Origin of the sequence: Sandarakinorhabdus sp. AAP62 (genome assembly GCF_000331225.1) — a bacterium.
GTDB lineage: Bacteria > Pseudomonadota > Alphaproteobacteria > Sphingomonadales > Sphingomonadaceae > Sandarakinorhabdus.
On record NZ_ANFY01000017.1, the window covers coordinates 1 to 56,548 of the forward strand.

Genomic DNA, 56,548 nt, shown 5'->3' on the forward strand with positions numbered 1-56,548 from the left:
GGGGGGGGGCCGGCGCTGCAGCCGAGAACACGATATCGGCCATGGTGAGCGACTTGCTGCCCTGAACCATCGCGACAAACTCGTCAGGGCTGTCAAACTTGCCATTGCCGTTGCTGTCGAAGAAGATCCGCATGCCCGTGAAGCCACCGGCGCTGCCAGCACTCAGGAAATAGGTGCCTGGCGCCAGCTGCACCCGATCACCTTCGGAAAAATCGGTAATGCGGGCGTAATCGCCATTACCCTGGTTGTTGCTGCGGCCATCGTCGTAGAACACGCCGCGTCCATCACCCAGGATGAAGAGATCATTGCCGGCACCGCCGGTCATCACGTCGACCGTGCGGCTGCCGATCTTCGTGCTGGAGAGCGCCACACCGGTGATGGTGTCGTTGCCGGCACCACCGGTCAGCGTATCCGAACCATCGGTGCCATAGATCACCTGGTCTGGAGACGGCGTCGGAGTGGGCGTCGGCGTCGGCGTCGGCGTGGGCGTCGGCGTGGGCGTGGGCGTCGGCGTGGGAGTCGGCGTCGGGCTCGGCGCTGGCGCGACATTGAGGCCGGCAGAGATCAGATCGTTGACGTCAAGCCGGCCATTGGTGACCGTGATGTTGGTCAGCGATGTCGTGGCTTCAGCGCTGTTCAGCAGCGCAGCGCGCAACTGGGCACCGGTCAAGCCTTCGGCATAGGCCGAGAGCAGGCCAAGCGCGCCGGCAACGTGCGGGGCCGCCATCGATGTGCCGGTGTAGGCGGCATAGTTGCCGCCGGGCGTGGTCGACACGATCGAGGTGCCCGGCGCGCCGAGGTCCACCGTGAGCTTGCCGAAGTTGGACGAGCCCGCGCGGCTGCCGGACGAGGTGATGTTGGCCACGGACACCACGGCATCCCATCCCACCGCTGCCAGCGTGGAATAGTTGGTGGGGAAATAGGCGGTCACATCATTGTTGTCGCCCACGCCATCGGTGCCGCCGTTGCCGGCCGCCGCCACGAACAGCAGATCCTGCTTCGCGGCGCGCACGATGGCATCAAGCATCGATTGGGATTGGCCGCCACCGCCCCAGCTGTTGTTGGTGCCGACATAATTGCCGGCGCCGGCGTCATGGGCCTTGGCGGCATTGGTGTAATAATCGATGGCGCTGATGGCCGCAGCGCTGGAACCGGAGCCGCTGTCGGGCAGGAACTTCAGGGCCACCATCTGCACGGCCCAATTCACCCCTGCCACGCCCAGCGCGTTGTTGCCGATGGCGCCGATGGTGCCGGCGACGTGCGTGCCGTGGCCATTGCCATCCATGGGATCATTGTCGTTGTTGACGAAATCCCAGCCGATCAGATCGTCGATGCGGCCGTTGCCATCATTGTCGACGCCGTTTTCCCAGCGCGTATCGTTCAGCAGATCACCGGCATCGATACGGCCGTTGCCGTTGACGTCGCTCACGGCGTGGGCGTTGGCGGCATTGTTGAGATCGCGGAAGGTGATCAGTGTGTCGCCATCGGTATCAACCAGGCCGAGATTGTTCGGGATTTCGCCGGGATTGAGCCAGATGTTGAGATACAGATCGGCGTGCGTGTAATCGATACCGGTATCGATCACGCCAATCACCGTCTTGGTGGAACCGGTGTAGCCACGGGCCCACGCTTCGCCGGCCTGGCTGCCGAACTGGTTGGCCGGGGTGGTGGTGTCACCATACATGCCCCACAGGCCGCCATTGGTGTAACGCGTGTCGTTGCTGCCCTGCACCGACAGGGTGGCGTTCACTTCAGCAAAGGCCACATTGGGGTTGCGCGCCAGGGCTTCCATCACGGCTTCGGCCGAACGGCCCGGCGCCACGCTGATGACCAGCAGATCGCCTTCCGCATCGCTGCGCACCACGCTGGCATTGCCCCCGCCGGCATTGCTCACGGCCAAGGCTTGATCTGCCGCGCTGGCGCCAGCGCGGAACTGGACCAGCAACTCGGTGACAGTGCGGGCGGAGTCTGCTGCGGGGGCAGCCACGGCCGGGATCCCATCCTGGCGGCCGAGGCTCCCAAACGCAAAACTGTCCGCCGCAGTGGCTTCGGGACGGGCGTATTCATCCCAATCTTCACGAGCCATCTGGAAGCGATACTCAGACATCGTGGTTGACCCTCTCAGACCACGTGCGCAACGCAAACTTTACAGCGGTTAACGCACACGACAAAATAGTGAACACGGGGTTACGCCAAGCAACTGGTAACGAAGCCTTTACCTCGAATAATATTCGAGAAGAAAAATTTTTCGTTAACCGACTGCATCGAAACGCTGATACATCCGGTTTCGACAGCTGCTTAGTCCGTATTGGTGTGGAAATTGTAAACGCCGAAAACATTTTGTCCTAAACCTCCGTGAACTGTAATTCTCATGATAATGAACGATAAAGTTGGATTAAAAATTCCCTTCGCCTTGGATTGAGCACGAAAAAAACGACCGCACCCGGCCAGCCATGATGGGCTGGCCGGGTGCGGCCGTTCGGGAGATTTCAGATCGCGATCAGGCGGCGGCGCTGTGCGCCAGGGCTTCGCGTTCGGCCTTCAGGGCTTCTGCGATAAGAAATGCCATTTCAAGGCTTTGGCTGGCATTCAGGCGCGGGTCGCACTGGGTCTGGTAACGGGTCGCAAGGCCTTCGTCGGAAATGGCGATGGCGCCGCCGGTACACTCGGTCACATCCTGTCCGGTCATCTCCAGGTGGATGCCGCCAGCATGGGTGCCTTCGGCCCTGTGCACGGCAAAAAACCCGGTCACTTCGGCCAGAATCCGGTCAAACGGGCGGGTTTTGAGGCCGCCAGCGGCCTTGATCGTGTTGCCGTGCATCGGGTCACAGCTCCACAAAACATGGCGACCTTCGCGCTTCACGGCGCGAATCAGGCGCGGCAGATGGGCCTCCACCTTGTCATGACCGAATCGGGTGATGAGGGTGATTCGGCCTGGCTGATTCGCCGGATTCAGCGTGTCGATCAGGCGAATCAGGTCATCGGGTTCCAGACTGGGGCCGCATTTAAGGCCGAGTGGGTTGCCGACACCGCGCAGGAACTCCACGTGGGCACTGCCCGCAAAGCGGGTGCGGTCGCCGATCCACAGCATATGCGCCGAGGTGTCGTACCAGTCGCCGGTCAGGCTGTCCTGCCGGGTCATCGCCTCTTCATAGCCCAGCAGCAGGGCCTCGTGGCTGGTGAAGAAGCTGGTGCCCTTCAACTGCGGCACCGTATCGGGCGAAAGGCCAATGGCCTCCATGAAATCCAGCGCTTCGCCGATCCGATCGGCCAGTTGCGCATATTGTTCGGCCCAGGGGCTGCGCGCGGCGAAATCCAGGTTCCATTTGTGCACCTGGTGCAGATTGGCATAGCCGCCACTGGCAAAGGCGCGCAGCAGGTTCAGCGTCGAGGCTGATTGCATATAGCCGCGGATCATGCGCTGCGGGTTGGGCGTACGCGCTTCTGCGGTGAACTCGATGTCGTTGACATTGTCACCACGATAGCTGGGCAGGGACACGCCATCGATTTCCTCGAAATCGCCCGAGCGCGGCTTGGCGAACTGGCCGGCCATGCGGCCCACCTTCACCACCGGCATCTTGCTTGCAAAGGTGAGAGTGACGGCCATCTGCAGCAGCACGCGGAACGTGTCGCGGATGGTGTTGGGGTGGAACTCGGCAAAACTCTCGGCGCAATCGCCGCCCTGCAGCAGGAAGCCATTTCCGGCAGCGACATCGGCCAGTCGCGTGGTGAGATCGCGCGCCTCACCGGCAAACACCAGCGGCGGATAGGACCGCAGCTCGGTCTCCACGGCGCGCAGCGCCGCTGCGTCGGGATAAGTGGGCAATTGCCGGGCTTCGTGTTGGCGCCAGCTGTCGGGGGTCCAGTTCTTCGTCATAGCGCAGGTGCTTTGCGGCAAATCATCAGGGTGAGCAAGTCACCGCATGAGGACGAGTTCCTCGCTCATCGTCGGGTGCAGCGCCATGGTGTCGTCAAACTGCGCCTTGGTCAGCCCGGCCTTCACCGCGATGGCGACGGCCTGCAGGATTTCCGGCGCATCCGGGCCGATCATGTGGGCACCCACCACGCGGTCGGTGGCGGCATCGACCACCAGCTTGTAGAGCGCGCGTTCGTTGCGGCCGGCCAGCACATTCTTCATCGGCCGGAAATCGGAGGTGAAGATCCTCACTTGTCCGAAGGCGTTGCGGGCCTGCGCTTCGGTCATGCCCACGCTGCCCAGTGGCGGGTTGGAGAAGACGGCAGAGGGGATGGCGCTGTAGTCCACGTGCCAGTTCTTCTCTCCGAACTGGCGATCGGCAAAGCTGTGGCCTTCGCGAATGGCCACCGGGGTCAGCTGCACCCGGTCAGTCACGTCGCCGACGGCGAAGATGTTGGCGACATTGGTGCGATTGTCGGCATCGACAGCGATGGCGCCCTTTTCGTTCAGGGCCACGCCGACATCATCAAGGCCAAGTCCTTCGATATTGGGCACCCGGCCCAGCGCCCACAGCACCACATCGGTTTCCATGGTCTTGCCGTCGGTGAAGTGCAGCACCAGGCCGGTTTCGGTCTTCTCCACCCGCTCCAGACGGCAGTTCAGCTTGAAGTTCAGGCCCTTGGCCAGGCTGATCTGCAGCAGGCGATCGGCCAGCGCTGGCTCCCAGCCGCGCAGGATGGTGTCGCTGCGGTTGATCAGCGTCACGTCCACGCCGAGTTCATGGAACACGCCGGCAAATTCGGTGGCGATATAGCCGGCGCCGGCGATAACCATGCGCCTTGGCAGTGTGGGCAGATGGAAAACCTCGTTCGAGGTGATCCCATGTTCCGCGCCCGGAATATCAGGCGTGAAGGGCCGGGCACCCGTGGCAATCAGGATGGTCTCGGCAGTGTGGCGCTTGCCGTCCACTTCCACCGTGTTGGCGTCGATCAGCCGGGCGTGGCCCGGCAGGGTAGTGACCTTGTTGTTGTCGAGCGTGTTCTGATACAGGCCGTTCAGACGGTCCACCTCGGCCGCCACATTGTCACGTAGGGTGGGCCAGTCAAAGCGCTTGGCCTCGATATGCCAGCCAAAGCGGCGGGCATCTTCCAGATCCTCGGCGAAATGGGAGCCATAGACCAGCAGCTTCTTGGGCACGCAGCCGCGGATCACGCAGGTGCCACCCACCCGATATTCTTCCGCCACCGCCACGCGTGCACCGTGGCTGGCCGCAATGCGACTGGCGCGCACCCCGCCGGAACCGGCACCAATCACCAAAAGGTCGAAATCATGGCTCATGTCTGTCTCCGTGGCGGCTGATAGGCCAGCGCTGCCAGCGGCGCCAATCAATTTCCCCGTTTACCGTGAACGATAGCGGCGATGACAAGCAGCCTCAGCCCATCAGCCACCAGTAGAGCCCGCCAAGCACAATACCGCCGTGGACGCCGGTGATCAGCACCAGTGACTGTTTGAAACTGTCTTTCGATGATTTGTGGCGCAGCCGGTGCATGGCATGCCAGGCCGCCGGGCTGCCGCCGACCGCCGCCCAGCCCAGCAAGCTGGCTTCGGATATGCGTTCGCGGGACCGGCCAGCCACAGCGCGCCGCTTGTCCATCGCAAACATCGCCCAGGTGACGGCATTGATCAACGCCAGGCAGAGCACCAGCAGCAGGGTCAGGCCGGGACCGTGGATCACCAGCAGCGCCGGCGCCGGCGTATCGGGCGGCACGATGACACGTTCAGGAAGCCGGGCGGGTACCCCGTCGGGTACCGCAGCGGTTTGCGGGGGGCGCCGCTGCACGGCCTGGGGCTCCAGCATCTGATCAGCACAATCCAGCGGGGCATAGCGCGGCACCGCGTGGCCGGAAGCGATCATCGCGCAACTGATGTTCACCTGACCGGCCGTGCAATTCACGATGGCGCGGCCATAATTGTCAGTATCTTCCTGCGTGCAGCGCAGAGTCTTGCCGCGTGTCAGGCGGCGCAGCTGGTCGCGCGCGGCAAAGGGATCGCCATCCACGCAGCGTCGCCCCGGCCGGCAGGCGCCCGGCATTTCGGGCGCATCGATGCCTTGCAGGCGCATTGCGCCGGGAACGTTGGCACAGCGCAGATTGTCGCCATCATGATGCGTGGGACCTTCGCAGGCAAAGCTGGCGGCAGCGGCGGCCAGGGCGATCATTGGCAGGGGCATGGCCCCTGTTTATCGACGGGTAGCGCAATCGCAAGCCGGTTCAGCCGGCAATCCACCACCAGAGTGCGCCAATGGCCAACCCGATCTGGATGCCGGTGATGTTGAGCAGGCGGGGCAGCAGCGCTTCACCCTGGCGGCCGGCGTGGCGGGTCCACAGGGCGGTCCATGCTGCAGGGGAGGCGCCGGCGGCGGCTAGGCCGAGGAACAGCCAGGGATCCAGCCGGTCCATCGGCGCGCCCCAGCGGTCGCGTGACGGCCAGCGTTCATGGGCCAGCTGCAACAGGGCCAGATTGGCCATCGCCATCCACAGGCCGATCATCACGATGGCGCCGGCAATCGGCAGCGACCACGGGGTTTCCTGCAGCGCCACGCCATCCATCACCACGGCCGGAGCAGCAGCTTGCGGACGCGATGGGCCGGATTCACCAAGATCGAGCGTGATCTGCCCTTCGGCCGGAAGCGCCTTTGGCAGGCCACCTGGCAGTGTGCCCGGCGCATAACTGGCGGATTGCAACAGCACCGCGCGACGGCGAACCGGCGTCGTACAATTGCAATCGCCGGCCGTCCGGCTCGGCACGGCATAGCTGGTGGCCAACATTGCACAGGAAAGATCGGTGGCTTCGACACGGCAACGCGCGAGAACGCGGCCCATATGGTCGGTTCCGGCGGCTTCGCATGCAAGTGGCCGGCCCATCGTCAGTCCGCGCAGCGCCTCGCGAGCAGCAAAGGGATCGCCGGATGGGCAGGCCTTGTTGGGTTGGCAGGTCGCCGGCATCTCCGGCGCATCATAGCCCATCAGCCGAATGATTTCGGGACGGTTGGCACAACGCACTGTGCTGGCGTTGTCGTGGACCGGCGCCAGACAGGTAAAACTGCCCAGCAACGCACCCGCAATGATTTCCCCCGCAAACATTCTTGAACGCCAACACCCCAAACAGTGCGTGAAACGGCGTGTGTGCATCGCACATGCTGCCGCCGCCCTTGGCCTTGCGACCATACTGCTTGCCGCCCAGCTTCACGCTGGCCCAGAGAATCACGACCATCTGCGCTGTGGCTCGGCTCCCTAGGCTGGGCCAAAGACACAGATGATCGTGACGGGCAGTAGATTTGCCGGTCACGCAGGCCCACCCGAGCCTGCCGTTGCCCGACAAATCGAAGGCATCGCTGCTGCACAACCGCCAGTGCCGTTCCGGACTGAATGGCAGCGCCCGCCGCGATCCAGGCCGGCGCCGGCACCCACTTTGCCGCCAGCGCCGCAAGCGGAGCAGGCAGCGCCATGAGCGGCGCACAACATACGACCATAGTGGAACATATTTACGGTTTGGCAAGCGTTTTGACAGCGACGCGTCGCAATGCCGAGCGATCACCAAGGAGGAAGCCGGTCGGAATATAAATTGCCGCAGACAAACAAGGGCCTGCCGGGCGCTTTTGACCCAAGAATGAGGGCGCTCGCGCGAAATTACGGGGCAAGGGAAAGCCCCGATTCGGTGGTCAACGGCGGCCGATCTCGGCCCGACCCTTGATCAATCCCGGAACGGATCCTTGACCAGGATCGTGTCTTCCCGTTCCGGCGAGGTGGAGACCAGGGCCACTGGGCACTCGGTCAATTCCTCGATGCGGCGGATATATTTGATGGCCTGGGCCGGCAGCTGGGCCCAGCTGCGCGCTCCGGCGGTCGATTCGCTCCAGCCTTCAAACAACTCGTAGATCGGTTCGACCCGCGCCTGTTCGGAAGGGTGGGCGGGCAGATGATCCAGCTCGCGGCCATCAAGGCGGTAACCGGTGCAGATCATCACCGTGTCGAACCCGTCGAGCACGTCCAGCTTGGTCAGCGCCATGCCGGTGATGCCGCCCACGGCGATGGCCTGGCGGACCAGCACGGCATCGAACCAGCCACAACGGCGCTTGCGGCCCGTGACAGTGCCGAACTCGTGCCCGCGTTCGCCCAGGCGCTGGCCAATGTCATTTTCCTGTTCGGTGGGGAAGGGGCCGGAACCGACGCGGGTGGTATAGGCCTTGGTGATGCCCAGCACATAGCCGGTGGCATCCGGGCCCATGCCCGAACCGGCCGCAGCCTGACCGGCGACCACGTTGGACGAGGTGACGAATGGCCAGGTGCCGTGATCGACATCAAGCAGCACGCCCTGCGCGCCTTCGAACAGGATGCGATCGCGCCGCCAGCGGGCATCGCGCAGGCGTTTCCACACGGGCTGGATATAGGGCAGCACGGCCGGCGCCACGTCGGCCAGTTGCGCCTGCAGTTCAGCGGCATCCACCGGTGCCACGCCAAAGCCGGCACGCAAGGCATTGTGGTGGGCAAGCAGGCGTTCGAGCTGCGGACCGATCTGATCCAGATGCGCCAGATCGATCACGCGCAGGGCGCGGCGGCCTACCTTGTCTTCATAGGCCGGGCCGATGCCGCGCCTTGTGGTGCCGATCTTGCCAGCGCCCATGGCATCTTCGCGCAACGCATCCAGATCCCGGTGCAGCGGCAGAATCAGCGGGCAGGTTTCCGATACCATCAGATTTTCGGGCGTGATCGCGACACCCATGCCGGCAATGCGGGCGACTTCGTCGCGGAAATGCCAGGGATCGAAGACGACGCCATTGCCGATGACCGACAATGTGCCGCGCACGATGCCCGACGGCAGCAATGACAGCTTGTAGGTCTGATTGCCCACCACCAGCGTGTGGCCGGCATTGTGGCCGCCCTGGAAGCGCACCACCACATCGGCGCGGGCAGAGAGCCAATCGACAATCTTGCCCTTGCCTTCATCGCCCCATTGGGCGCCAACCACGGTCACATTCGGCATGTTCAGTCCTGTCCTCAGCGCACGTAGCTGGCGCCGTTGATATCGAGGGTGGCGCCCGTCATCGACGCCGGCGCATCGCTGGCCAGCCAGCGGATCATTTCGGCAACCTCTTCGGGCATGGCGACGCGGCCCAGCGGAATATCGGCCAGCAGCTTGTCACCGCCGCGGCTTGCCAGATAGTCCTCGGCCATGCCGGTCATGGTGAAGCCCGGCGTGATGGCAAAGGCGAGGATATTCTGCGCGGCATAGGCGCGGGCGATACTCTTGGTCATCGCCAGCATGCCGCCCTTTGCGGCTGCATAATGCCAATGCTGGGGCGAATCACCGCGATGGCCGGCGCGGCTGGCGACGTTGATGATGCGGCCGCCGCCATTGGCCTGGAAATGCAGAACCGCATGGCGGCACAGATCGGCGGCGCTCTGCAGGTTGATGGCGTGGCTGCGCGCCCAGGTGGCAGCAAAGCCGTCGGCATCCATGATATTTGCCGCCTCGAACACGCCGGCATTGTTGACCAGCACATCGATGCGGCCTCCGGCCTGGGCCAGTGCCTGCTCCCAGAGCGCATCGGCGGCGCGAGGCTGGGCGAAATCGGCAGCAATCAGCCCGGCATTGCCCGCCGTGGATTGCCCGATGACCTTGTGGCCAGACTGTTCCAGCAGGGTGCGCGCCGCCGCGCCAATGCCGCGTGATGCGCCGGTGAGGAGGATGGTTGCCATGTTGGCCCCTATGACGCCGACTGGGGCAGGCTGTCCAGCCGGTGGGTAAGGGCCTCGGTCGCCTGAGCCTCGCGCTGCTGCCAATTGCCCATGATCAGCACCGGTTCGATATTGCGTGCGGCCATCTCATCCTCGATGGCCGCCTGAAACGCCAGTCGGTCGCGGCCCACGAATTGCCGGGTGCCATCGGCCACCCACGGCGTATCGGGCGCGAACAGCAGATAGAGATCGGCAGCGGCCGACATTGCCGACAGCGCGGGATCGCGGTGGCCATGCAGCATGCGAAACCAGGCGGCCGTCATTACCACATCAGTATCTTCGATCAGCAGCCGCGGGTGCGACGCGAGCAGCCGGTGGCGCCGTTCGGCATGGATGCGGGCGATGGTGCGCAGCACGTCAGGGGTGAAATCGGTGCCAATCGTTTCGGCATATTCGCGGCCATATTCGGGCATCAGCACCCCGCCCAGCCGGCGCGCCAGCCGCTCTGCCATCCGGGTCTTGCCCGTCGACTCCACGCCGGTGAAACACACATGCAGGCTCGTCATGGTTCAAGCCGCTCCGCCGCCAGCCACAGCCGCCAACTCCAGATCGCCACAGCAAGGAAGGCCACATACAGCGCCGCCGTCACCCAAAGCGCCTGGCTGGCATAAAGGCCCACCGAAACGATGTTGATGCCCACCCACAGCGGCCAGCTTTCCAGCATACGAAGGTTGATCAACACTTGCGCCACCAGCGACCAGCCCGCGACGGCGCCATCGGTGATGGGGGCGGCGGCATCGGTTTGCGCCAACAACAGAGCCAGAACAGCGCTGCCAATCACACCGCTGATCAGTACCACCGGCCAGCCCATGGGCGGCAGGCGCCGCACTGCCACCTGGCCCTCGTCGGCCGGTGCCCGCAGCCACATCCACAGGCCCTGTGCCTGGGCGAGGAAGAAGAATATCTGCAGGCCGGCCACGGCATAGAGCCGGCTGTTCCAGAACACGATGGCCAGGATGGCCACCATCGCCATGCCGAACGGGTAATTCCACACGGATCGCCGCGCGAGCAGCACGACGTTGGCCAGCCCGAACGCCGACGCAGCAAGTTCCCACGGATTCACGCGTCGTCTTAAGCCCGCGACGCGAAAATATTGCAAGCCACGCAAGCAAAAGGGGGCGCAGCCACTGGCCACGCCCCCCATTGTTCACGGCTCACCGCTGATCAGAAGCGGTAACGCAGCAGACCGCCGTAGGTGCGGGGCTGGTTGCGATAGCCCGAAAGCGTGCCGGCCTGCGCCACGCCAGGGAAGATCGTGGTCACCCAGGCCTGGTCGGTCAGGTTGCGGCCCCACAGGGTGATGTCCAGCTTGTTGTTGAGCACCAGAGTCACGGCGGCGTTCAGATTGTCCACAGTGCGTTGCAGTGTCACCGTGCCCTGGGCGATCTGCGTCGGGCTTTCGTGCTGGTAGTCCGCGTGGAAGTTCAGCTTGGCGTTGTCGTTCAGGCGGGCGGTGTAATCACCGCCAACCGATACCGCGAACTCAGGCACGCCGGCCACGCGCAGGCCGGAAAGATCCTGCGGCAGGGTGGAGAAGCTGCCGGCCTGCAGGGCGGCACCGCCCACAAAGCTGTCAAACTTCATGTTGAGGTAGGTGAAGTTGGCGAAGAAACGCAGATCCTTGACCGGCGAAATGGTGGTATCGAGTTCAAACCCGGTCACCGACTGCTGTTCGGCGTTGGCCAGGATGAAACCGGTGCCCGAGAACACGTTGCTCTGGAAGCCCTGCAGGATCTGACGGAACGCGGCCAGGTTGAAGCCAAAGCCTTCCCACTGGCCCTTGATGCCCAGTTCATAAACGGTGGCATGTTCCGGATTGGCCGAACGCGAACCGGTGGTGAGGTTCACCGGCAGGTTGGCGCCCAGCGCGGTGCGGATCGGCGAGGCCGCCGGCGCCGGCGACTGTGCGGTCGAACCCGGGATGAACAGCGCGGCCGGCGGACGGGCATCGAACGACAGGTTGATCGAGCTCGCCTTGAAGCCGGTGGCATGCGTGGCATAGATGTTCAGATTGTCGTTGAACTTGTAGTTCAGGCGCACGGTGTAGGCAAAATCGCTGTCAGACGTGCGGCCATCCTCAACGCCATTGGGAACGTTGAGATAGGGCGGAATGAACTGCAGACCGCGCAGGCCCAGGAAGGGGTTGAAGGTCGGATTGGCCGCAACGACAGCCGGCACGCCGGCGTTCACACCGGCGCGCACCAGATCAAGGCCGGAAAACACATCGGTGGTAACGACGTTGGTGGCATATTCCTTGCGATCGTGGGTGTAGTTGCCGCCCAGCGTCAGGGTCAGGTTGTCCAGCAGGTTCCAATCCACGGTGCCGAAGATCGAGATGGCGCGGTTCTTGTAGTCATACTGTTCGAACCGGCCCTGGCCCTGGCCGCCGAATGCTCCTGCCGGCGTGCCCGGCAGCAGCGCCCGCAGCGTCGGTTCCAGGCTGGTGTAGGCGCCGCCCGAAAGCGCGCTGGCATAGTTGCGGAAATCCCGGCCAAAGGTCAGCTGGCCGCTGGCATCGATATTCTCGTGGAAATAGAAGGCGCCAACCAGGAAATTGATCGGGCCATCGAATTTCGAGGCGACACGGAATTCGGCCGTGTACGTATCGATGGCGTTGCGGCCGCTATTTTCCCCGATCAGATCGGCGCTGGTAAAATCGCTGTCGGCGTTGGTGGAAAGCCGCACGCCACGATAGGCACCGATGAAGGTGAGATCGAACTGGCCAACCTTGTAGTCCGCCTGGGCCGAGAAGCCGAAGTTGTCGACTTCGTTGGTGGACGGGAAGTTGGTCGACGAACGCAGCGCCAGCGGCTGATTGGAAATGATGCGGCCGCCAAGCGCACGCACGGCGTTGCCGGTCGGGCCGTCAACCAGGTTTACCACCGAGCAGCAGATCTCATCGATCTTGTCGTAATCGCCGATCAGGCGCAGCTTGAAATCCTCGCTGGGCTTGAACAGCAGCTGGGCGCGCACGCCGCCACGATTGCGGTCGTTCTCGTCGATGTTCAGCGCTTCGTTGAACACATAGCCGTCGCGGCGGTTGTAGTTGCCGGCCAGGCTGAAGGCGATGGTTTCACTGATCGGCCCGGTGATTTCGGCACGCGCAATGAGCGCATTATAGTTGCCGTAGCTGAGTTCGGCCTGGCCGCCATATTCGAACTTCGGTTCGGCGGTGACAACCGAGATGATACCGGCCGAGGCGTTCTTGCCAAACAGGGTCGACTGCGGACCGCGCAGCACTTCGATGCGCTCAACGCTGGGCAGATCGCCGATCTGGGCGGCGGAACGGCTGCGATAGACGCCATCGATGAACACGCCAACCGACGGTTCGATGCCCACGTTGTTGGCACCGTTGCCGAAGCCGCGGATGATGAAATTGGTGTTGGCCGACGATTGCAGCTGCGACACGCGCAGGGATGGCACGACCGACTGCAGGTCAAGGGCATCGCGGATCTGGGCATTCTCGATCAGCGCCTTCGACGTGACGGAGACCGAAATCGGCGTGTCCTGCAGGGTCTTGGCCTGCTTGGAGGCGGTGACGATGATGATTTCCTCATCGCCGGCTTCATCGGCGGCAGCAGTTTGCGCAAAGGCGGGGGCAGCCAGGGCAACAGTGGCGGAAACGCCAAGCAAAAGGGCAGCGCGCAGGGCAACGATGCCTGCGGTTTCAACAGTCGACATGAAGTTCCTTCCCAAAAAATCCAGGCCTTGGCCGTTATCGACGGCGGCCCCGAACAAGCCCGTTCGTCGGGCCATGCCGCAGGGAATTACAGATGCTTCATGTTTTTTCAAGCCCGACCCGCGGCCCGGCACTGACGCTTCTTGCCCGACCGTTGCCATCGTGCAACGGAAAGACCAATCGTCGTCCGACAATGGGTTACAAGATGCGGGTTACAGGATGAATGACTGGGAAATCGCAACGGATCGCTTGTTGATCCGGCCGATGCGGGTGGAGGAAGCGGCCGACTGGCACCGCATCCGCGCTGCCGCGCCATTTGATCCACTGGACCGATCGGTGGAAGAAAGTATCGCGCTGATCACTGCCATGCAGCGGCGCGCGGCTCCCGATTCCGATGGGTGGCAGCAATTCACGATTACGACCAAGGATGGCAGCATGATCGGCGATCTGGGCATCCGTTTTTCGCCGCCGTGGAGCGCCACGGCGGAAATCGGCTTTGCCATTGATCTGCGCTGGCAGCGGCAGGGGCTCTGCGCTGAAGCGGTGGAAGCGATGGTGCGCCGCCTGTTCCGCAACAATCGTCGTCGTGTGGTGGCCGTCACCGATGCCCGCAACCGGCCGGCACAGCGGGTCTTGGAACGCTGCTGGTTCCGCGAGGAAGGCCGCTTCGTGCAAAGCTGGCGCGACGGCGATGCCTGGTATGACGAACTTAGTTACGCCCGACTGGCCAGCGACTGATGGCAAGCACGGTGCCTGGGCCGACGCCTGCCATCGTTGCCGCCCTGATCGGCGCCGAGGTGCGGACAGTGGAGCAATTGTCGGGCGGTGCGTCGTCGGCAACCTATTCCGTTGATGCGATCCGCGATGACGCGCCCTGGCCGCTGATCCTGCAGTGCGCCGCCACCGGATCTGTGCCGCCAGGCGGGCTGCCGCGGGCGGATCAGGCGCAGTTGCAGCAATTTGCTTTTGCCAATGGTCTGCCGGTGGCGGAGGTGGTGCGGGTACTGGTGCCGGAAGATGGCTTGGGCGAAGGCTATGTGATGACCAGGCTGCCCGGCGAGGCGCTGGCACCGCGATGGCTGAAACTGCCGGACTATGCGCCGGCCCGGGCGGTGTTGACCCGGCAATGCGCCGACGTGCTGGCCCGATTGCACCAACTGCCCATGGCGGGCGTTGCCGGGCTGGCGTTGCCCACCGGCAGCACGGCAGAACTGCTGGATCGCATGTTTGCGAATTATCGCCGTTTTGCGGTGAGCAGCCCGATTTTCGATCTCATCTTTGCCTGGCTGAAAGAGCGGATCGTCGATCGGCCGGCGAGCAGCATCGTTCACGGCGATTTTCGCTCCGGCAATTTCCTGGTCGCGCCTGATGGGTTGGTGGCGGTGCTGGATTGGGAATTGGCGCATCTTGGCGATCCGCACGAGGATCTGGGTTGGCTGTGCTGCAATAGCTGGCGCTTCGGCGTGTGGGACAAGCCGGTCGGCGGCTTTGGCGAGCGTGACGAACTGCACGCCGCCTATGAAGCGGCAGGTGGTGACCCGGTCGACAAGGGCCGTGCCCATTGGTGGGAAGTGCTGGGCACGCTGAAATGGGGCCTGTCGTGCCTGACGCTGGGTGATGACCATGTCTCCGGCCGCCTCCGCAATGTCGAACGTGCCGCCATCGGACGGCGAGTTTCCGAAGTGGAACTGGACCTGATGCACATGCTGAAATTCGGAAGCGTGTGATGGCTGAACAGATCGAAGCCACCACATTGATCGAAGCGGTGCAGTTGTTCCTTGCCGAACTGGAACCGGAGCTGAAGGGCCGCCGCGCCTTTCATGCCAAGGTGGCTGGCAATGCGCTGGCCATCGTGCTGCGTGAGCTGGCGCAGCAGCCGCAGGCCAGGGAGCAGGCGCTGCTGGCTGGCATCATGGGGCAGGAGGCGCCGCTGGACAGGCTGCGCGCCGACCTTTGCGACGACCTGCGGAGCGGAACGAAGAACGCCAGCACGCCGGGCCTTGTCGATGCTTTGCTCGCGGTGGCGCTGGCCAAGTGCGCGGTGGACAATCCGCGTTATTCCACGTTCAAACGGCTTGGCGTTTGAACCAACAACAGGTCAAACGGCTTGGCGTTTGAACCATCAGGCTTGGTTCAAACGTCTAGCCGGCTCAGCCACGGCCTGAGCAACGCCAGATAAGCCTCTGGATTATCGAGCATGATGCTGTGCGATGCCGACGGGATGGCTTCAAACCGCGCGCCGGCCGCGATGGCGAAATTGGCGACGGTTTCCGGACGCGCCTCGTCATCCACGCCGGCCACGAACAGGGTGCGCCTTGCATCGAGCTGATCGAGCAGCGGTTGCCCGTCATAATCCTTCAGCGTGCCGGTGCAGGTGAATTCGGCGCGGCCCCACATGTGATTGTAGAGCGCTTCCGCAAAGGGTGCGGGCAGGGCGTCGCGATAGGCGGCAATGGCCGGCGGCGGCAGCACCTGGCGCACATGGCGGGCATAGAAGGCTGCGGTCGCGGCATCACAAGCCGCCTGCGGGGCGGCGCCTGGTGTGTCGCAGCGGTCCAGCAGGTCGCGCACATCGGCCGGCATGCCAGCCTTCAACTCGGCGGCGTCGCGCAACCAGATTTCGGTGGAAACCAGCGGCGACTGCAGCACCAGCCCGGCCAGTGAAGCTGGCCTGGTGGCGCCATATTCCAGCGCCAGCGTGCCACCCCAGCTGCCGCCGAGCACATGCCAGCGCGCGATGCCGAAATGAGCCCGGATCGCCTCGATTTCCGAAAGATAGCGCGCCACCGTCCAGTTGGCCGGATTGCCGGGACGATCAGAGCGGCCGCAGTCGAGCTGGTCATAAAGGATGACGGCGCGCTCATCGGCGAGGGCAGTGGCATTGAGCCAGCTCCAGTGCGAACTGCCCGGCCCGCCGTGGATGAACAGGATCGGCGGCCGCTTGCCGTCGAGCGCCCCGTTCACCCGCACATAGATGCGGCCGCCCTCGACCGGCACCATGGCCTCCTGATCCGGGGCCAGCCGGATCCCGGGGGATGTCGCGCCCTGGCGCAGCGTCTGCGCCGCCAGCCGGGACGGGAGCAGGCTGGCCAGGCCGGCCACCAGCCCAGAAGCCAGCAGGGTGCGCCGCGCCATCACGCCGTTTTGCGCCGGAAGCCGGCCGGATCAAGATGCATGTCGATATCCGGGTAATGGCATTCATCGATGTCGATGCGATCGGTGCCGATCGCGAGGAACTGGCAGGGCAGGGCGGAACGATTCTGCAGATGGTGGCCATTGGCGGCACCAGCGGGAAAACAGGCGATGTCGCCCGGTTTCATGACGGTATCGCCGCCGTCTTCGACCAGCACAGCCTCGCCGGCCAGCATCACCACCATCTCGTCCTCGTGGCTGTGCCAGTGCCGCTGGCTCGACCAGGCACCGGCAGGCAGGGTGACAAGATTGGCGCCGAATTGCGTCAGCCCGCCGGCCGCTGCCACGGCACGCCATGCCCGGCCCGCCACCGCCTCGTGATGGGGCGGGAGATAGTTGGACCCGGTGTTGACCGGCAGGGCATCGACAGCAATCTTCGGCATCAACGCCGTTCAAGCACAACCGGCAGCTTTCGGAAACCGTGCACGAAGCACTGCGCCACATATTCCGCTGCGCCGACCTGGCGCGGGAAAAGTTTGCGGGCCAGCAATTCCTCCAGCAGCACGGCAATCTGCAACTCGGCCAGCCGCGCGCCCACGCAGCGGTGGACGCCAAAGCCGAACGACAGGTGGCGGCGGGCATTGGCGCGGCTGATGTCAAAGCGCTCGGCATCGGGGAACACGCTCTCGTCGCGGTTGCCGCTGATGTACCAGACGACGATCTTGTCACCCTTCTTCACCGGCACGCCAGCGATATCGGCATCTTCCACCGCAGTGCGGCGCATGTGGGCCAGCGGCGTCTGCCAGCGCAGCACTTCGGAAATCGTGTTGCCGATCAGGGAATGATCGGCCTCCAGCCTGGCCCATTCGCCGTCATAGCGGTTGAAGGCTTCGACCAGGCCCGACATGGAATTGCGCGTGGTGTCGTTGCCGCCGACGATCAGCAGGATATAATTCCCCGTGCGTTCCTGGAACGGCATGTCGCCCATGGCGTTGCTGTGTGCCATTGCGCTGATCAGGTCGCCGGTTGGCGGCTTGGCCTTGCGCTCGGCCATCAGCGCATCGAGCGCGTGGGTCATGTCGATCAGATGCTGCTGGCGGATATCCTTGGTCGCCGGATTGAGCGCCGCTTCGATGTCGCCACCCCAATCCGACCACAAGGTGAGATCGCGGCGCTTTTCCCATGGATAGTCGAACAGGATGGCGAGCATCCCCGTCGTCAATTCGATGGAAACGCGATCAACCCAATCAAATTCCTCACCAATCGGCAGGCTGTCGATCAACTCGCTGGTCCGCTTGCGCACCTCGATGGCCATGCGGGCGATTTCCGACGGGCCAAAGGCTGGTGCCACCACCCGGCGCTGGTCGCTGTGGCGTGGCCGGTCCATGGCGATGAACTGCGGCAGATTATATTCGCCAAACAGATCGACCACGGTGATGCCGCCGAATTCATGGCTGCTGGAAAAGATATCGGGCCGCGCCTCCACCGCCATGATGTCGGCATGGCTGCAGACCGACCAGAACGGGCCAAACGGGCTGTTGGCCTGGTGATGCACCGGGGCCTCGGCGCGCAGCCGCGCAAACACCGGCCGCCAACTGTCGTTGGCATAGAGCGTCGCATCCGACACATCGATCACGTCGAGCGGAACTTCAGACACATTGGTCGGAGCAATCGTCGCCATCATATCCTCCCCATTTCGAGCGCCGCCTGTTCACGGTCGTTGCTGCGATGCTACGATGGAATCATCACAACTGCGAGTCCCAGCGCGATGGCCATTCCCTCTCACAATAACCATGACGCCAGCATCGATCCCACCCGTGAACAGGTCCGCAATCTGCGCGACAATGGCCGTGACGGGCCGGTGGTGATGATGAACCTGCTGAAGTTCCGCAAAACCGCCAACTATCCGCCCGAAGCCGGGATGGCGCCCTGCTCGGGGAAAGAAGCCTATGACCGATATCAGCACGCCTTCACCGTAGCGGTGGGTTCGGTGTCGCAAGCCGAAGTGCTCTATGATGGTCCGTGCGAACAGGTCTTCATCGGCCAGGCCGATACTGACGCCGCCGATTGGGACAAGTTGCTGCTGGTTCGCTATCCGACGCGCCAGCATTTCCTCAACATGATGGCCAACGACAGCTACCGGGATGCATTGGTGCATCGTTATGCCGGGTTGGAACGAACCGTGTTGATCCAATGCGGATAAGGAAACTGCCGTTCACACCAGTGTTGCACCGCAGCGCCAGCGCGGTATGAAGGCGGGCATCACAGACCGAACGCTGCGCCAGCCGCAAGGCAGGGCAGCGAAAGGGGCCAGAAAAAAGGGCAAATAATGGCTTCTCGACCAACAGCACCGGCGCCGCGCCCGCTCTCGCCGCACCTGACCATCTGGAAATGGCGGGTGCACATGGCGGTCTCCATCATGCACCGCGTTACCGGCCATGCGCTGGCCTTTGGCGCCGTGGTGATCTTTGCCTGGTGGTTGGCGGCGCTGGCCAGCGGGCCGGCCTATTATCGCCTGTTCCAGGATATCGTCTTCTCGCCGCTGGGCGTGGTGGTCGGTTTCGGCCTGACCTGGGCGATGTTCCAGCACATGGGCAGCGGCATCCGTCACTTCATCATGGATTCGGGTGAAGGCTTTGATCTGGCCACCTCGCGCCGCATGGCGATGCTGACCTTCGCATTTTCGGTGCTGGCCACGCTGGCGTTCTGGGCATTCGTGTTGCTCGGCAGGGGGTATTGATCATGGGCAACGGAACGCAACTCGGCCGGGTGCGCGGTCTTGGCGCCGGCGGCGGCGCGGTCGTGCATCATTGGTGGTTGCAGCGCGTGACGGCGGTGGCCAGCCTGTTCCTGGTGCTGTGGTTCGTCTTCAGCCTCGCCCGGCTGCCCAGCCTGGATTATGCCAGCACCGTGATGTGGCTGCGCCAGCCGCTGGTGGCCGTGCCGATGTGCCTGCTGGTGGTCAGCGTTTTCTGGCACTTCCGTCTCGGGGTGCAGGTCATGCTGGAAGATTATCTGCATGGGTCAAAGCGCGTCATCGCCATGCTGGCCCTCAACTTCTACACCTTTGCTCTTGCAGCCTTGGCACTGTTTTCGGTGCTCAAGGTCGCCCTGTCTGCCGGTTGATTGGAAGCTCAAGTGCCTGAAGCCTATCAGATCATCGATCACGTGTATGATGCCGTCGTGGTGGGGGCCGGTGGTTCCGGCCTGCGCGCGGCCATGGGGATTGCCGAAGCCGGACTGAAAACCGCCTGCATCACCAAGGTTTTCCCCACCCGCAGCCACACGGTGGCAGCACAGGGCGGCATCGCGGCTGCGCTGGGCAACATGGGCCCGGATCACTGGACCTGGCACATGTATGATACGGTCAAGGGCAGCGACTGGCTTGGCGATCAGGACGCCATCGAATATCTCTGCAAGGAAGCACCGGCCGCCGTTTACGAGCTGGAGCATTTCGGCGTGCCGTTCAGCCGCACCGAAGCCGGCCGCATCTATCAGCGCCCATTCGGCGGCATGATGCAGAACATGGGCAATGGCCCGCCGGCCCAGCGCACCTGCGCTGCCGCCGATCGCACCGGCCACGCCATGCTGCACGCGCTCTATCAGCAGAGCCTGAAGTACAGCACGGATTTCTACATCGAATATTTCGCCATCGATCTCATCATGGTGAACGGCGAGTGCAAGGGCGTCATCGCCATCAACATGGAAGATGGCAGCATCCACCGTTTCCGCAGCCATCAGACGGTGCTGGCCACCGGCGGTTATGGCCGCTGCTATTTCTCCGCCACCTCGGCCCACACCTCCACCGGGGACGGCGGTGGCATGGCAATCCGCGCTGGTGTTGCCATGCAGGACATGGAGTTCGTGCAGTTCCACCCCACCGGCATCTATGGCGCCGGCGTGCTGATCACCGAAGGCGCACGCGGGGAGGGTGGTTACCTGACCAACAGCGCTGGCGAGCGCTTCATGGAACGCTATGCCCCGTCGGCCAAGGACCTCGCCAGCCGCGACGTGGTTTCACGTTCGATGGCGATGGAAATCCGCGAAGGCCGCGGAGTCGGTGCCGAAGGCGATCATATCCACCTGCACCTCAATCACATCGATTCCGCCGTGCTGGCCCAGCGCCTGCCCGGCATCAGCGAAACCGCCAAGGTGTTTGCCGGGGTGGACGTGACCAAGGCGCCGATCCCGGTGGTGCCGACCGTGCACTACAACATGGGTGGCATCCCGACCAATTATCACGGCGAAGTCGTCACCCTGAAGGATGGCAACCCCGATAGCGTGGTGCCCGGCCTGTTCGCCGTGGGCGAGGCCGCCTGCGTGTCGGTGCATGGTGCCAACCGCCTCGGCTCCAACAGCCTCATCGATCTGGTCGTGTTCGGCCGCGCCACCGCGCACCGGGTCGCCGCCATCCAGAAGGCCAACGCCGGCCACGCCGCGCTGCCCAAGGACAATGCCGATTTCGCGCTCGGCCGCCTCGATGGTTTCCGCCATGCCAAGGGTGGTTCCACCACCGCCGAAGTGCGGCTGGCCATGCAGAAGACGATGCAGTCCAATGCTGGCGTGTTCCGCACCAGCGAGATCCTTGATGAAGGCGTGCGCAAGATCGACGCCGTCTATCAGCGCATGGCCGATATAGGCACCACCGATCGTTCGATGGTGTTCAACACCGATCTCATCGAGACACTGGAGCTCGACAACATGATCGGCCAGGCCGTGCTCACCATGCACATGGCCCAATCACGCCACGAAAGCCGCGGCGCCCACATGCACGAGGATTTCCCGAGCCGGGATGACGATACGTGGATGGTGCATTCGCTGGGCTGGTTCCGCGATGGCTCGGTCGAACTCGCCAAGCGCCCGGTGCACACCTACACGCTGTCGGATGATATCGAGTATATCAAGCCCAAGGCGCGGACGTACTGAGTGCGGATAAGCTAGGGTGGCAACCGGCAACCTTTATCAGATAGATTCTGCCGGGAATCTCAGGCGTATGTCTCCGTCTGCTCCTTCTAGTGAAGACGTGATGCAGGATCTGGTTGCCCGTTTTCCTGATCTCATTTCTGAGGCGGTCGGAGAATTGCTGCTGGTAAAGCGTGAGCAGCCGGTAGCGGATAGCCATGATGGTTCAGGTCGCTGGTCAATCGATCACCTGTTTGTGACGCGTGAAGCTGTGCCAGTTCTGGTTGAATTGAAGAGGGCCGTTGATACCCGTTTGCGTCGCGAGGTCGTGGGTCAGATGCTGGACTATGCAGCGAATGCCTCGGCCTATTGGCAGTCATCAGCGTTGGCCGAATCTTTTGCGGCAACCACTCGCGCGGCCAACAAAGATCCGGATGCGGTTCTGGCTGAATTCGTTGGAACAGGAGATGTTTCTGGTTTTTGGGAGCAATTGGGAAGCAACCTGCGGGCTGGCCGTATGAAGTTGCTGTTCGTCGCGGATGTGATTCCCCGTGAGTTGGCTCGAATTGTCGAGTTTATGAACGACCAAATGGAAGCCGACGTTAGGGCTATTGAACTTCGGTGGTTCTCCGGTGACGAAGGGCACATGACATTAAGTCCCCGGGTCATCGGTGAAACCGAGCGCTCAGCTGCTGCAAAGACCTCAAGAAGGGGCACATTGCCTCCTGCTAGTATTGATGATTGGGTTGCAAGCAAGATCGCGCCGTTCGGCGCGGAACAAGTTACTGCTTCAACGATATTCCGCGGGCTGATCGAGCAAGCTGGCGGAAGCCTGGGTATCCCAGCCACTCAAGGTTCGATTTACGGGTGCTTCAAGAGCGCAGACGGGCGTAAATTTTATCCGTTTCACTTCTGGCCGGCCAAGGTGCCCACGATCTCGCTAAGCCTGACCTATTTGGCGAACCATCCCGCCTTCGCCGACGAGCGGGTAAGGCAAACATTATACAATGAGGCAGTGGCAGCGATTGGGCCATTGTCGTCAAAAAATATTAAAGGGTTTCCAGCTTTTGAGGCAACTAGACTGCTTGACCCGAATCTTGCAAAGCGTTTTGCCGGACTTGTAAACAAGATGCTGGAGATTGCGCATGCTGCGGTGTCCTAGCGTGACTATAGAGATCTGCGAATGTGCATTTTTGGCGTGGGTGGCTGTTGCCTGTCACGCAAGCAAGACCTAGTTGGGATAGATCATGGCTGAATTTTCCCTCCCGCCGAACAGCGTCATCAAGGCGACCGGCAAGACCTATCCGGCACCGGCCGGTGCCGCGCGAACCAAGGCGTTCAAGATCTACCGCTGGAATCCGGACGACGGGGAAAACCCGCGTTACGACACCTACAGCCTTGATCTCGATGCCACCGGGCCGATGGTTCTGGATGCGCTGATCAAGATCAAGAACGAGGTCGATCCCACGCTCACCTTCCGCCGCTCGTGCCGGGAAGGGATTTGCGGATCGTGCTCGATGAACATCGACGGAAGCAACACGCTGGCTTGCACCAAGCCGATCGAGGAGGTGAAGGGCGAGGTGGTGATCACGCCGCTGCCGCACATGGAGGTGATCAAGGACCTTGTCCCTGATTTCAAGCATTTCTATGCGCAATATGCCTCGATCAAGCCCTGGCTGCAGACCGTCACTGCAGCGCCATCGGGTGAGGAACGGTTGCAGTCGCCTGAGCAGCGCGAGCAGCTGGACGGGCTGTACGAGTGCATCCTGTGCGCCTGCTGCTCCACTGCCTGCCCATCCTATTGGTGGAACAGCGACAAGTTCCTGGGCCCCGCCATCCTGTTGCAGGCCTATCGCTGGCTGGCCGACAGCCGCGACGAGATGACCGGTGAACGCCTGGATGCGCTGGAAGATCCGTTCCGCGTCTATCGCTGCCACACCATCATGAACTGCTCCAACGTCTGCCCCAAGGGCCTGAACCCGGCCAAGGCGATTGCGGACATCAAGCTGATGATGCTGGAACGCGCCGGTTAAAGGAAAAGTCCATGGACGACACGGCGCTGTGCGAACTTTCGGCCAGCGCCGCTGTCGCGCTGATGGCCTCTGGCGAATTGACCGCCGAAGACTATGCGACCGCGCTGCTGGCGCGCTGCGGGCAGGGGGCGCATCTCAATGCCTTCATCAGCCTTGATGTGAGCCAAGTGCTGGAACAGGCCCGCGCTGCCGATGCCCACCGTGCGGCCGGCAGGCCGCTCGGGCTGCTGCACGGGCTGCCGGTTCCGGTGAAGGACAGCGTCAACACCAGGGATTACCCCACCACCGGCGGCACCAATGCCCTGCGCGAATTCCGCCCCGCCACCGATGCCGCCTGTGTGGCGCTGCTGCGCGAGGCTGGCGCCATCGTGCTGGGCAAGACCAATCTGCACGAACTCTCTTTTGGCTGGACCAGCACGAACACCGCCTTTGGCGCAGTCCGCAACCCGCACGACCCCACCCGCATTCCCGGCGGCAGCTCGGGCGGCACGGCGGCAGCGGTGGCCGCCGGCATGGCGCCGTTGGGTGTGGCGGAAGACACCGGCGGTTCGATCCGGGTGCCGGCGGCGCTGTGCGGACTGTTTGGCTTCCGGCCCACGACGGGCCGCTATCCCAGTACGGGCGTGGTGCCGATGACGGCGCTGTTCGATCAGGTCGGTCCGCACGCGCGCTGCATGGATGATATCATGCTGTTCGACGCGGTGATGACGGGTGACGCGTCCTCGATCGCGCCGGCCCTATTAGCCGGGCTGCGGATTGGCCTGTGCCGGGACTTCCATTTTGCCGGCCTTGATGCCGGTGTGGCCGCGGCAGTCGAGGACGCCATTGCCCGTCTGCAAGCCGCCGGTGTGGTGATGGTGGATGTGGAACTGCCCGGCCTCGCGGCGTTGACCGATGCCGCCTGTATGCCGATTCTGTTCCACGACACGCTGCCGTCTCTTGCTGACTATCTGGCCATGCACGACGCGCCGGTGAGCCTTGCCGAGGTGCAGGCGCAGGTGGCCAGCCCAGATGTACAGGCCGCGCTCAGCCTGTGTGCGCAGTTCAACGATGGGCCAGACACGGGCTATGTCACTGCGCGCGATATGCATCGCCCAGCCTTGCAGCGCCTGCTGGCTGCCTGCTTTGTCGAGCATGACATCGCCGCCCTGCTGTTCCCGACCACCATGGTGACGGCGACGCCGATCGGTTCAGACTCCATGGTGACCATCAACGGCGTCGATGTGCCCTTCGCCACCGCCATTGGCCGCAACATCCTCCCCGGCAGCACGGCGGGCCTGCCCGGCCTGGTCATGCCCTGTGGTCGCACCGGCGGCCTGCCGGTGAGTATCGAGCTTGATGGACCGGCCGGCAGCGACCGGCAATTGCTGGCCATCGGCATGGCCGTTGCGGCGCTCTTTCCCACTGTCACAGCAGCTTCGCTTGCCGGGTCTTGATGGCTTTGATAGGTTGCCGCCGCAACGCCAGCTGTCGCTGGCCGTAAATGTGGCATGATGGGTGGGACTGTGCAGCAGATCGTTAGCCGATGGACCGGGCAGGTGAACGCATGAGCGCTGTCACCTTCTCGACCCGCGCCGCGATGGACCGCAAATCAGCGCGCATCCTGCCGCAATATAACAGCCTGCATCATCGCACCTGGTGGAAATTTGCCACTGTGGCCTTTGTGGCGCTGGCGCTGTTCCTCACCATGTACACCGGCTTTCTGGTCGCCATCGGCGGCACCTTGGCCTTCCGTTTTGTCGGCTTTCCGATCTTGGTGATGGCTGGGGTCAGCCTGTGGATGCTGCCAGATGTGGACAAGGCCGACAACCCGCCGTTCTACAAGCTGTTGACAATCTACATGTTCCTGATGGTCGCCTGGCCGTCCTATGTGGCCATTGCCATCCCCGGCTTGCCCTGGGTGACACCACCGCGACTGGTGCTGGGCGTGCTGCTGATCGCCATGCTCACCCATTTCCCGCAGATCGCCGAAGCGCGACGCAAGGTGGTTGGGCTGCTGGGTTATGATCCGCTGGCGTTCAAGCTTTATGGTCTGTTCCTGCTGATGCAGGTGGTTGTGCTGCCGCTGGCACCGTCCCCGATCGACGTGTTCAGCTATGAGATGATGCAGGGCGTGCTCGACAGTTCGGCCATGGTGGCGGCCGCATGGTGCTTTGCGGATGTGAAGAAGATTCCGCGGCTGATGCGGTTGGTCGTGCTGGCCGGCATCTTGAGCATGCTGATCACTGTCCTGGAAAACTACCTGCAACGGCCGCCGTGGTTTGGCTATATCCCAAGTTTCTTCCGCATCGATCCGGTGCTGTATGAAACCTATGTGTCGCCGCAGGCGCGCATTGGCGATGGCCGGTATCGCATTCGCGCTACCTTTGGCATCGTGCTGTATTACGCCCAGTATCTTGGCCTGATCCTGCCGCCATTGCTCTATGAAATGTTCAAGTCCAAGGGCTGGAAGCGGGTGCTGGCGCTGGCGCTGATCCCGCTGATCCTGCAGACCGTGTGGTTCATCAATGCCCGAACGGCAACCATTGCACTGCTGGTGTCACTGTTCAGCTTTGCCGGCCTTATGATGGTGCGGCAACTGTTCTTCCGGCCGCGGGGCGATGGCCTGAAGCCAGGTATCATGGTGGCCCTGGTTCTGCTGGGCGTTGCCATGCTGGGCGGCGCCATCGCCACCAGCCATCGGGCCCGCATGTACACCATCGGTGGTTCGCAACATGCCGGCAGCAATGCAGTGCGTGACGCGCAATGGGCCGGCGCCTGGCGGGCGGTTGGCCGAAATCCGATCGGTGTCGGCCTGGGGACGCCGCTGCCCGATGTGGGGCTCGCCAATGCCAAGGGCGTGGTCATTGTCGATAGCTATTGGATCAACCTGCTCGTGGGGGTTGGACCGCTCGGCTTCATCGGCTTCATGGGCTGTCTGGCCCGCATTGCCTGGCTTGGAGGCATGACATTCCTGCGCGCAAAGGATGATCTGGAGGAATGGGGTGGTGTGCTGGCCGTTTCGCTGCTGAACTTCATCATCTCGGCCTATGTCATCAGCTTTGCCGATAATAACTACCTGGTGTTCACGCTGGCTGTGGCCATTCTCGCTCTGCATCGGCACCAGGCGAAGCGCATCGCTGCGGAACCCAAGGCCGAGCGGGCGCTGCCGTCGCCGTCAACAGCGCTGGTTCGGCGTTAGGCTTTACGTGCGCCGAACCGCCTGCTGTCGGTTCATTGTGGCGGCAGCAGATCCTTGGTCAGGTCCTGCTTGCGGGCGGCGTCGGCCAGCGCGATGGCTTCGCGCATCAGCGCTTCGGGATCGCGGATGGCGGCATCCGGGCCAACCCGTCTGATATCGGCACCGCGCCCCCGTTTGCCATTTTCGGAGCTGGGCAGCACCGCAAAGGCGCTCAACGGAAGATCGCCGGCCGTCAGTGGGCTGGGGAAGGTCTTGCCCGGGTTCACGCTGTCGGCGGGCACACGTGGCTTGTAGACGAAATTGTTGATGTCCTTGGTGCCAATGGATTCGGCTCGAATGGCCATCAGCGCGGTGATATTGTTTGATACTCGGCCCCAGGTGATCCCCGACGCAATGATGGCGGGCTGCCAGCCCGAACTGGCCCTTCCGATCTGATCGCGCGGAACACTGCCGAAAAAGCCATGCGGCGAACTGATTATCGTGTTGTTTTCCACCACGACGCCACGCACGCTGCTGACACTAATGCCGTGGCGCGATGAGCCGTAATAGACATTGTGGCGGATGGTGAAATCGCGGTGATAGCCCAAGGGCTCCTTCCCGTTTTCATAGGCTTCAGCGCGGATGAAAATGGCCTGCACATTGCGATCGAGGCCAGCCGAAAGATAATTGCCTTCGATCGTGACCATCGATGATCCGGTGGGTACTTGCTGGGTGAAGAACTGGATCATGTCGGGATGTTCGCGCAGGTCGTATCGCGGTTCCCAGCCAACGAACAGATTGTGGCGGATCATCATGCCATGCGTGGCGCGTGTCATCAGGCCTTCGCGCGCATTGGTGAAACGATTGCCTTCAATGACCACACCCCAGCTGTCACGAATGCCGGCGATCTGCTTGACATGGGTCGCTTCCGAAAGCGCAATCACCACGTGCTGGCTGTTCTGAATGACGAAGGCGTTCGATTCTTCCCATCGCGGACCTTCATCGGGAGTGGATCCGGTGAGTTTGACATCAACCATCATGATGTTGCGGGAAACGCCGATATCGAGCGGCATGGCCTTGCCAATCCCGCCCACGATGGTGACGCCATCCACGCGCCAATTGGCGGCCTTGCGGAAAATCATCCGGTTGATGCGAGCGCCGCGCGAACCGGTGATGCGGATCGGGCTACCGTCGATCTCCCGCGAGATCAGCACTTGCGGATATTGACCATCGGCAAGGCGGATGGTGCTGCCAGCCCGGGCCCACATGATCGCATTCTGCAGCGCGGCACCATCGGCCACTTCCACCACGTCGCCACGCGCCTGGGCGGCCAGCAGGCTGGGTTGCGGCAACAACCCGATCGCCATGGCGCCAACGCCGGCAAGCGCAAGGCCTGCACCGATGATTCGTTTTTTCATGGACCATTGATAGCATAGCCCCTCATCTGGCACATGAACCGCCTTGGGGGGCGCAATGGAAGGCGGCGTGCGTGGGGCCTGAACTTGTCTGTATCCGGCCGGCCACGGCCAGCGATCCGCTGATTTCGGTGGTGATACCCAGCTACAATCGCGCCGGCGTGATCGGCCGCACTATCACATCCGTGCTGGCGCAAACGCTGGACCGGTTCGAATTGATCATTGTCGACGATGGCTCCACCGACGAGACGCTGAAGCTGCTTGCCGGCTACAGTGATCGCCGCGTTGCCGTTTATCAGCAACGAAATGCCGGAGCGCCGTCGGCGCGCAATGCCGGCGTTGCCATGGCACGCAGCCCGTTGATCGCCTTTCAAGACAGTGATGACGAATGGCAGCCCGGCCTGCTGGCCGCGCATGTGAACGCCCTCAAGACCGCCGATGTCTCCTTCTGTCAGCTGGAGCAGCGCTATGGATCGGCGCAGGTGTTTTACCCGCCAGCGGGCTGGACATTGGCCGAGGATGTTTATGCCCAGCTGCTCGGCAGCAGTCATATTTCCACGCAGACACTGGCGATGACCCGCGCGATTTTCCGGCGTATCGGCGGCTTTGATCCGGCCATGCCGCGTTTTCAGGATTGGGATCTGGTGCTGCGGCTGGCCCAGGCGGGCGCGCGTTTCCGCTATATCGCGGAACCGTTGGCAATCGCCCATGACAGCCCCGACAGCCTGACCCGCAGCGTCGAAAAAGGCATAATTGGCCGCCAGCGGCTGATCGGAAAACATGGTGACGCCATGGCGGCCCAGCCAGAGGCGTTGGCCCGACATCATTATGTGATGGGGTCGCAGTTGCGCGCCCTGCGCCGCTTTGACGAAGCAAGAGAGGCATTTGCCGCCGCCTTTCGCCTGCTGCCCTTCCACTGGCGCGCCGCCGCGCAATGGCTGTTGGCGGCCGCACATCGCTAGCACTTGCCGCCGCCGCGCCCCGGCGCTAACCGCATAGCCATGTCGCGCGAAACATTCACCGAGGGCCCGAATGCGGGCTGGACCTGCTGGCGCCGGGATCCGGATGGCCGCTTTGCCTCGATGCTGGGCGATTTCTTTTTCCGCGAAGGCGCCCGCGGCGTCGAATGCCGCATGGAAACCGCGCGCAAGCATTCAAATGGCCTCGGCTATCTGCATGGCGGCTTCATCATGTCATTCATCGACATGGCGATGTTCGCGTTCATCTTCCGCCAGCTCGAAAACTCGGCCGCCGTCACCCTTTCGTGCGCCACCGATTTCCTCTCGGCCGGCATCGTCGGCAAACCGATCGAAGCCCATGGCGAGATCCTGAAGGAAACCGGCAAGATGCTGTTCGTGCGCGGGCTGGTGACGCAGGATGGCGTCAATCTGGCCAGCTTCACCGGCACCATGCGCAAGATCCCGCGGCCGCCGCGGCCCACCGGGGAAGGCCATGCGGCACGGCCCGGAGAGATGCAGGTTGACTGATGTTGCCGGCCGCTATGCCGAACTGCTGGCGGCGGGTGAACTGAAGCCCGATGCCGCGCAGGCGGCGGTGGTGCAGCGACTGGCAGCGCTGGAAATGGCGCTGAACCGTCCTGTCGAAACACCCGGCCTGATTGGCCGCCTGTTTGGCAAGGCACCGCCCACTGCTCCGAAAGGTCTCTACATCTGGGGTGGGGTCGGTCGCGGCAAGTCCATGGCGATGGACCTTTTTTTTGCTGCTTCCATCGTATCGCCCAAGCGTCGCGCCCATTTCCATGAATTCATGGCCGAAGTGCATGGCGCCATTCACGCCCGCCGCCAGGCCGGTGATGCCGATCCGCTGATCAGCGTCGCCGATCAGATTGCCACATCTGCCCGCCTGCTGTGTTTCGACGAGATGCAGGTGAAGGATATCGCCGACGCCGCCATCCTCTCCCGCCTGTTCACCGCGCTGATGGAGAAGGGCGTCACCGTGGTGACCACCAGCAACCGGCCCCCGCGCGATCTCTACAAGGATGGGCTCAACCGCCACCTGTTTCTGCCCTTCATCGACCTTATCGAGACGAAACTCGATGTGGTGACGCTGGACGGGCCGACCGATTATCGCCTGGCGCGGCTTGGCGGAACACAGACCTGGCACATCCCCAATGGCCCCGAAGCCACCGCCGCGCTGTCGGCGGCTTTCTTCCGGATGACCGATTATCCGCCGGAAGACCGCGAGCATGTGCCGACCGCCGAATTGCCGCTGCCGGGCGGCCGGTTCCTGCATGTGCCCAAATCGCTGAAGGGCGTCGCCGTCTTCAGCTTTGCCCGCCTGTGCCGGCAGCCGTTGGGCGCCGCCGATTATCTCGCCATCGCCCGTCATTATCACACGGTGTTGATCGTCGGCATTCCCCGGCTTGGCCCGGAAAACCGCAACGAGGCGATCCGCTTCATCCACCTCATCGACGCGCTCTACGAACAGAAGGTCAAGCTGGTCGCTGCGGCCGATGCCCAGCCCGATCAACTCTATCCCGCCGGCGATTCCAGCTTCGAATTCGAACGCACCGCCAGCCGGCTGATGGAGATGCAGTCCGCCGCCTATCTGGCGCTCGGCCACGGCGGATGAAATCTTCGCCATGCGTGGCGGCTCGATTGTGAAAGAGCAAGCACCTGCCGGAAACCGGCCTTCACTTTTGACAGTTTTTCCGCATTTCGCGTGTTTGAACGGACGTCTGGGCAGGCGACGGGCACCGAACCCGCCCATGCGCCAGGCGGACGATGACAGGATTGGGCCGTGTAGGACAGGGTAACCGCCTCCCAGTTTTCACCGGATGGGGCTTTGCTGCGGTTGCACAGTGCGCCGCCGCGCTCTATCCAGCCTGCGACATTTTGCCAGAATCGTTCAGATTCCCAATTCAACGGAGACCCCCCCATGGCTCGCAAGAAAATCGCCCTGATCGGCGCCGGCAACATCGGCGGCACGCTTGCCCACCTCGCAGCGCAGAAGGCGCTGGGCGATATCGTGCTGTTCGACGTGGTGGAAGGCGTGCCGCAGGGCAAGGCGCTCGATCTGGCCCAGTGCGCGCCGGTCGAAGGCTTTGACGTGAACCTGAAGGGGTCGAACGATTATGCCGATATCGCTGGCGCCGATGTGATCATCGTGACCGCCGGTGTTGCCCGCAAGCCGGGCATGAGCCGCGATGATCTGCTCGGCATCAACCTGAAGGTGATGAAGGCGGTGGGTGAGGGCATCAAGACCCACGCCCCGGGCGCCTTCGTGATCTGCATCACCAACCCGCTGGATGCCATGGTGTGGGCGCTGCGCGAATTCTCGGGCCTGCCGCACCACATGGTCTGCGGCATGGCCGGCGTGCTTGATTCCGCCCGCTTCCGCCATTTCCTTGCCGACGAGTTCAAGGTGAGCGTGCGCGATGTGAACGCCTTCGTGCTCGGCGGCCATGGCGACACCATGGTGCCGGTGATCGAATATTCCACCGTCGCCGGCATCCCGGTGCCCGATCTGATCAAGATGGGCTGGAGCACGCAGGAGCGTATCGATGCCATCGTGCAGCGCACCCGTTCGGGCGGTGGCGAGATCGTTGCCCTGCTGAAGACCGGCAGCGCCTATTACGCGCCGGCCACCAGCGGCATCGAGATGGCCGAGGCCTACCTCTATGACCAGAAGCGCCTGCTGCCCTGCGCCGTGAACCTGACCGGCCAATATGGCGTGAGCGATCTTTATGTCGGCGTGCCGGTGATCATCGGCGCCGGCGGCGTCGAGCGCGTGGTGGAGATCGAATTGTCGCAGTCGGCAAAAGCCAATTTCCAGGTGAGCGTGGATGCGGTGAAAGAGTTGCTGACGGCCTGCAAGGGCATCGACCCATCGCTGGCGTGAATTTCACCGGCACGCAGACCGAAGGATAGGGATTTCCAATGAACATCCATGAGTATCAGGCCAAGGAATTGCTGGCCAAATTCGGCGTTCCGGTGCCGGTCGGCTTTGCCGCGATGAGCGTCGAGGAAGCCGTGGCGGCTTCGGCCAAGCTGCCGGGCCCGCTCTATATCGTGAAGGCGCAGATTCACGCCGGTGGCCGCGGCAAGGGCAAGTTCAAGGAACTGCCGCCGGAAGCCAAGGGCGGCGTGCGGCTCGCCCGCAGCGCCGATGATGTGCGCGCGGCCGCCACCGACATGCTGGGCAACACGCTGGTGACGATCCAGACCGGGCCGGCCGGCAAGCAGGTCAACCGGCTGTATGTCACCGACGGCGTTGATATCGCCAAGGAGCTTTATCTGGCCATGCTGGTAGATCGCGCCACCGGCCGTATCGCCATCGTTGCCAGCACCGAAGGCGGCATGGATATCGAGGATGTGGCCCACCACCACCCCGAGAAAATCCACACCATCACCATCGATCCGGCCACCGGCGCCATGCCGCACCATGGCCGCGCTGTCGCCGCTGCGCTGGGGCTGACCGGCCCGCTCGCCAAGCAGGCCGAGAATGTGACGCTGAAGCTGTATGATGCCTTCGTCGGCACCGATGCCAGCCAGATGGAAATCAATCCGCTCGCCGTGACGGATGACGGCAAGCTGCTGGTGCTGGATGCCAAGGTCGGTTTCGACAGCAACGCCCTCTATCGCCACCCCGATCTGGTCGAACTGCGCGACCTGACCGAGGAAGACCCGGCGGAAGTCGAAGCCAGCAAGTACGACCTCGCCTTCATCAAGCTTGATGGCAACATCGGCTGCCTGGTCAACGGCGCTGGTCTGGCCATGGCCACCATGGACATCATCAAGCTGAACGGCGCCGAGCCGGCCAACTTCCTCGATGTCGGCGGCGGCGCGGACAAGGAAAAGGTGACCAACGCCTTCAAGCTGATCCTGAAGGATCCGGCGGTGCAGGGCATATTGGTCAACATCTTCGGCGGCATCATGCGCTGCGACATCATCGCGGAAGGCATCATCGCCGCCGCGAAGGAAGTGCAGCTTTCGGTGCCGCTGGTGGTGCGCCTCGAAGGCACCAATGTCGAACTGGGCAAGGAAATCCTTGCGAACTCCGGCCTGCCGATCGTGTCGGCCGACAATCTGGGTGATGCAGCGGCCAAGATCGTCGCTGAAGTGAAGAAGGCTGCCTGATGTCCATTCTCGTCAACGCCAATACCCGCGTCATCACGCAGGGCTTCACCGGCAAGCAGGGCACGTTTCATTCGGAACAGGCCATTGCCTATGGCACCAAGGTCGTCGGCGGCACCGCGCCGGGGAAGGGCGGTTCCACCCATCTTGGCCTGCCGGTGTTCGATACCGTGGCGCAGGCGCGCGAAGCCACCGGCGCTGATGCGTCGGTGGTCTATGTGCCGCCGCCCGGCGCGGCCGATGCCATCTGCGAAGCCATTGCCGCGGAAATCCCGCTGGTCGTCTGCATCACCGAAGGCATTCCGGTGCTCGACATGGTGCGCGTCAAACGCGCGCTGCAGGGTTCGAAGACCCGCCTGATCGGGCCGAATTGCCCCGGCGTGCTGACTCCCGGTGAATGCAAGATCGGCATCATGCCCGGCAATATCTTCCGCAAGGGTTCGGTCGGCGTCGTCTCGCGCTCCGGCACGCTCACCTATGAAGCCGTGCACCAGACCAGCGCCGTGGGCCTGGGCCAGACGACGGCCGTGGGCATTGGCGGCGACCCGGTGAATGGCACCAACTTCATCGACATGCTGGAAATGTTCCTGGGCGATCCGGCCACCCAGTCGATCATCATGATCGGCGAGATCGGCGGTGATGCCGAAGAACAGGCCGCCCAGTTCCTGATCGACGAAGCCAGGCGTGGCCGCAAGAAGCCGATGGTCGGCTTCATCGCCGGCACCACGGCGCCTCCCGGTCGACGCATGGGCCATGCCGGCGCCATTGTTTCGGGCGGCAAGGGCGATGCCGGTTCGAAGATGGCGGCCATGGAAGCGGCCGGAATCCGCGTGTCGCCGTCGCCATCGCTGCTGGGTGAAACGTTGATCGAGGTTCTGAAGGGCTGAAGCCCGTTCAAACGGTGCGGGAATTGGCTGCGCATGTTGGCAGTGCATGGCCGGCATGCGACAGTTTGTCATGACATGACCGCCATGTGCCGTTAAACAGGACAGAATCGCGAGTTTGAGGACTGTCACGATGGATATGGAAGCCCTGCTGCCCGGCCCGGAAGATCGGCCGGCGCCAAGTTGGGCCCGGCCGAACTGGCCGATCCTGCCCGGCGATGATCTGACGCGCGGGCTTGATGCCGCCGGCATGTTTGCCGAAAGCACCGCCAGGACCGCCGGTCGCGCCGCAGCCAACGCCGCCGCTGCTGGCGCCACGCCCGAAGACATTGCCCGCGCCGCTCAGGATTCGATCAGTGCGCTGATGCTGATCCGCACCTATCGCGTGCGCGGTCACCTGGCCGCCAATCTTGATCCGCTCGGCCTGGCCGTGCGTGATCTGCCGGCCGATCTGACGCCGGGCTATCACGGCTTTGGGGCCAATGATCTCGATCGCCCGGTCCACATCGGTGGCGCGCTTGGCCTGCAGACAGCGACCATCCGCGAACTCGTCGGCATCCTGCAGCGCAATTACTGCGGCAATGTCGGCCTTGAGTATATGCACATCAACGACGTGGAAGAGCGTCGTTTCCTGCAGGAAAAATTCGAAGGTCGTGACAAGGAAATCCAGTTCACCGCCAATGGCAAGCGGGCAATTCTGAACAAGCTGGTTGAAGCCGAGCAGTTCGAGAAATTCCTGGGCCGCAAATATGTCGGCACCAAGCGTTTTGGTCTCGATGGCGCCGAAGCCATGATCCCGGCGATGGAATCGATCATCAAGGTGGGCGGCGCGCTGGGTATCACCGAAGTCGTGTTCGGCATGCCGCATCGCGGGCGTCTCAACATGCTGGCCAATGTGCTGCAAAAGCCGTTCCGCACCATCTTCCACGAATTTGCCGGTGGCTCGTCCAACCCAGATGACGTGGGCGGTTCCGGCGACGTCAAATATCACCTCGGCACCAGCACCGATCGCGAGTTTGATGGCAACCGGGTGCACCTGAGCCTCGTGCCCAACCCGTCGCACCTCGAGGCGGTCGATCCGGTGGTGCTGGGCAAGGTGCGCGCCATCCAGACCATCATTGGAGACAATGCCCGCAAGCAGGTGATGCCGATCCTGCTGCATGGCGATGCCGCCTTTGCCGGCCAGGGCATCGTGGCGGAATGTTTCGGTTTTTCGGGGCTGAATGGCTACGGCACCGGCGGCACCATCCATTATGTCGTGAACAATCAGGTTGGCTTCACCACCAGCCCGCAGTTTGCGCGTTCGTCGCCCTATCCGTCGGACATGGCCAAGATCGTGCAGGCGCCGATCTTCCATGTGAATGGCGATGATCCGGAAGCCGTGACCTATGCCACCAAGGTCGCCACCGAATTCCGCCAGAAGTTCGGCCGCGATGTGGTGATCGACATGTGGTGCTATCGCCGCTTTGGCCATAACGAAAGCGACGAACCAAGCTTCACCCAGCCGTTGATGTATGCCGTGATCGGCAAGAAAAAGACGGTGAGCGAGCTTTATGCTGAACGTCTCGCCCGTGAAGGCGTACTGCCGGCCGAAGGCTACAAGGCGATGATCGACGCCTATGTGTCGATGCTGGAAGACGAATTCGACGCCGCGGCGGGCTTCAAGGCCAATGCTGCCGATTGGTTCGGTGGCCGCTGGGCCGGACTGGGCAAGCCCAAGGAGGCCATCGACAGCCGCCGCGCCGCGATGACCGGTGTGTCGATGACCGAGCTTCACCAATTGGGCAAGCAACTGACCACAGTGCCCGATGGCTTCAATATTCACAGGACCTTGGCGCGCGTTCTTGACGCCAAGGCGGAGATGTTCACCACCGGTGCGAACATCGATTGGGCCACGGCCGAAGCGCTGGCGTTTGGCTCGTTGCTGAAGGATGGTTACGGCGTGCGCCTGTCTGGCCAGGATTGCGGCCGCGGTACCTTCAGCCAGCGCCACTCGGTGTGGACCGACCAGAAGGACGGCAGCCGTTACGTGCCGCTGAAGGCAATGGATTCGCGCTTCGAAGTGCTGGACAGCCCGCTGAGCGAATTTGGCGTGCTCGGTTTCGAATATGGTTATGCGCTGGCCGATCCGAAGAGCCTGATCCTGTGGGAAGCCCAGTTCGGCGATTTCGTCAACGGCGCGCAGACCATCATCGATCAGTTCATTGTTTCAGGCGAAATCAAGTGGTTGCGGGCCAATGGCCTCGTCATGCTGCTGCCGCATGGCTATGAAGGGCAAGGGCCGGAGCACAGCTCGGCGCGTATCGAGCGTTTCCTGAGCCTGTGTGCGGAAGACAATATCCAGGTCGCCAATTGCACGACCCCGTCCAACTTCTTCCACCTGCTGCGCCGCCAGATGCTGCGCGATTTCCGCAAGCCGTTGATCGTGTTCACGCCGAAATCGCTGCTTCGCCACAAGCGGGCGGTGTCGACGCTGGCCGAAATGGGCCCGGCAACGACCTTCCACCGCTGCCTGGATGATGTGAAGCCGTGCGATCCCAAGGCGGTGAAGCGCCTCGTGCTGTGCACGGGCAAGGTCTATTATGATCTGCTCGACGCGGCCGAGAAGGACAGCCGCGACGATGTCTATCTGCTGCGGGTGGAACAGCTTTATCCGTTCCCCGGCGACGTGGTGGCCGAATATGCTGCCAAGTTCCCCAATGTCGAAACCGTGGTGTGGGCGCAGGAAGAACCGCAGAACGGCGGCGCCTGGACGTTCGTTGCGCCGCTGATCGAAGCGGCCATCGGCCGGCGCCCGGTCTATGCCGGACGTGCCGCGGCCGCCGCTACCGCCACCGGCCTGCTCAAGCGCCACAACGCCGAACAGGCCAAGCTGGTTGCAGAAGCGCTGGGCGCCACCACGACCCAAGTGAAAGCCGCCATTCGCGGCGGTCTCAAGAAAAAGTAAGAAGGTTCGATCATGGCAACTGATGTCATCGTGCCCGCCCTGGGCGAATCCATCACCGAAGCCAGCGTTGGCCAATGGCTGAAGCTGCCCGGCGACGCGGTCGCGGCCGACGAAGCCATCGTGGCGCTGGAGACCGACAAGGTGGCGGTGGAAGTGCCGTCGCCGGTGGCCGGCGTGATGGGCGAACAGATGTTCAAGCCCGGTGACACGGTGACGGTGGGCGCGCTGATTGCGCGGATCGTGGAGGGCGGGGTGCCCGCCGCTGCCGCGCCATTGCCCGCCGCTGCCCCGCCGGTGCCGGCCGCTGCCGCACCGCCGCCGCTTGCTGCCGCACCCGCTCCGGCCGCGGAATCGCCGGCCTATGACGCCATCAGCCCAGCCGTGCGCGGCCTGATCGATACCTACAATCTCGATCCTGCCAGCATCGGCGGCACCGGCAAGGATGGCCGCCTGACCAAGGGTGACGTGCTCGCCGCGATCGAGGCTGGCACTGCCCGCCTGAAATCCGCTGCCACCCCGGCCCCCGCTGCGGTCGCAGCCGCCGCTGCCGCTCCGGCCGAGCGCCGGGAGGAGCGGGTGAAGATGACCCGCCTGCGCCAGACCATCGCGCGCCGGCTGAAGGAAGCCCAGAACACCGCCGCCATGCTGACCACGTTCAACGACGTGGACATGAGCGCGGTGATCGAGGCCCGCGCCCGCTACAAGGACATGTTCGAGAAGAAGCACGGCATCCGCCTCGGCTTCATGTCGTTCTTTGCCAAGGCCGTGGTGCTGGCGCTGAAGGACGTGCCGTCGGTGGGCGCCGCCATCGAGGGCGACGAAATCGTCTACAAGGATTATGCCGATCTGGGGGTGGCCGTGTCGTCGCCGGGCGGGCTGGTCGTGCCGATCCTGCGCAACGCCCAGGCCAAGAGCTTTGCCCAGATCGAGAAGGATATCGCCGATTTCGGTGACCGGGCGCGCAAGGGCACGCTGAAGATCGACGAGCTGCAGGGCGGCAATTTCACCATCTCCAACGGCGGCGTGTTCGGTTCGTTGCTCTCCACCCCCATCCTCAACCCGCCGCAATCCGGCGTGCTTGGCCTGCACCGGGTGGAGGATCGCCCAGTGGTGCGGAACGGCCAGATCGTCATCCGCCCGATGATGTATCTGGCGCTGTCCTATGATCACCGCCTGATCGATGGCCGCGAAGCCGTGACCTTCCTGGTGCGCGTGAAAGAGGCCATCGAGGACCCGGCGCGCCTGCTGATCGACCTGTAAAGGAGCCAGACCATGGCCAGTCCCGAATTTGATGTCGTCGTCATCGGCGGCGGCCCCGGTGGCTATGTTGCCGCCATCCGCGCCGCCCAGCATGGCCTGAAGGTCGCCTGCGTCGAGAAGCGCGGTGCGCTCGGCGGCACCTGCCTCAACGTTGGCTGCATCCCGTCGAAGGCGCTCTTGAACGGCAGCCATCTCTACGAGGAACTGGCCGGCGGCCATCTCGCCAAGTTCGGCGTGAAGGCCGACAATATCAGCTTCGACCTGTCCGCGCTGCTGGGGGAGAAGGACAAGGCGGTGAAGGAACTCACTGGCGGCATCGAGATGCTGTTCAAGAAGAACAAGGTGGAGTGGGTGAAGGGCGAGGCCAGCTTCGTCGACGCCAAATCGGTGAAGGTGGGTGACCGCACGCTGACCGCGAAGAATTTCATCATCGCCACCGGTTCCGAAGTGGCGCTGCTGCCGGGCATGACGCCGGATGGCGAGGTGATCGTCACCTCCACCGAAGCGCTGAGCCTGCCGAAGGTGCCCGGCCATCTGGTGGTGATCGGCGGCGGTTACATTGGCCTCGAGATGGGCAGCGTCTGGCGGCGCCTTGGCGCCAAGGTGACGGTGGTGGAATATGCGCCGCGCATCGTGCCGGCGATGGATATCGAAGTGGCCGATGCCTTTGCCCGCATCCTGAAGAAGCAGGGCATGGTGCTGAAGACCGCCACCAAGGTGACCAGTGTGACCCGCAAGGGCAACGGCGCGGTCGTCACCGTCGAGCCGGCCGCCGGCGGTGCCGCCGAGACCATCGAAGCCGATGTCGTGCTGCTCTCCATCGGCCGGCGGCCCAACACCGATGGCCTGAACCTGGCCGCCACCGGCCTGACGCTGGATGCCAAGGGCCGCGTGCCGATCGACCATCATTTCGCCACCGCCGTGCCCGGCATCTGGGCCATTGGTGACGTGGTGGAAGGCCCGATGCTGGCCCACAAGGCGGAAGACGAAGGCCTGGCCTGCGCCGACAATATCGCCGGGCTGGCCGGTTACGTGAACCACGCCGTCATCCCGGCCGTGGTCTACACCCACCCCGAAGTCGGCACCGTCGGCAAGACCGAGGAGGAACTGAAGGCCGAAGGCGTCGCCTACAAGGCCGGCAAGTTCCTGTTTGCCGCCAACAGCCGCGCCAAGACCAACCGCGACACCGATGGCTTCGTGAAGGTGCTGGCCGATGCCAAGACTGATCGCGTGCTGGGCGTGCACATCATTGGCGCCATGGCCGGCACGATGATTGCCCAGGCGGCGCAGGCGATGGAGTTTGGGGCTTCATCCGAGGACATTGCGCTGACCTGTCATGCGCATCCGACGCACAGCGAGGCGCTCAAAGAAGCCGCGATGGCCGTTACCGGCAAACCCATTCACATGTGATGGCCGCAGACCGGGAGCGATTGGAACGGGACGGCTGCCTGCTGGTAAGCGGCGCCGCGGCCGGTCCGGCGCTCACGCGGCTTGCGGATCGGTTGGGTTCGGTGAAAGCTGGCGCGCGGGTTTCGACCCGTGATCCCGCTCTGGAGGAGGTGCTGTCGGCTCTGACGGGCATCGTCGAACCGGTTCAGCCCCGCGCCCGCGCCGTCCGCGCCCTCTGGTTCGACAAGACGCCTGAAGCCAATTGGCTGGTGCCCTGGCATCAGGATCGGACCATCGCGGTGCGCGAACGCCGAGATGCGCCGGGCTTTGGCCCGTGGTCGGTGAAGCAGGGCACATGTCATGTCGAACCGCCCTTTGCCTTGCTGGCGGCGATGCTGACGGTGCGCCTGCATATCGATGATTGCCCAGTCGAGAATGCGCCGCTTGAGGTCGCAAATGGCTCCCACCGAGAGCGGGTAGCGGCCGAAGCGGCAGCCAGTGCAGCCGAACGATATCCGCGTCAGTTGTGCCTCGCAGAAGCGGGTGACCTGTGGATCTATCGCACACCGATCCTGCACCGTTCTGCACGCGCCGCCGCCCCGCGACGGCGGCGTGTGCTGCAGGTGGATTTTTGCGCGCAGCAATTATTCGCCGGATTGCTGTGGGCAGATTGAGAGCGTTCCGAACCGTTCGTCCATATCGCCGCGCATGTGCTAGCATCGCTGATCTTCGCGCATGGCAATCGGGGGCAAGCCAATGATCAACGGCCGCATCGACGTGGTGAACCCATCCGACAGCGATTGGCTGGAAATGCTGCTGCCGCAGGTCGGCCGGCCGTTCTTCATCAAGCCGCTGCTCGACGAGCCCGACACCGGCATGAGCCTGTCGATGCTGCGCTATCCGGCCGGCTTCACCAATCCGCATCACACCCATCAATGCGGCCACGGCATTTATGTGCTGGAGGGCCGGCTGGTGACGCATCGCGGCGAATATGGCCCCGGCACCTTCGTGTGGTTCCCCGAAGGCGAGCCGATGCAGCATGGCGCCTCCGCCGATGGCGACATGCTGGGCTTGTTCGTGACCAATAAGCCGTTCAGCATCGATTATGTGAATGAACCGGAAGGACATCGCCCATGACAGGCCTCGCGACGTTCGAAGCTGGCGACGTCACCCTGCAATCGGGCGTCGTGCTGCCGGATGTGAAGCTCGTCTATCGCACCCACGGCCAGCTCAATGCGGCGCGGGACAATGCCATCCTTTACCCGACGCACTACATGGGCAATCACGACAGCAATGCCTGGGCGATCGCGCCGGGCATGGCGTTGGACCCGCAGAAATATTTCATCATCATTCCCAACATGCTGGGCAACGGGGTTTCATCGTCGCCCAGCAACACGCCGGCGCCGTTTGATGGCCCGCGGTTTCCGCTGGTGACGGTGCGGGACAATGTGCTGTTGCAGCACCGCCTGGTGACGGAAGTGTTCGGCATCAGCACGCTGCAACTGGTCCTTGGCCATTCGATGGGCGCGCTGCAGACGTTCCAATGGGGCGCGCTGTTTCCGGACATGGTGCAGCGGATCGCGCCCTTCTGCGGCGCGGCGCGGGTGTCGCGGCACAATTGGCTGTTCCTGGAAGGGGCCAAGTGCGCCCTGATGGCCGATGCGGCCTTTGCCGGCGGGGATTATGCGGCGCCGCCCGTTGCCGGCATCCGCGCCTTTGCGCGGGTGTATGCAGGGTGGGCGTGGTCGCAAACCTTCTTCCGCCAGCAACTGGATCGGGAGCGGCTCGGCCTGCCCTCCATGGAGGATTTTCTCCAGCTTGCCTGGGAACCGTTTTTCCAGACGCATGATGCCAACAATCTGCTGGCGATGCTGGCCACCTGGCAGGCGGCCGACATCAGCGCCGATCCGCGGTTTGACGGGGACTTCGCAAGGGCGCTGGCGGCCATCACCGCCAAGGCCTTCGTCATGCCGTGCCGCAGCGATCTCTATTTTCCACCCGAAGACAGCGAGATCGAAGTCGGCCACATGCCGCACGCTCAGTTGCGCGTCATCCCGTCGGTGTGGGGGCATATGGCGGGCGGCGGCATGAACCCCGAAGACATGATGTTCATCAACACCGCTCTGGCGGAACTGTTGGCCCACTAACTGAGGGGTGACGGCGGCCAATCCGGCCGCTACAGCGCCTTCATGTTGTCTCCCCGCGCCACCCGCACCGTTCGCTGGCTCCATCTGTGGACCGGCGTCATCATCGGTATCCAGATCATCCTCTGGGTGGCGTCTGGTCTCGTCATGGTGGTTCGCCCGCTGGACGAAGTGCGCGGCACCACGCTGCGGCGGGAGGCGCCCGTGACGCTGGCGATGCCCGCTGGGTTACCGCCGCTGCAGGGTGTCGAGAAGCTGGAACTCGGCCAGTTGCTTGGGCGCCCGGTGTGGAAGCTGACAGATGGGCAGGGCAAGCATCTGCTGGATGCCACCACCGGCAAGCCGATCGCCATCACGGCCACCAGCGCCGAGGCCATCGCTCGCGCCGGAACCACGCTCAGCGGGCCGGCGACGGTCCGGGAAGTGACGCCGAAGGCACCGGCCAGCGACTGGCGGGAAACCAATGGCTTTGCGGTTGAATTTGCCGATGATGTGCGCGTGTATGTCACCATGCAGGGCGACATCGGGGCAGTACGCACGCCGTGGTGGCGGTTTTATGATCTGTTCTGGGGGCTGCACATCCTCGACTGGCAGGACCGCGAGAACACCCATGGCCCGGTGATCATCATCGCCACTTTGATGGCATTGGGCGTCGTGCTCACCGGGGCCTTGCTCACCATCCGGCATTTCTGGCGGCGGTGATGGCCGCGCTTCCGATCCCGCCGCTGGAGCCGGTGCTGGCCGCGCTCGACATGGCGGGTGTGGCGGTGTTTGCCGTGTCGGGCGCGCTGGCGGCGGCGCGGATCAAGCAGACCATCGTGACCTTCGCCTTCTTCGCCACCGTCACCGGGCTGGGCGGCGGCACGCTGCGCGACATGTTGATCGATGCGCCGGTGTTCTGGGTGGGGCGTTCGGATTATCTCGGCATCTGCCTGGTGGGCGCCGCATCGGTGTGGCTGCTGCGCGCTGATCGCTGGCGCCTGGATGCGCTGCTGTGGTTCGATGCGCTTGGCCTGGGTGCCTATAGCGTGCTGGGCGCGGCCAAGGCGCTGAGCCTGGGCGTGCCGCCGCTGCCGGCGATTGGCATGGGCGTGCTCACTGCCAGTTTCGGCGGCATCGTGCGCGATCTGCTGGCCGGCGAACCCTCCATCCTGCTGCGCCGTGAAATCTATGTTTCGGCCGCCGCGCTGGGGGCGGGGATCTATGTGGGGCTCACCCTACTCGGCTTGTCGCTGTGGCCGGCGGCGATCATTGGCGCCGCCGCCGGTTTTGGGTTGCGCGGGATTGCCATTGCCACCGGGTTGGCCCTGCCGGGTTACCGGCCGGATACGGACGAGGATTGAATTAGGCGGGCCACAAAGCCTTCCGCTTCACGCGCGGCCGCGGGGCGGGGCGAGCCGGCCATGCTGCATTCGATGCACAATGCCTGCATGGTGGCGCCCTTGCCGCCGGCCAGCCAGCCCAGATCCTGTGCGGCGCTGAGCAGGCGCAGGCGAGAGGCCTGCACCAGGCGCGCCCACGGATCGCGCGCGGCGGGTTCTTCGGTTTCGCTGCGGCCGAAATCGGCAAAGGCCTGCTGCCACGCCGGGATAGGCCGTTCGATATCGATCACGCGCACATCGCCCTTCAGGCCGGCCTTGGCGGCGGCGGCGGCAACAGCGGCATCAAGCCCGCCGAAATTGTCGATCAGCTTCAGGCTTTTGGCTTCGGTGCCGGCCCACACACGGCCCTGGGCGATGCGATCGACATCGGCCACCGGCAGCTTGCGGGCGGCGGAAACCAGGCCAAGGAAGCGGCGATACGTGTCTTCCACGCCCATCTGCAGCACGGTGCGCACCTGCGGCGACAGGCCGGCCACCACATCGGGTTCACCGCTGTAGGGCGTGGTCTTCACGCCATCGGCGTTGATGCCGATCGCGTTCAGGGCGCGCGGGAAGCTGGGCAGGATGGCAAAGACGCCGATCGAGCCGGTGATGGTGGAAGGCTGGGCAAAGATCTGATCGGCCGCCGTGCCAACCCAATAGCCGCCGCTGGCCGCCGCCGAACCAAAGCTGGCAACGATGGGCAGGCCGTCGGCCTTGGCGGCCAGCAACGCCGTGCGGATTTCCTCGGACGCCGTCACCGAACCACCGCCGGAATCGACCCGCACCACCAGGGCCTTGATATCGTCATTCCTGGCCAGTGCCTCTTCCAGCGCCGCCCGGATGGTGGCGCTGCCGGCAGTGCCGCGCGGGGCCTCGCCATCAACGATATTGCCGGTGACATAGACGACGCCCACGGCATCGCCGCGCCCGCTGCTGCGGGTGGCCGACAGATAGTCGGTCAGGCTGACACCGGCAAAATGGCCCCAATCGGCGCGCTCGTCTTCGCCCACCAGCTCGATCATGGCGTGATCGAACGCATCGCGGTCGGCCAGGGCGTCGACCATGCCGGCATCCAGGGACGCCCTGGCAATATTGCCGCCGAACCTGCCGAGACGCTGCGGCAACTGGTTGATATAGGCGGTCACGTCCACCTTGGGTCGCAGCCGCCGGGCATCGGCAAGCCAGCTGGCCCACAGGCTGCCGGCCAGCGCCTGATCGGCGGCCCTGGCTTCGGGTGAGGCGCTGGCGCGGGTATAGGGTTCCACGAAGCTTTTGTAGGTGCCGACGCGGAACACGTTGACATCAATCTGCAATTTTTCGAGCGCGCGGGCGAAATAGAGCCGCGAACCGCCCGGACCGGTGATGATGACGCCGCCCAGCGGATTGAGCCAGATGCGATTTGCGCCCGCCGCAAGCAGCCAGCTGTCGTCGGTATAGGCCGTCGCCCAGGCGTGCACGGGCTTGCCGGCCTTGCGGAAGCGGGCGAGGGCGTCGCCCACGCTGGTCAGATTGGCCTGACCGCCGCCCATGAAGCCATCGAGTTCCAGCACGATGGCCTTGATGCGATCATCTTCGGCCGCGGTGTCGATGGCACGCACCAGATCACGGACCTGGATTTCGGATGCGACATTGCCTGATGCGGCATCCAGGACCGAGGTTTCCGTTGCCTGATCAACAATGGCGCCATCGATCGCCAGCACCAGCGCGGCGCCATCGGGGACGTGGGCCGGTTTCGCCGAGGACAGCAGCGCCGAAAAGCCGATGAAGAAGACCGCCAAAAGGGCAAGGACGAGAAAATCCTTGATGCCGACAATGATGCGCCAAACGAGGCCAAGGGTTTTCAAGATGCAGTGCCTTCAGGAAACGGAGCCCAGGCCATAGCAGCAGGCCCGTGGCAGCGGCAACTGGCCGCCGCGCCGCATGCCCGGTGAAGGCTGATCAGGGATTGACCGGTTCGGGCAGGAAATCCAGTTTCTGCACCGCAGTATCGGTGGCGCTGCATTCCGCCGGCGTGGCGTGGGTGTCGTTTGGCCAGGTGCCTTCCAGCGGCAGTCGGAATTCCCAGCCTCCATTCTGCAGGCGATGCTGCACTTCGCCGGTGAGGCGCAGGCTGGTGCCGCCGGTGGCGCCGATCTGGCGGGCGGCTTCATCGATGCACTGGCGGAAAGCGCGTTCTGCGGCGGGCGGCACCTGGTTCGGGCCGATGTTGATGGTGGCCGGTGGCTTGCTGCCGCCCTGGGTGGCGCTTTCGGCTTCCTTCTTCTTGCCCTTGGAAAGCAGCAGCGCCAGCAGGCCGGCGGCCACGGCCGCGCCGGCAATCACCGCGCCGGTGGATGGGCCGCCACCGCCGCGCCGGCCGACTTCGAATTCGGCGCGGCAGCCGTTTCTCACCCAGATGCTGCCTCGATCACTGCCCCAGTTGCGGCGCGAACAATCGCCGCCCAGCACACGCGAAAGCCGCACCCCGTCGCGGGTGTTGGCGCTGCAGCGGGCATAGCGGAAATTCCAGCTTTCACAGCGGACGATCTGGCCGCCGCCATTGTTGTTCCACCCCTGGTTGTTCCAGTCGGATTGGGCCGCGGCCGGCGGGATCACGGCCGTTGCGGCAAGGGCAAGCAAGGCGATGAGGCTGGCGCTGCGGCGCATGTGGGTTCCCCCCGGAAATTGGCGTCAATAGAGGTCGAACACGGCGCGGCAGCCGCCATTCACCCAGATCTGGCCCGGCCTCGTGCCCCAGGTGCGCCCTTCCACGCAATTGCCGCCCAGCACGCGCGACAGGCGCACCTGGCGGCCACGCGGCGCAGCGCATGTGGCGGCGCGATAATTCCAGCTTTCGCAGGTGATGCTGACTTGCTGGCCAGCGCTGCCCCAGCCGCCACCGCCGCCACTACCCCAGCCGCCGCCAGAGCCGCCCCAGCCGGTCGCGCCCTGCAGCACTTCGAATTCGGCGCGACAGCCATTGCGCACGGAAATGGCGCGGCGATCCCAGCGCCAGGTGGCGCCATCACGGCAATCACCAGCGATCACGCGCCGCAGGCGGACGCTGCTGATGACGCCCTGCACCGGGCAGCGTTGATCGCGGTAATTCCAGCTTTCGCAGCGTAGCAGCTGCCAGCGGCCATCGCCCGGGCCGTTGCCCCAGTTATTGCCAGCGCCAGCATTGGGGTCCCAGCCACCGGCGCCCCAGCCATCATTGGCATCGGTGCGGAACACGGCGCGGCAACCATTGCGCACGTGAATGGCACGGCCATCGTGATACCAGCTCTCGCCTTCGATGCACTGGCCGCCGCGCACGCGCAGCAGCTGCACGCGCACCGCACCGGGCGCGGCACAGACGGCTTCGCGGTAATTCCAGCTTTCGCAGGTGATTTCGCGCCATTGCTGGGCGGCTGCGGGCGCGGCGGGCAGGGTGAGCGCGGCGCCGGCCGCCAGCGCGTTGATGGACAGTGCAGACACAAGCAGGCGGCGCATCGGATCGTCTCCCCCGGTTGGACAATAGGGCAAGGGCGATCCTGCGCTTGTCCCAATTGCCGCTGGATGAATGGTGCCAGTTGGGGAAATCAAGTCAAGATCGGCCGCAGCGATGTTCGGGAAACGACCCTGTTCAAAGTGGTTTGCCCTGCCCACCGGCCTGTTCAACGGTGAACTGCCACGCCACCCGGCCCGAACGCGCGCCGCGCCCGGCTGCCCAGGTGAGGGCGGCTGCCGGATCGAACGCCAGCCCATGGGCCTGGGCATAGGCCGCGCAGATCGCCAGATAGGTTTGCTGGTCGCAGGCGTGGAAGCCCAGGCGCAGCCCAAAGCGGTCCGCCAGTGCCAGATGATCATCGGCCGCATCGCGCGGATTGATGGCCTCGGCGTCATTTTCGGCCAGGCTGCGCGGCACCAGGTGGCGGCGGTTGCTGGTGACGATCAGGCGCACATTGTCTGGCCGCGCCTGCACCCCACCATCCAGCAGGGAACGCAGCGCATGCACTTCGGCGGCATCTGCCCCCAGCGACACATCATCAAGGAAGATCAGAAAGGCGCGGCTGGTGCCGGACAGCGCCTGGAACAGGGCGGGCAGGGTGGCCAGCGCCGGCAGCATCACCTGCACCAGTGCCAGATCATGGCCGTTGCCCAGCAGATCGGCGACCACGCTGCGCGCCAGGCTGGATTTGCCCATGCCGCGGGCGCCCCACAGCAACACATCATGCGCGGGCAGCCGCGCGGCATGGCGGCGGCTGTTTTCCCACAGTTGCGCGGCTTGCGCCTCAACCCCGCAATAGAGGCTCAGCGGCGTGGTACGGGCCGGGGGCAGGGAGGCAAGCGCATGACCATCCCAGCCAAACCAGTGGCCATGGCCCGGATCGGCCGCCGTTGGCGGTGGCGGTGCCAGACGCTCCAGCGCGGCAGCGATGCGGGCAAGGCTTTGATCGTTGCTGTTCATCCGCCAGCGATAGCCAAAAGCACGCCGCCAAGGAACCACCATCGGTTGCACCTGATCGCCCAAGCGGCTAGAGCCTTGCGCCAATCCATCGGCAACAACGGAAACCACGATGTTTGAAACCCCGGCCTATGCGCAAGCAGCAGGCGGTGCCGCCGCCGCTGGCGGCATGGCGGCCCTGATCGGCTTTCTGCCCTATCTGGCCATCTTCGGCATTTTCTATTTCCTGATCATCCGCCCGCAGCAGCAGCGGGTGAAGCAGCACCGCGCCATGGTCGATGCCGTGAAGAAGGGTGATGATCTGATCACCGGCGGCGGCATCCTGGGCAAGGCAGTGCGGGTGACCGATACCGAAGTGGAAGTGGAAGCCGGCCCCAACGTGCGGTTTACCGTGCTGAAATCCACGCTGGCCGATGTGAAGCCGCGTGGGCTGCCGGCGGCGGCGAACGACAAGAGCGCCTGAACCCATGCTGGATTTCCCCAAGTGGAAGACCTGGTCGATGTGGGCCACGGTGGTGCTGTGCCTGTTGCTGGCGCTGCCCAACGCGCTGGAACCGTCGCAGCTTGCGATGATCCCCGATGGCCTGCCCAAATCGCAGCTGCCGCTGGGCCTCGATCTGCGTGGCGGCTCGCACCTGATGCTGGAAGCCACCCCGCAGGATGTGGAAAAGGCCAAGCTGGAAACGCTGGAAGACACGGTGCGCGGCGAATTGCGCGCCGCCGACGGCGGGGCGATTGCCGCCACCGATCTGTCGCTGAATGGCGGCCGGCTCAGCTTCACCGTCGCTGATGCCACCCGCCTTGATCAGGCCATTGCGATCCTCAACAAGGCGACCGCGCCACTGGGCGTGGGCACCAGCCGCGAAGTCGAGATCAGTCGGAGCAGTCTGCCCGGCCAGGTGATCGTGACGCCGACCAGCGCCGGCATTGCCGCTGCCATCGATGGCGCCATGGCGCAGGCCGTGGAAGTGATCCGCAAGCGCATCGACGAACTGGGCACCCGCGAACCCACCATCGTGCGTCAGGGCAAGACCCGCATCGTCGTGCAGGTGCCCGGCCTGCAGGACCCGGAAGCGCTGAAGCAGTTGCTCGGCAAGACCGCCAAGCTGGAATTCAAGCTGGTCGATACCGCTGCCGATGCGGAAGAGGTGGCGCAGGGCCGTGCCCCGCCCGGCAGCCAGATATTGCCGTCGCAGGAAGGTGGCCAGGTCGTGGTCAAGCGCCGCGCCATCATCACCGGTGACCAGCTGGTGGACAGCCAGGTGACCACCGATCAGAACGGGGCGCCGGCGGTCTCCTTCCGCTTTGATTCCACCGGCGGCCGGCGTTTTGCCCAGGCCACGACGGAGAATGTCGGCAAGCCGTTCGCCATCCTTCTGGATGGCATGGTGATTTCCGCGCCCAACATCAACGAGCCCATATTGGGCGGCAGCGGCATCATCCAGGGCAATTACACGGTGCAGACCGCCAATGATCTCGCCATCCTGCTGCGCTCCGGCAAATTGCCGGTGGAGCTGAAGGTGGTGGAGGAACGCACTGTCGGCCCCGATCTGGGCGCGGATTCGATCAAGGCCGGCATCATCGCCTCGATCGTGTCCGTGCTGGCTGTCGCCCTGCTGATGATCATGACTTATGGCCGCTTTGGCGTCTATTCGGTGATCGCGCTCACCATCAACGTGCTGATGATCCTGGGCATCATGTCGGCCGCCGGCTTCACGCTCACCCTGCCGGGCATTGCCGGCATGGTGCTGACCATTGGGGCGGCGGTGGATGCCAACGTGCTGATCAACGAGCGTATCCGCGAGGAACAGCGCAAGGGCAGGGGCGTCGTCACCAGCGTGGAGACCGGCTTCAAGGAAGCCAGCCGCACCATCTGGGATGCGAACAGCCTCAACATCATCGTCGCCATCATCATGTTCCTGTTCGGCTCCGGCCCGATCAAGGGCTTTGCCGTGGTGCTGTCGATCGGCATCGCCACGTCGGTGTTCACCGCGGTGACCATCGTGCGCTGGATGGTGGCGCGCTGGCTGACCAGCGCCCGCCCTGCGACCCTGAGCATCTGAGGACCAATCGATGCCGCTGAAACTTGTTCCCGACAATACCAACATCGGGTTCGTCAAACTCCGCTTCATCGCCTTTGCGCTCACCCTGGCGCTCACCATTGGAGCTGCCGGCCTGCTGGCCGTGCGCGGGCTGAACCTGGGTGTCGATTTCGTCGGCGGCCTCACCATGCAGGTCGAATTTGCCGAACCGCCGGCGCTCGACACGCTGCGCGCCCGGGTTGACCGGGTGGGCGTGGGCGATTCCAACCTGCAGGAATTCGGCAACGACAGGACCATCCTGATCCGCCTGCCGCTGCCCGAGGGCGAAGAAGGCGCCGTTCAGCGTGTTGTCTCCAAGGTCCGCACCGCACTGGAGGCCGATTACAAGGGTGTCAAATTCTCGCGCGTCGAAAGCGTATCGGGCAAGGTGTCAAACGAGCTGATCAAGGACGGGCTGTGGGCGGTGGGCCTGTCGATGCTGTTCGTCGCGCTGTTCACCTGGTTCCGCTTCGAATGGTATTTCGGCGTCTCCACCGTGGTGGCACTGGTGCATGACGTGGTGGTGACACTGGGTTTCTTCGCGCTGACCCGGCTGGAATTCGATCTCAACATCGTCGCCGCCGTGCTCACCATCATCGGCTATTCGCTGAACGACAAGGTGGTGATCGACGACCGTATCCGCGAGAATCTGCGCAAATATCGCCAGATGGACATCAAGGGCATCATCGATCTTTCGGTCAACGAAACCCTGCCGCGCACGGTGATGACCTCGGTGACGCTTCTGGCCGCGCTGGTCGCGCTGCTGTTCCTGGGGCCGGAGGTGATCTTCGGTTTCACCGCGGCGATGGTGCTCGGCATCGTGGTCGGCACCTATTCGTCGATCTTCGTGTCCTCGTCGCTGCTGATCTCGCTGGGCGTGAAGCAGCGTGCCGCCGGCACCGAGGATGCCCGGGCCAAGGGCGCCGAGCGCATCGGTTAGCGCCGCACAAAAGCAAGGGCCGGCGCTCCCCATCGGGAGCGCCGGCCCTTTGTTGTTTCTGCTGGCCCGTTCAGATCGGTGCGCCGCACGGCCCGAAAGCCATGCACCATTGGCTGAGCGTACCCAGAACCAAGGCGCCCGCCAACCAGAGCGCGCGGGTTCGCGTGTTGAGTTCCACCTGCATCAATCTCACTCCGCAGCGACAGCCACCGGGGCAAGGCCGATCCGGGCCCTGGCGGCTTCATATTCGCTGACCAGCTTGGCGACAAATTCACCCGCCGACAATACGGACTTTACCGCGCCAATGCCCTGGCCGCAGCCCCAGATATCCTTCCAGGCCTTGGCTTCGGTGTTGCCGCCGCTGCCGAAGTTCATCGCCGAAGGATCACTGGTCGGCAGATTATCGGGGTCCATGCCAGCCTTGACGATGGACGGGCGCAGATAATTGCCGTGCACGCCGGTGAACAGGTTGGAATAGACGATGTCGGACGACGCGCTCTGCGTGATCATGTCCTTGTAATCCTGCACCGCGCGCGCTTCCTTGGTGGCGATGAAGGCGCTGCCGATATAGCCGAAATCGGCGCCCATCGCCTGCGCGGCCAGCACCGCATCACCGGTGGCGATCGAACCGGACAGCGCCAGCGGGCCATCGAACCATTCACGGATTTCCTGGATCAGCGCAAACGGGCTGGTGGTGCCGGCATGGCCGCCGGCGCCGGCAGCAACGGCGATCAGGCCATCGGCGCCCTTTTCCACCGCCTTCCTGGCAAACTTGTTGTTGATGATGTCGTGCATGACGATGCCGCCATAGCTGTGAATGGCCTCGTTCACGTCTTCGCGGGCGCCCAGCGAAGTGATGATCATCGGCACCTTGTATTTCACGCACAGCGCCAGATCGTCCATCAAACGGTCGTTGGATTTGTGGACGATCAGGTTGACGGCATAGGGCGCATCATTGGGGCCAAGTTCGGTCGACAGGCGCTGCAGCCATTCCTCGAACTGAGCCAGCGGCCGGGCGTTGAGGCTGGGGAAGCTGCCGATGATGCCGGCGCGGCACTGCGCCATGACCAGTTCCGGCCCGGAAATGATGAACAGCGGCGAACCGATCACCGGGATCGACAGACGGCCAGCGAAGGCAGCGGGCATGGACATGGATATTCTCCCCAAGGACAGGAGACGAGGTTTAGCCTTCGCTGCCCCAGATTGCCACCTCATCCTCGTCGCAGGCTGTGGCGCGGCCGCGGAACATGCCGGGCGTTGAAAATACCCAGCCCGGCATGCCATCCCTGCCGATGAAGATGATGCCGCCGGTGCCGCCCAGCATGTTCACATCGGCCAGGGCGCGCTCCGCTGCCTGCGCCGCCGACAGGCCGGCCAGACGCACCAGCGCACCCATTTCATGGCCGACGCCGGCCCGGATGAAGGCCTCGCCGGATCCAGTGCAGGACAGGGCCACGCTGCGATCATCGGCCAGCGTGCCCGCCCCGATCAACGGCGAATCGCCAATGCGGCCCCAGCGCTTGCCGGTGAGCCCGCCTGTCGATGTCGCGGCGGCCAGATGGCCCTGCGCATCGCGGGCGACCGCGCCGACCGTGCCATATTTCAGATCAGCATCGAACATATTCTCGCCCCGCGCCGCCGCGGCCTTCATCATCTGCAGCGCCTGCCAGCGGCTTTCGACGCGAAACCAGCCGGGCTCGACCTGCTCCAGCCCCTGTTCCAGCGCAAAGACATCGGCCCCGTCGCGGGCGAGCAGCACGTGGGCGCTTTTCTGCATCACGGCGCGGGCCAGTTGCACCGGGTTTCGCGTGCGGGTGACGCCCGCCACCGCGCCGGCCTTGCGGGTTGTGCCGTCCATCACGGCAGCATCCAGTTCGGTGCGGCCTTCGGCGGTGAACACGGCGCCGCGACCGGCATTGAACAACGGGTGATCTTCCAGGATGCGCACCGCGGCAACCACGGCATCCACCGCGCTGCCGCCGGCGCCCAGCACGGACTTGCCGGCCGCCAGGGCATCAGACAACCCGGCGCGGCATTCGGCTTCGGGCCCCGGCAGTGTCTCAGGCGATAGCTGCCCGCACCCGCCGTGGACGACCAACGACCAGGCGGGGGAATTGTTCATCGCGGATCCGAAAGGGATGGTAGCAGCGGGCAGATTTGAACTGCCGACCTCCGGGTTATGAATCCGGCGCTCTCACCAACTGAGCTACGCTGCCACAGGCGTTTGGGAGGCGCTGCTATAGTGGCGGCGTCCCTGTGGGTCAACCGGGTTTCAGAAGTTGTAGACGAGGGTGGCGCGCGTGACGGTATCGGTGTTTTCGCGGCCCGGCGGCGGGTTGCTTTCGTTGTTCACCTGGAACGACATGCGCGCCGAAAGCCGGCCGTTCAACCGCGCCGTCAACTGCGAAAGCGACAGCAGCGAACTGTTGCGCTGATCGCTGTAATAGGTCGCGGTTTCGGTGAAGATCAGCGCCGGCGCGATCACCCATTTGCCATTCAGCGCGGCGCGCAGCGCCAGCTCGGACTGGCTGGTGCCATTGGTGAACTGCGTCTGCCGCAGGGCCGGTCCGCCATCGACGGCGATGGTCAGGCGCTGGCCATCAACAAGCCGATAACCCAGGCCCAGCGCCTCGGTGAAGCGGCTGGTGAAGCCGGTGAAGCGATCCCGCTCGAAGCTCAACGCCAGCACGGCAAAGCCGCGCGGCGTGAATTTCCAATTGCCTTCATAACCGGCGAAATAGCGTTCGCGCGAGGTGACGCCCTGATCCTCCTGGTAATCGACGATCCCGCGAAAGCCGTGTTTCCAGTGCCTTGTTTCCTTGGTGAGGTTCACCCCCACCGCCAGCCCGCGGTTTTCGGTGTTGCCGCTGGAAATGAAGCCGCCCAGTTCGCCGTTGCCGGTCCAGCCATCAAGCGCGCCCTGGCTGGCCAAACGTTCCTCGCGGGCCTTCGCCGCCGCCGCGTTGATCTCGGCCACGCGGGCATCGATCTCGGATATGCTGGCCGGATTGGTCCGCCGCGCGATCTCGGCCACCACCTTCAATTGATCGGGATTGCCGGCTGCGGCCTCGATCATGGCGGCCACCGGCGGCGGGATCGGATCGGCCAGGGCCGGGGTGGCAATCAGGGCGATGAGGGCGAAAGCGGCGCGGGTCATGCCCCTGTTTCTGGCGGCTTGGGATGCTGTTGGTCAACCGCCAGCATCCGTATTCATGGGGACTGGCAGGCCGCCCAAATTCGAGGCAAAGGGCGGGCATGACCTTGTCTGCCGACATCACGCCGATTCCCCTGTCTCTGGTGCAGAGCGACCTGGCCGCCGCCGCGGCTGGCTTTGGCGACGCCTTTGCCCGCACCGGCTTTGCGGTCGTCTCCGATCATGGGATTGATCAGGGCCTGATCGACAGGGCCAACGCCGCAACCAAGGCGTTCTTTGCGCTGCCAGACGATGTGAAACGCCGCTATGTCGTGCCCGGCGGTGGCGGCCAGCGCGGGCTGACTCCGTTTGGCGTCGAAGCCGCCAAGGGCCACGCCAAGGCCGATCTGAAGGAATTCTGGCACGTCGGCCGCGAACTGCCGCCGGGCCATCTCTATGCCGATGTGATGCCGGCCAATCTGTGGCCAAGCGAGATCCCCGATTTCCACGAAGCCGTGTGGGCGCTGTTCGACGCGCTGGACAAGACCGGCGCCACCCTGCTGCGCGCCATTGCCGTGCACCTGGGGCTGGACGCTGATTTCTTCGCCGATCCGGTGCGCGACGGGAATTCGATCCTGCGCCTGCTGCACTATCCGCCGGTGCCGCCGGAAACGGCCGGGGCCATCCGGGCTGGCGCGCACGAGGATATCAATGTCATCACCCTGCTGCTGGGTGCCGAGGAAGCCGGGCTGCAACTGCTCGACAAGAATGGCGAATGGCGCTTCATCGATGCGCCGGCCGGCAGCCTGGTGTGCAACGTGGGCGACATGCTGCAACGATTGACCGGGCATCGCCTGCCATCGACCACGCACCGTGTCGTCAATCCGGCGCCGGAACGGATGGGGGTGGCGCGTTATTCGACGCCGTTCTTCCTGCATTTCCGCCCGGATTATCTGATCACCGCGCTGCCCGGCGGGCCGATGGAAGAACCGCCGATCACTGCGAACGATTATCTGATGGAACGGCTGCGCGATATCAAATTGCTGTAACATCAGCTGGGCAGGGGGAATGACATGATGATGCGCGCGATGTTTCTGGCGGGCCTGCTGGCCACCTCCGTTTCCGCTGCTCCGGTGCTCGATACGCCGGTGAAAGACAGTTGGTGGACCGATGGCCGCGCCGCGCTCGATGCCCGGCTGAAAGTGGTAAACCGGCCGAAGCGGGCGAAGAATGTCATCCTGATGGTTGGCGACGGCATGGGCGTGACCACGCTCACCGCCGCACGCATCTTTGATGGCCAGCATCCGATCGATGGCCGCGCGCCCTCCACAGGCGAGGAAAACAACCTGGCGTGGGACAGGATGGCCAACACGGCGTTGGTCAAGACCTACAACAGCAACGCCCAGACCGCCGACAGCGCCGGCACCGCCAGCGCGATGAACACGGGCGTCAAGACGCGCATCGGCACCATCAACATGGGCGCTGATCAAGGCGTGGAGGCGTGCAAGACGCCTTCGCGCCTGCCGCGCACGCTGGCCGAGATTGCCAAGGGGCAGGGGATGGCCGTGGGCGTGGTGACCACCACCCGCATCACCCATGCCACGCCGGCCGCCGTCTATGGCCATGTACCGTTTCGCGATTGGGAAGGGGCGGATCGCGCCTATCCGGCCGAAGCGCGCACATCGGGCTGCATCGATCTTGCCACGCAGCTGGTCGCCTTCAAGGGCGGGCTGGACGTGGTGCTGGGCGGCGGCCGGGCGCGGTTCCTGCCCCTGGGCAAGGGCGGCCAGCGCGATGATGGCCGCAATCTGGTGGAAGATTGGCAGAAAGCCTGGCCACAGGGGAAATATGTTGCGGATTCAAAGGGGCTGCGCGCGCTCAATGCCCGCGATGGCGGCCCGGTGTTCGGCCTGTTCCATCCCGATCATCTGAATTTCGAGCATGATCGCAAGGATGATGCCGAGCCCAGCCTGCCGGAAATGGCGCGCTTTGCGCTGGCCAAGCTGGAAGCCGGCAAGGCCGCCCGCAGCGGCAAGGGCTATTATCTGATGATCGAGGGCGGGCGCATTGATCACGCCCACCACGCCAGCAATCCGTATCGGGCGCTGAAGGAAGCGCAGATGTTCAGCGCCACGGTGGCCGAAGTGCTCAAGGCCGTGAACCTGGATGAGACCTTGGTGCTGGTGACCGCCGATCACAGCCATGTGCTGACCATCGCCGGCTATCCGGAACGCGGCAACGATATATTGGGCTATATCAAGCCGCCCAAGGGCGGCGGCGAAGGGGATGGCGGGCTGAGCCCAGAAGGCTATGCACTGGATGATCGCGGTCAGCCGATGACCACCCTGAGCTATGCCAACGGGCCCTTCGTGGCGCGCGGCCTGTCGCGCACGCTGCCGCCAACGGATCCCGATTTTCTCGCCAACAAGACCTATGGCACCAGCGCCGAAAGCCATGGCGGCGAGGATGTGGCGCTGTTTGCCGAAGGCCCGCGTGCCGATCTGGTGCGCGGCGTGATGGAGCAGAACCTGATCTTCCACATCATGGCCGAGGCGCTCGGCTGGAAGTAAGGCGGCCTGGGTCAGCCGCCGATCAGCCAGCCTGTCAGCGCGCCGCCGGCGGTTCCCAGCGTCAGGCCCAGCCACAGCCAGACCCGGCGGACAAGCTGCGGGCCGTGCTGATTGCGGGAAAGGTGCGAGCCGTTTGGCATTCTTGTCTGTCGTTATGGAAACCAACTGGCAACCATTCCTGCAATATGCATGCCAATTGATTGGCCGGCGGCAAGCCCTTGGAATCCGGCATGGCGCCCAGATGCGCCAGAATCAGAGTGTAAAGCCCACCGACAATTT

53 protein-coding genes and 1 tRNA gene (1 of these 54 cut by a window edge) are annotated in these 56,548 nt (G+C 64.0%); 30 read left to right on the top strand and 24 right to left on the bottom strand.

Translation table 11 applies throughout. From position 1 onward, the window contains the following. From D619_RS18160 to D619_RS0113220, 10 genes are all read right to left on the bottom strand, one after another. Nucleotides 1–2,107: S8 family peptidase (locus D619_RS18160; protein ID WP_051033509.1), on the bottom strand; the 2,107-nt coding region annotated here is incomplete at its 3' end. A 393-nt stretch (nt 2,108–2,500) separates the two neighbouring features. Next, complete coding sequence (locus D619_RS0113175; protein WP_017669068.1) at nt 2,501–3,877, bottom strand: 3-deoxy-7-phosphoheptulonate synthase class II; 1,377 nt, start codon at nt 3,875–3,877, stop codon at nt 2,501–2,503. Between the two features lie 39 nt (nt 3,878–3,916). Further along, complete coding sequence (gene gor, locus D619_RS0113180) at nt 3,917–5,254, bottom strand: glutathione-disulfide reductase (RefSeq protein ID WP_017669069.1); 1,338 nt, start codon at nt 5,252–5,254, stop codon at nt 3,917–3,919. A gap of 94 nt (nt 5,255–5,348) precedes the next feature. Further along, entirely contained in the window at nt 5,349–6,146 is a 798-nt protein-coding gene (locus D619_RS17430; RefSeq protein WP_017669070.1) for a DUF1294 domain-containing protein, read from the bottom strand. A gap of 40 nt (nt 6,147–6,186) precedes the next feature. Further along, complete coding sequence (locus D619_RS17435) at nt 6,187–7,059, bottom strand: hypothetical protein (RefSeq protein WP_017669071.1); 873 nt, start codon at nt 7,057–7,059, stop codon at nt 6,187–6,189. Between the two features lie 610 nt (nt 7,060–7,669). After that, nucleotides 7,670–8,959, bottom strand: coding sequence for an adenylosuccinate synthase (locus D619_RS0113200; protein WP_017669072.1), 1,290 nt, complete (start codon nt 8,957–8,959; stop codon nt 7,670–7,672). A 14-nt stretch (nt 8,960–8,973) separates the two neighbouring features. Next, a complete protein-coding gene (locus D619_RS0113205) occupies nt 8,974–9,675 on the bottom strand; it encodes an SDR family oxidoreductase (protein ID WP_017669073.1) in 702 nt (233 codons plus the stop codon). 8 nt (nt 9,676–9,683) lie between these two features. Further along, nucleotides 9,684–10,220 carry an ATP-binding protein gene (locus tag D619_RS16695; protein ID WP_017669074.1) on the bottom strand — a complete coding sequence of 179 codons (537 nt, stop codon included), beginning with the start codon at nt 10,218–10,220 and terminating at the stop codon, nt 9,684–9,686. Continuing rightward, on the bottom strand, nt 10,217–10,777 hold the full coding sequence (pnuC, locus tag D619_RS0113215; RefSeq protein ID WP_017669075.1) for a nicotinamide riboside transporter PnuC: 561 nt from the start codon (nt 10,775–10,777) through the stop codon (nt 10,217–10,219). The genes D619_RS16695 and pnuC overlap by 4 nt, the downstream gene beginning before the upstream one ends. Before the next feature lie 101 nt (nt 10,778–10,878). Continuing rightward, nucleotides 10,879–13,395 (bottom strand): TonB-dependent receptor, encoded by a 2,517-nt coding sequence (locus D619_RS0113220; protein WP_017669076.1) that lies wholly within the window; start codon nt 13,393–13,395, stop codon nt 10,879–10,881. Between the two features lie 217 nt (nt 13,396–13,612). Here D619_RS0113220 and D619_RS16700 point away from each other — a divergent pair, with 217 nt between their 5' ends. From D619_RS16700 to D619_RS0113235, 3 genes are read left to right on the top strand one after another with little or no spacing between them, the layout of a single operon-like run. Further along, nucleotides 13,613–14,131 (top strand): GNAT family N-acetyltransferase, encoded by a 519-nt coding sequence (locus tag D619_RS16700; protein ID WP_017669077.1) that lies wholly within the window; start codon nt 13,613–13,615, stop codon nt 14,129–14,131. Continuing rightward, nucleotides 14,131–15,120 (top strand): phosphotransferase family protein, encoded by a 990-nt coding sequence (locus tag D619_RS0113230; RefSeq protein ID WP_017669078.1) that lies wholly within the window; start codon nt 14,131–14,133, stop codon nt 15,118–15,120. The genes D619_RS16700 and D619_RS0113230 overlap by 1 nt, the downstream gene beginning before the upstream one ends. Next, nucleotides 15,120–15,479, top strand: a complete 360-nt coding sequence (locus D619_RS0113235; RefSeq protein ID WP_017669079.1) for a DUF6285 domain-containing protein — start codon at nt 15,120–15,122, stop codon at nt 15,477–15,479. The genes D619_RS0113230 and D619_RS0113235 overlap by 1 nt, the downstream gene beginning before the upstream one ends. A gap of 47 nt (nt 15,480–15,526) precedes the next feature. Here D619_RS0113235 and D619_RS0113240 read toward each other — a convergent pair whose 3' ends face one another. The 3 genes from D619_RS0113240 to D619_RS0113250 are packed head-to-tail and all read right to left on the bottom strand — an operon-like array spanning nt 15,527 to nt 18,206. Further along, complete coding sequence (locus tag D619_RS0113240) at nt 15,527–16,528, bottom strand: proline iminopeptidase-family hydrolase (RefSeq protein WP_017669080.1); 1,002 nt, start codon at nt 16,526–16,528, stop codon at nt 15,527–15,529. Then, on the bottom strand, nt 16,528–16,968 hold the full coding sequence (locus D619_RS0113245) for a cupin domain-containing protein (protein WP_017669081.1): 441 nt from the start codon (nt 16,966–16,968) through the stop codon (nt 16,528–16,530). The genes D619_RS0113240 and D619_RS0113245 overlap by 1 nt, the downstream gene beginning before the upstream one ends. Continuing rightward, the gene (locus tag D619_RS0113250; protein ID WP_026091047.1) at nt 16,968–18,206 is read right to left on the bottom strand and encodes a cytochrome P450; all 1,239 of its coding nucleotides are present in this window, start codon (nt 18,204–18,206) and stop codon (nt 16,968–16,970) included. The genes D619_RS0113245 and D619_RS0113250 overlap by 1 nt, the downstream gene beginning before the upstream one ends. 87 nt (nt 18,207–18,293) lie before the next feature. Between D619_RS0113250 and D619_RS0113255 the strand changes: the two genes are divergently transcribed. The 8 genes from D619_RS0113255 (at nt 18,294) to D619_RS0113290 (ending at nt 26,641) form a co-directional block, all read left to right on the top strand. Further along, nucleotides 18,294–18,728, top strand: a complete 435-nt coding sequence (locus D619_RS0113255) for a hypothetical protein (RefSeq protein WP_017669083.1) — start codon at nt 18,294–18,296, stop codon at nt 18,726–18,728. Nucleotides 18,729–18,854: 126 nt separating this feature from the next. Then, a complete protein-coding gene (gene sdhC, locus D619_RS0113260; protein WP_033373628.1) occupies nt 18,855–19,265 on the top strand; it encodes a succinate dehydrogenase, cytochrome b556 subunit in 411 nt (136 codons plus the stop codon). 2 nt (nt 19,266–19,267) lie between these two features. Then, nucleotides 19,268–19,651 carry a succinate dehydrogenase, hydrophobic membrane anchor protein gene (sdhD, locus tag D619_RS0113265; RefSeq protein WP_020480491.1) on the top strand — a complete coding sequence of 128 codons (384 nt, stop codon included), beginning with the start codon at nt 19,268–19,270 and terminating at the stop codon, nt 19,649–19,651. Nucleotides 19,652–19,663: 12 nt separating this feature from the next. Next, on the top strand, nt 19,664–21,451 hold the full coding sequence (gene sdhA, locus D619_RS0113270) for a succinate dehydrogenase flavoprotein subunit (RefSeq protein WP_026091048.1): 1,788 nt from the start codon (nt 19,664–19,666) through the stop codon (nt 21,449–21,451). Between the two features lie 100 nt (nt 21,452–21,551). Further along, entirely contained in the window at nt 21,552–22,589 is a 1,038-nt protein-coding gene (locus D619_RS17950; RefSeq protein ID WP_152417461.1) for a hypothetical protein, read from the top strand. A gap of 85 nt (nt 22,590–22,674) precedes the next feature. Continuing rightward, nucleotides 22,675–23,460: a succinate dehydrogenase iron-sulfur subunit gene (locus tag D619_RS0113280; protein ID WP_017669088.1), complete on the top strand. Its 786-nt coding sequence runs from the start codon at nt 22,675–22,677 to the stop codon at nt 23,458–23,460. An 11-nt stretch (nt 23,461–23,471) separates the two neighbouring features. After that, the gene (locus D619_RS0113285; RefSeq protein ID WP_017669089.1) at nt 23,472–24,896 is read left to right on the top strand and encodes an amidase family protein; all 1,425 of its coding nucleotides are present in this window, start codon (nt 23,472–23,474) and stop codon (nt 24,894–24,896) included. 110 nt (nt 24,897–25,006) lie between these two features. After that, complete coding sequence (locus D619_RS0113290) at nt 25,007–26,641, top strand: hypothetical protein (protein WP_017669090.1); 1,635 nt, start codon at nt 25,007–25,009, stop codon at nt 26,639–26,641. A gap of 32 nt (nt 26,642–26,673) precedes the next feature. Here the strand turns inward: D619_RS0113290 and D619_RS0113295 are convergent, their stop codons facing one another. Beyond that, complete coding sequence (locus D619_RS0113295) at nt 26,674–28,038, bottom strand: right-handed parallel beta-helix repeat-containing protein (RefSeq protein ID WP_017669091.1); 1,365 nt, start codon at nt 28,036–28,038, stop codon at nt 26,674–26,676. A 71-nt stretch (nt 28,039–28,109) separates the two neighbouring features. On the opposite strand from D619_RS0113295, the gene D619_RS16710 reads away from it, so the two are divergent. The 14 genes from D619_RS16710 (at nt 28,110) to D619_RS0113365 (ending at nt 43,098) form a co-directional block, all read left to right on the top strand. Further along, a complete protein-coding gene (locus D619_RS16710) occupies nt 28,110–28,997 on the top strand; it encodes a glycosyltransferase (protein ID WP_017669092.1) in 888 nt (295 codons plus the stop codon). Nucleotides 28,998–29,036: 39 nt separating this feature from the next. Continuing rightward, entirely contained in the window at nt 29,037–29,522 is a 486-nt protein-coding gene (locus D619_RS17445; RefSeq protein WP_017669093.1) for a PaaI family thioesterase, read from the top strand. Then, nucleotides 29,515–30,627, top strand: a complete 1,113-nt coding sequence (gene zapE / locus D619_RS0113310) for a cell division protein ZapE (RefSeq protein WP_017669094.1) — start codon at nt 29,515–29,517, stop codon at nt 30,625–30,627. Before D619_RS17445 ends, zapE begins: the two co-directional genes overlap by 8 nt. A gap of 306 nt (nt 30,628–30,933) precedes the next feature. Further along, on the top strand, nt 30,934–31,896 hold the full coding sequence (gene mdh, locus D619_RS0113315) for a malate dehydrogenase (protein WP_017669095.1): 963 nt from the start codon (nt 30,934–30,936) through the stop codon (nt 31,894–31,896). 38 nt (nt 31,897–31,934) lie between these two features. After that, nucleotides 31,935–33,134: an ADP-forming succinate--CoA ligase subunit beta gene (gene sucC / locus D619_RS0113320; RefSeq protein WP_017669096.1), complete on the top strand. Its 1,200-nt coding sequence runs from the start codon at nt 31,935–31,937 to the stop codon at nt 33,132–33,134. Continuing rightward, nucleotides 33,134–34,018: a succinate--CoA ligase subunit alpha gene (sucD, locus tag D619_RS0113325; RefSeq protein WP_017669097.1), complete on the top strand. Its 885-nt coding sequence runs from the start codon at nt 33,134–33,136 to the stop codon at nt 34,016–34,018. Before sucC ends, sucD begins: the two co-directional genes overlap by 1 nt. A 136-nt stretch (nt 34,019–34,154) precedes the next feature. Beyond that, nucleotides 34,155–36,962 (top strand): 2-oxoglutarate dehydrogenase E1 component, encoded by a 2,808-nt coding sequence (locus tag D619_RS0113330; RefSeq protein WP_243442652.1) that lies wholly within the window; start codon nt 34,155–34,157, stop codon nt 36,960–36,962. 12 nt (nt 36,963–36,974) lie between these two features. Further along, nucleotides 36,975–38,222 carry a 2-oxoglutarate dehydrogenase complex dihydrolipoyllysine-residue succinyltransferase gene (gene odhB / locus D619_RS0113335; protein ID WP_017669099.1) on the top strand — a complete coding sequence of 416 codons (1,248 nt, stop codon included), beginning with the start codon at nt 36,975–36,977 and terminating at the stop codon, nt 38,220–38,222. A gap of 12 nt (nt 38,223–38,234) precedes the next feature. After that, the gene (gene lpdA / locus D619_RS0113340; RefSeq protein ID WP_017669100.1) at nt 38,235–39,632 is read left to right on the top strand and encodes a dihydrolipoyl dehydrogenase; all 1,398 of its coding nucleotides are present in this window, start codon (nt 38,235–38,237) and stop codon (nt 39,630–39,632) included. Continuing rightward, nucleotides 39,632–40,285 carry a phytanoyl-CoA dioxygenase family protein gene (locus D619_RS0113345; RefSeq protein WP_051033510.1) on the top strand — a complete coding sequence of 218 codons (654 nt, stop codon included), beginning with the start codon at nt 39,632–39,634 and terminating at the stop codon, nt 40,283–40,285. The genes lpdA and D619_RS0113345 overlap by 1 nt, the downstream gene beginning before the upstream one ends. 82 nt (nt 40,286–40,367) lie before the next feature. Next, entirely contained in the window at nt 40,368–40,748 is a 381-nt protein-coding gene (locus D619_RS0113350; RefSeq protein ID WP_017669102.1) for a cupin domain-containing protein, read from the top strand. Next, nucleotides 40,745–41,758, top strand: coding sequence for an alpha/beta fold hydrolase (locus D619_RS0113355; RefSeq protein ID WP_017669103.1), 1,014 nt, complete (start codon nt 40,745–40,747; stop codon nt 41,756–41,758). Before D619_RS0113350 ends, D619_RS0113355 begins: the two co-directional genes overlap by 4 nt. A 42-nt stretch (nt 41,759–41,800) precedes the next feature. Next, on the top strand, nt 41,801–42,457 hold the full coding sequence (locus D619_RS0113360) for a hypothetical protein (RefSeq protein ID WP_017669104.1): 657 nt from the start codon (nt 41,801–41,803) through the stop codon (nt 42,455–42,457). Further along, a complete protein-coding gene (locus tag D619_RS0113365; RefSeq protein ID WP_017669105.1) occupies nt 42,457–43,098 on the top strand; it encodes a trimeric intracellular cation channel family protein in 642 nt (213 codons plus the stop codon). The genes D619_RS0113360 and D619_RS0113365 overlap by 1 nt, the downstream gene beginning before the upstream one ends. Here D619_RS0113365 and sppA read toward each other — a convergent pair. The 4 genes from sppA to D619_RS0113385 form a co-directional block, all read right to left on the bottom strand. Next, nucleotides 43,071–44,963: a signal peptide peptidase SppA gene (sppA, locus tag D619_RS0113370; protein WP_017669106.1), complete on the bottom strand. Its 1,893-nt coding sequence runs from the start codon at nt 44,961–44,963 to the stop codon at nt 43,071–43,073. The two genes, D619_RS0113365 and sppA, sit on opposite strands and share 28 nt — an antisense overlap. A 94-nt stretch (nt 44,964–45,057) precedes the next feature. After that, nucleotides 45,058–45,765, bottom strand: a complete 708-nt coding sequence (locus D619_RS17450) for a DUF3011 domain-containing protein (RefSeq protein ID WP_017669107.1) — start codon at nt 45,763–45,765, stop codon at nt 45,058–45,060. Between the two features lie 24 nt (nt 45,766–45,789). After that, nucleotides 45,790–46,590, bottom strand: coding sequence for a DUF3011 domain-containing protein (locus D619_RS0113380; protein ID WP_017669108.1), 801 nt, complete (start codon nt 46,588–46,590; stop codon nt 45,790–45,792). Between the two features lie 133 nt (nt 46,591–46,723). Continuing rightward, the gene (locus D619_RS0113385; RefSeq protein WP_026091050.1) at nt 46,724–47,548 is read right to left on the bottom strand and encodes a DUF815 domain-containing protein; all 825 of its coding nucleotides are present in this window, start codon (nt 47,546–47,548) and stop codon (nt 46,724–46,726) included. 109 nt (nt 47,549–47,657) lie between these two features. Between D619_RS0113385 and yajC the strand changes: the two genes are divergently transcribed. Genes yajC through secF form a run of 3 tightly spaced genes read left to right on the top strand, consistent with a single transcriptional unit; the run spans nt 47,658 to nt 50,566 of the window. Continuing rightward, nucleotides 47,658–48,008 carry a preprotein translocase subunit YajC gene (gene yajC, locus D619_RS0113390; RefSeq protein ID WP_017669110.1) on the top strand — a complete coding sequence of 117 codons (351 nt, stop codon included), beginning with the start codon at nt 47,658–47,660 and terminating at the stop codon, nt 48,006–48,008. Nucleotides 48,009–48,012: 4 nt separating this feature from the next. After that, nucleotides 48,013–49,608, top strand: coding sequence for a protein translocase subunit SecD (secD, locus tag D619_RS0113395; RefSeq protein ID WP_017669111.1), 1,596 nt, complete (start codon nt 48,013–48,015; stop codon nt 49,606–49,608). 10 nt (nt 49,609–49,618) lie between these two features. Beyond that, nucleotides 49,619–50,566 carry a protein translocase subunit SecF gene (gene secF / locus D619_RS0113400; RefSeq protein WP_017669112.1) on the top strand — a complete coding sequence of 316 codons (948 nt, stop codon included), beginning with the start codon at nt 49,619–49,621 and terminating at the stop codon, nt 50,564–50,566. A gap of 189 nt (nt 50,567–50,755) precedes the next feature. Here secF and D619_RS0113410 read toward each other — a convergent pair whose 3' ends face one another. From D619_RS0113410 to D619_RS0113425, 4 genes are all read right to left on the bottom strand, one after another. After that, nucleotides 50,756–51,718 carry a nitronate monooxygenase family protein gene (locus D619_RS0113410; RefSeq protein WP_017669114.1) on the bottom strand — a complete coding sequence of 321 codons (963 nt, stop codon included), beginning with the start codon at nt 51,716–51,718 and terminating at the stop codon, nt 50,756–50,758. 31 nt (nt 51,719–51,749) lie between these two features. Further along, nucleotides 51,750–52,688 (bottom strand): isoaspartyl peptidase/L-asparaginase, encoded by a 939-nt coding sequence (locus D619_RS0113415; RefSeq protein WP_017669115.1) that lies wholly within the window; start codon nt 52,686–52,688, stop codon nt 51,750–51,752. Between the two features lie 17 nt (nt 52,689–52,705). Further along, nucleotides 52,706–52,782, bottom strand: a tRNA-Met gene (locus D619_RS0113420). A gap of 56 nt (nt 52,783–52,838) precedes the next feature. After that, nucleotides 52,839–53,723, bottom strand: coding sequence for a DUF481 domain-containing protein (locus D619_RS0113425; protein ID WP_017669116.1), 885 nt, complete (start codon nt 53,721–53,723; stop codon nt 52,839–52,841). 98 nt (nt 53,724–53,821) lie between these two features. Here D619_RS0113425 and D619_RS0113430 point away from each other — a divergent pair, with 98 nt between their 5' ends. Continuing rightward, complete coding sequence (locus tag D619_RS0113430) at nt 53,822–54,748, top strand: 2-oxoglutarate and iron-dependent oxygenase domain-containing protein (protein WP_017669117.1); 927 nt, start codon at nt 53,822–53,824, stop codon at nt 54,746–54,748. A 24-nt stretch (nt 54,749–54,772) separates the two neighbouring features. Next, nucleotides 54,773–56,269: an alkaline phosphatase gene (locus D619_RS0113435; RefSeq protein ID WP_017669118.1), complete on the top strand. Its 1,497-nt coding sequence runs from the start codon at nt 54,773–54,775 to the stop codon at nt 56,267–56,269. 11 nt (nt 56,270–56,280) lie between these two features. Here the strand turns inward: D619_RS0113435 and D619_RS18440 are convergent, their stop codons facing one another. Both D619_RS18440 and truA read right to left on the bottom strand, forming a co-directional pair. Beyond that, complete coding sequence (locus tag D619_RS18440) at nt 56,281–56,409, bottom strand: hypothetical protein (RefSeq protein ID WP_017669119.1); 129 nt, start codon at nt 56,407–56,409, stop codon at nt 56,281–56,283. A gap of 112 nt (nt 56,410–56,521) precedes the next feature. Next, nucleotides 56,522–56,548 carry the final stretch of a tRNA pseudouridine(38-40) synthase TruA gene (gene truA / locus D619_RS0113445; protein WP_026091052.1) on the bottom strand. It continues 735 nt past the right edge of the window, so 27 of the gene's 762 nt are visible here — the last part of the coding sequence; the start codon falls outside the window, past its right edge; the stop codon is at nt 56,522–56,524.

What these genes read in the sequence shown, in the direction of transcription:
- D619_RS0113175 (WP_017669068.1), bottom strand. Translation starts at nt 3,877, where the DNA reads ATGACGAAGAACTGGACCCCCGACAGCTGGCGCCAACACGAAGCCCGG.
- gor (WP_017669069.1), bottom strand. Translation starts at nt 5,254, where the DNA reads ATGAGCCATGATTTCGACCTTTTGGTGATTGGTGCCGGTTCCGGCGGG.
- D619_RS17430 (WP_017669070.1), bottom strand. Translation starts at nt 6,146, where the DNA reads ATGCCCCTGCCAATGATCGCCCTGGCCGCCGCTGCCGCCAGCTTTGCC.
- D619_RS17435 (WP_017669071.1), bottom strand. Translation starts at nt 7,059, where the DNA reads ATGTTTGCGGGGGAAATCATTGCGGGTGCGTTGCTGGGCAGTTTTACC.
- D619_RS0113200 (WP_017669072.1), bottom strand. Translation starts at nt 8,959, where the DNA reads ATGCCGAATGTGACCGTGGTTGGCGCCCAATGGGGCGATGAAGGCAAG.
- D619_RS0113205 (WP_017669073.1), bottom strand. Translation starts at nt 9,675, where the DNA reads ATGGCAACCATCCTCCTCACCGGCGCATCACGCGGCATTGGCGCGGCG.
- D619_RS16695 (WP_017669074.1), bottom strand. Translation starts at nt 10,220, where the DNA reads ATGACGAGCCTGCATGTGTGTTTCACCGGCGTGGAGTCGACGGGCAAG.
- D619_RS0113220 (WP_017669076.1), bottom strand. Translation starts at nt 13,395, where the DNA reads ATGTCGACTGTTGAAACCGCAGGCATCGTTGCCCTGCGCGCTGCCCTT.
- D619_RS16700 (WP_017669077.1), top strand. Translation starts at nt 13,613, where the DNA reads ATGAATGACTGGGAAATCGCAACGGATCGCTTGTTGATCCGGCCGATG.
- D619_RS0113230 (WP_017669078.1), top strand. Translation starts at nt 14,131, where the DNA reads ATGGCAAGCACGGTGCCTGGGCCGACGCCTGCCATCGTTGCCGCCCTG.
- D619_RS0113235 (WP_017669079.1), top strand. Translation starts at nt 15,120, where the DNA reads ATGGCTGAACAGATCGAAGCCACCACATTGATCGAAGCGGTGCAGTTG.
- D619_RS0113240 (WP_017669080.1), bottom strand. Translation starts at nt 16,528, where the DNA reads ATGGCGCGGCGCACCCTGCTGGCTTCTGGGCTGGTGGCCGGCCTGGCC.
- D619_RS0113245 (WP_017669081.1), bottom strand. Translation starts at nt 16,968, where the DNA reads ATGCCGAAGATTGCTGTCGATGCCCTGCCGGTCAACACCGGGTCCAAC.
- D619_RS0113250 (WP_026091047.1), bottom strand. Translation starts at nt 18,206, where the DNA reads ATGGCGACGATTGCTCCGACCAATGTGTCTGAAGTTCCGCTCGACGTG.
- D619_RS0113255 (WP_017669083.1), top strand. Translation starts at nt 18,294, where the DNA reads ATGGCCATTCCCTCTCACAATAACCATGACGCCAGCATCGATCCCACC.
- sdhC (WP_033373628.1), top strand. Translation starts at nt 18,855, where the DNA reads ATGGCTTCTCGACCAACAGCACCGGCGCCGCGCCCGCTCTCGCCGCAC.
- sdhD (WP_020480491.1), top strand. Translation starts at nt 19,268, where the DNA reads ATGGGCAACGGAACGCAACTCGGCCGGGTGCGCGGTCTTGGCGCCGGC.
- D619_RS17950 (WP_152417461.1), top strand. Translation starts at nt 21,552, where the DNA reads ATGCAGGATCTGGTTGCCCGTTTTCCTGATCTCATTTCTGAGGCGGTC.
- D619_RS0113280 (WP_017669088.1), top strand. Translation starts at nt 22,675, where the DNA reads ATGGCTGAATTTTCCCTCCCGCCGAACAGCGTCATCAAGGCGACCGGC.
- D619_RS0113285 (WP_017669089.1), top strand. Translation starts at nt 23,472, where the DNA reads ATGGACGACACGGCGCTGTGCGAACTTTCGGCCAGCGCCGCTGTCGCG.
- D619_RS0113290 (WP_017669090.1), top strand. Translation starts at nt 25,007, where the DNA reads ATGAGCGCTGTCACCTTCTCGACCCGCGCCGCGATGGACCGCAAATCA.
- D619_RS0113295 (WP_017669091.1), bottom strand. Translation starts at nt 28,038, where the DNA reads ATGAAAAAACGAATCATCGGTGCAGGCCTTGCGCTTGCCGGCGTTGGC.
- D619_RS17445 (WP_017669093.1), top strand. Translation starts at nt 29,037, where the DNA reads ATGTCGCGCGAAACATTCACCGAGGGCCCGAATGCGGGCTGGACCTGC.
- mdh (WP_017669095.1), top strand. Translation starts at nt 30,934, where the DNA reads ATGGCTCGCAAGAAAATCGCCCTGATCGGCGCCGGCAACATCGGCGGC.
- sucC (WP_017669096.1), top strand. Translation starts at nt 31,935, where the DNA reads ATGAACATCCATGAGTATCAGGCCAAGGAATTGCTGGCCAAATTCGGC.
- sucD (WP_017669097.1), top strand. Translation starts at nt 33,134, where the DNA reads ATGTCCATTCTCGTCAACGCCAATACCCGCGTCATCACGCAGGGCTTC.
- D619_RS0113330 (WP_243442652.1), top strand. Translation starts at nt 34,155, where the DNA reads ATGGAAGCCCTGCTGCCCGGCCCGGAAGATCGGCCGGCGCCAAGTTGG.
- odhB (WP_017669099.1), top strand. Translation starts at nt 36,975, where the DNA reads ATGGCAACTGATGTCATCGTGCCCGCCCTGGGCGAATCCATCACCGAA.
- lpdA (WP_017669100.1), top strand. Translation starts at nt 38,235, where the DNA reads ATGGCCAGTCCCGAATTTGATGTCGTCGTCATCGGCGGCGGCCCCGGT.
- D619_RS0113345 (WP_051033510.1), top strand. Translation starts at nt 39,632, where the DNA reads ATGGCCGCAGACCGGGAGCGATTGGAACGGGACGGCTGCCTGCTGGTA.
- D619_RS0113350 (WP_017669102.1), top strand. Translation starts at nt 40,368, where the DNA reads ATGATCAACGGCCGCATCGACGTGGTGAACCCATCCGACAGCGATTGG.
- D619_RS0113355 (WP_017669103.1), top strand. Translation starts at nt 40,745, where the DNA reads ATGACAGGCCTCGCGACGTTCGAAGCTGGCGACGTCACCCTGCAATCG.
- D619_RS0113360 (WP_017669104.1), top strand. Translation starts at nt 41,801, where the DNA reads ATGTTGTCTCCCCGCGCCACCCGCACCGTTCGCTGGCTCCATCTGTGG.
- D619_RS0113365 (WP_017669105.1), top strand. Translation starts at nt 42,457, where the DNA reads ATGGCCGCGCTTCCGATCCCGCCGCTGGAGCCGGTGCTGGCCGCGCTC.
- D619_RS17450 (WP_017669107.1), bottom strand. Translation starts at nt 45,765, where the DNA reads ATGCGCCGCAGCGCCAGCCTCATCGCCTTGCTTGCCCTTGCCGCAACG.
- D619_RS0113380 (WP_017669108.1), bottom strand. Translation starts at nt 46,590, where the DNA reads ATGCGCCGCCTGCTTGTGTCTGCACTGTCCATCAACGCGCTGGCGGCC.
- D619_RS0113385 (WP_026091050.1), bottom strand. Translation starts at nt 47,548, where the DNA reads ATGAACAGCAACGATCAAAGCCTTGCCCGCATCGCTGCCGCGCTGGAG.
- yajC (WP_017669110.1), top strand. Translation starts at nt 47,658, where the DNA reads ATGTTTGAAACCCCGGCCTATGCGCAAGCAGCAGGCGGTGCCGCCGCC.
- secD (WP_017669111.1), top strand. Translation starts at nt 48,013, where the DNA reads ATGCTGGATTTCCCCAAGTGGAAGACCTGGTCGATGTGGGCCACGGTG.
- secF (WP_017669112.1), top strand. Translation starts at nt 49,619, where the DNA reads ATGCCGCTGAAACTTGTTCCCGACAATACCAACATCGGGTTCGTCAAA.
- D619_RS0113410 (WP_017669114.1), bottom strand. Translation starts at nt 51,718, where the DNA reads ATGTCCATGCCCGCTGCCTTCGCTGGCCGTCTGTCGATCCCGGTGATC.
- D619_RS0113415 (WP_017669115.1), bottom strand. Translation starts at nt 52,688, where the DNA reads ATGAACAATTCCCCCGCCTGGTCGTTGGTCGTCCACGGCGGGTGCGGG.
- D619_RS0113425 (WP_017669116.1), bottom strand. Translation starts at nt 53,723, where the DNA reads ATGACCCGCGCCGCTTTCGCCCTCATCGCCCTGATTGCCACCCCGGCC.
- D619_RS0113430 (WP_017669117.1), top strand. Translation starts at nt 53,822, where the DNA reads ATGACCTTGTCTGCCGACATCACGCCGATTCCCCTGTCTCTGGTGCAG.
- D619_RS0113435 (WP_017669118.1), top strand. Translation starts at nt 54,773, where the DNA reads ATGATGATGCGCGCGATGTTTCTGGCGGGCCTGCTGGCCACCTCCGTT.
- D619_RS18440 (WP_017669119.1), bottom strand. Translation starts at nt 56,409, where the DNA reads ATGCCAAACGGCTCGCACCTTTCCCGCAATCAGCACGGCCCGCAGCTT.